Here is a 57,671-nt window from a genome sequence, read left to right on the forward strand (position 1 = left end):
GTCCGCAACATTCGGGCGTACCGCGAACGCGGACTGCTCGATGCGCCGCGTCGAGAGGGAAGGTCGGCCGTCTACGGCGACCGCCACCTGTCGCAGCTCCGCACGATCAGCGAGTTGTTGCGGAGGGGCTTCACCACCGCGCACATCGCCGAGTTCTTCGCCGCCGCGCGCCAAGGACACGACCTCGCGGACATCCTCGGACTGCAGCAGGCGATCTTCGGCCGCCGAGAGCCCGCCGAACCGGTCGCCCTCGACGTCGAGCAGGACTGCGACGAGGCCCGCCGACTCATCGCTGACGGACTGGCCGAGGTCGTCGACGGCAGGCTGTGGCTCATCGACCCCCGGATAGCGCAACTCGTCGGCCAGGCCGCCGATCAGACGGCGTACGTCCGCATGATCCTTGGCATCGCCGACGGTACCGCCGAGGCGCTTGACGCGGTTGCGACCGCCGTCGTCGACGTGTGGGAGCGCAGCGTGGTCGAACGATTCGGTCCGAACTACGTACCTCGTCCGGAGGACATTGCCGAGCTTCAGCGCATGGTCGCCGACTGCCGCGTGCTGGCAAGTCGCGTGGTCGCAGACAAGCTCGCCGACGGGCTTGCGCGGCGGCTGGCGACGGCGGTGGCCGACTACACCCGCTAGATGCGGGTGGTCGCGGGGTCGCCGCCGAAGCGCTGGGCCAGCCACACCGGAATGATCGCCACGACGGTGAGCGCAGCCGCCACGACGTTGATCACCGGAGCCTGGTTGGGGCGGAACAGGTTTCCGAAGATCCAGATCGGCAGCGTCTGCACGGCGGGACCGGCGGTGAAGGTGGTGACCACGATCTCGTCGAAGCTCAACGCGAACGCCAGGATCGCCCCAGCCACCAACGCGCCCCGCATCATCGGGAAGGTCACGTACCGGAAGGTCTGCCACGACGTTGCACCGAGGTCGGCGGAGGCGTCCTCGAGGTTGGTGCCCAGCCGGCGCAACCGGGCCTGGGTGTTGTTGAACACGATCACGACGCAGAACGTGGCGTGGCCGACGATGACGGTGGCCAGCCCGAGGGTGATCCCGAGCGCCGACGTGAACGTGGCGTTGAGCGCGATGCCGGTGACGATGCCAGGCAGCGTGATCGGCAGCACGACGAGGAAGCTCACGGTGTTGCGCCCGAAGAACTCGTAGCGCTGCACCGCAAATGCCGCCATGGTGCCGAGTACGAGCGCGAGCGCGGTAGCGCCGAGTCCCACCACCACCGAGTTGCCCAGCGACGTCCACATGCCGGTGCTGTTCCAGGCGTCGGACCACCAGTGCAGCGTGAAGCCGCTCGGTGGAAAGGCGAACGTCCGCGAGGTGTTGAAGGCGTTGATCACGACGAGAAGTAGTGGCGCATAGAGGAACACCAGCACCATCACGGTCCACGCCTTGAACGTGCGACGCGCGCCAGCGGACAGCATCAGACGTTCTCCAACGCGCCGGTGCGGCGCATGGCGAGCAGGTACAGGACTATCGCGGTGAGCGGGATCAGCGACAGCGCGGCGGCCAGCGGCTGGTTGTTGGCGGTGACGAGCTGGCCGTAGATGACGTTGCCAAGCAGCTGCGTGGTGCCGCCGACGATCTGTACGGCGATGTAGTCGCCGAGCGACAGCGAGAACGTGAAGATCGACCCCGCCACGATGCCGGGAAACACCAACGGCGCCATGACCATCCGCAACGTCGATGCGTCGGACGCCCCGAGGTCGGAGCTGGCGTCGATGAGTGAGTCGGGGACGCGTTCGAACGCCGCGAACACCGGGATGATCATGTAGGGCAGCCACAGGTAGGTCAGGGTGATCACCGTCGCCGTAAGGCCGTAACCCGGCGTGTACCCGGTGCCCCAGGCCAGCGGCCCCTCAGGGGACAGCAGCATCCGCCACGCGTACGCCTTGACCAGATAGCTCGCCCACAACGGCGTCGTCACCGCCACCACCAGCACCAGGCGCATCCGCGGTGACGCGACCTTGGCCATGTAGAGCCCCAAGGGAACGGCGAGCACTATGCAGCACACCGTGACCAACAGCGCGACGCCCACGGTGCGCAGGGTGACCGCCCGGAACACCTCGTCGGTGAGCACGCGGACGATGTTGTCGCCGGTGAACGTCCGCACGACGGCCCCGGTGAACGCATTCCTGGTCCAGAACGCCGAAACCAGCAGTACGGCAAGCGAACCCAGGTAGGCTACCGCTAGCCAGGCCATGGGCGGCACCAGCAGGAATGCCAGCGCCGCCCTGCGCCTGACCGTCAGTGAGGTCGACGCGGCCAGCGTCAACCCTTGATCTGCTGCCATTTGTCGACCCACTCGTCGTAGGCCGTGCAGTTGTCCCCGCTACCGTCGACACACTGCTTCTGCGGCGTGGTCCAGTAGTGGATCTGCGCGGCGAACTTCTCGTCGGTCGCGTGGTAGATCTCGCAGAAGTCCTTCTCCGTCGTGTGGTCACACGCCTTGCTCTGCGCCGGTGCCTCGCCGAAGTATTCGGCGACTTGGGCGTTGACCTCCGGTGAGGTGATCCAGTCCATCCACTTGTACATGCAGTTGGGGTGGGCGGCCTTCGACGAGACCATCCACGTGTCCGACCAACCCGTTGCGCCCTCCTTCGGGAGCACGGTGTTGACCTGAACCTTGTTGTCGGTGCCGATGAGATTGGCTATCACCTGCCACGTCGTGCCGATCACCGAGGTGCCCGACTCGAAGGCCTGAACGGCCTTGGTGTAGTCCGACCAGTACTCGCCGACGTTCTCCTTCTGCGCCTTGAGCAGTTCGACTGCGGCGTCGAGTTGTTCCGACGTCAGCGAGTACGGATCCTTGATGCCCAACTCCGGCTTCGTCTTCGAGAGGTACAGGGCCGCGTCGGCGATGTAGATCGGGGAGTCGTAGGCCGTCACCTTGCCCTTGTACTTGCCCGCGTCGGTGAACACCGCACTCCATGAGTCGGGAGCGTCGGTGACGTCGGCGATGTTGTACATCAACAGGTTTGCGCCCCACCCGTGCGGGATGCCGTACATCTGGCCGTCGACGGAGTTCCACGGCCGGTCCTTGAGGAAGGGCGTGATGGTCGAATAGTTGGGTACCAGAGAGGTGTTCACCGGGGCCACGTCGCCCGCGTAGATCAGTCGCAACGACGCATCGCCAGACGCCGACACTCCGTCGTACTGGCCCGTCCGCATGAGCTGAACCATTTCGTCGGACGTGTTTCCGACCTTCACGTTGACCTTGCAGCCGGACTCCTTCTCGAACGGCGTGACCCAGTCGACCGCCGGATCGTTGGAGCCGTTCTCGGCGTAGCCCGCCCACGCGATGAGGTTGAGCTCGCCCTCGCCGTTGCCGAGCGCGCCGAGCGGCTCCAGCTTCGGCGGCGCCTCGCCGCCCCCGCCGTTCTGTGAACTCGAACAGGCGACGACGAGTGCCGCACAGGCGGCCAGGGTGAATCCCAGCCGCAGCACAGTTGACTTCATGGGGTGCTCCAATCTCGTGAGGGGCGAAGGGTTTTCAGTTCGAGAGGTCGTGCACGGCGGTATCCGGCCAGGCCAGGGTGACCGGGCTGCCGTGGCCCAGGTCGGCGGGTAGGGCGGCACTGGAGTTCAGCACCGTGGCGATGAGCGTGACGCCTGGCGCGGCGACGGCGGCGACGCGCGTGGTGGGGCCCCCGTAGATCACCTCGCTCACCGTCGCCTCCACGGAGTGCGTGCCCGCGTCGACCGACCCGCCCGGCGCGAGCACCGCGATCCGTTCCGGCCGCACGGCCAGCGGGCCCGGTCGTCCGACGAGTGTCGTGGCGGCGTCACCGTCGAGCACGTTGGACGTGCCGACGAAGTCGGCGACGAAGCGGTTGACTGGGTGCTCGTAGACGTCGCGGGCACAGCCGATCTGCTCGATGCGGCCCGCGTTGAACACCGCGAGTCGGTCGCACAATGTCAGCGCCTCGTCCTGGTCGTGGGTGACGATGACGAACGTGATGCCGACTTCGCGTTGAATCTCCTTGAGCTCCAACTGCATCTGTTCGCGCAGCTTGAGGTCGAGGGCGCCGAGCGGCTCGTCGAGCAGCAGCACGCGCGGCCGGCCGACGAGTGCGCGGGCCAGCGCGACGCGCTGGCGCTGGCCGCCCGACAGCTGCGCGGGCCGGCGCGCCGCCTGGTCCGCGAGCCGCACCATGTCGAGCGCGTCGGACGTGCGGCGGCGCCGTTCGGCCTTTGCGACGCCGCGCACCCGCATGCCGTACTCGACGTTCTGCGCGACGGTCATGTGGGGGAAGAGCGCGTACTCCTGGAACACGGTGTTGACGTCGCGCAGGCGCGCGGGCAAGCCGGTGACGTCCGCGCCGCCGAGGCGGATGGTGCCGGCGGTGGGCTGCTCGAACCCGGCGATCATGCGCAGCACCGTGGTCTTGCCGGAGCCCGATGGCCCAAGGATGGCGAAGAGTTCGCCGTCGCGGACGGTCAGGTCGGCGCCGACGACTGCGACGACGTCGCCGCCCCGCTCAGTGAAGACCTTCCGCAGCCCAACGAGTTCAATTTGCGGGACGGCGGCCGGGTCGACCGCTTCCCGCATGCTCGACGGGCTGCTCGTTCCGAAGGGCATGGCTGATCCTATGAATTCCTCGGTGGTGTCGCAGCTTCATCGCGGATTCCGTGAGTCGATCGGGTCCAAGCCGACGGGATTCGCAGCCCGCCCCCCTCGCGCCGAACGACGATTACCGCCACGGTTTTTTGCGAAAAGCGTGACGGTAATCGTCGTTCGGCGAGGAACGCCTGAGAATCTTGATGCAGATGTGACCAGTGGCGTTGATGAGAATATTGAGTCAGTTGTCATACTCTGTGGTTCATGGCGGTTTCTCGGCGCGACGTGCTGAAGTACGCCGCTGCGGCGCCCGCCGTCGTCGGCCTCGGCGGACTGGTCTCGACGGCGCTGAACCCCGCGACGGCATCGGCCGCGCCACTGGGCGTGCTGCTCGACTACGCCGCGGGCGTCATCCGGGCCGCAGACATCCGCGCCGCGGGCGCCGCGGGCGCCATCAGGTACGTCTCCGACCGTCGCCCGGGCGGGGCGTGGATGCTCGGCAAGCCGATCCAGCTGCCCGAGGCGCGTGACCTCTATCAGAACGGGCTGAAGATCGTCTCCTGCTACCAGTTCGGCAAGCAGGACAGCGCGGACTGGCTGGGCGGCCAGGCCGCCGGCGTCCAACATGCCAAGCGCGGGTGGGCGCTGCACGTCGCCGCGGGTGGTTCCTACGGGGCCCCGATCTACACCTCGATCGACGACGATCCAACCCCTGAGCAATACAAACAGCAGGTGGCGCCGTATCTGCGGGCCTGGGAGGCCGTGCTGGGACACCAGCGCGTCGGCGTTTACGCCAACTCCAAGACCATCGATTGGGCACTTCAGGACGGGCTCGGGTCGTACTTCTGGCAACACAACTGGGGATCGCCAAAGGGGTACACCCACCCGGCCGCGAATCTGCACCAAGTGGAGATCGACAAGCGCAGCGTTGGTGGTGTGGGTGTCGACATCAACTATGTCCTGAAGCCACGCTTTGGCCAGTGGGACTAAACCTTACCGATCAGTAATAACGGCCAGCAAACAATTTGTCGCTGGGCGCCCGGAACGGTAGACAACGGAGTATGGGTTGTCGCTTTTTCCGATGGCGCGAGAGGTCGCCGTCAGAGCCTGAAAATTAACATCACGATTTGGTAACAATACTGCCTTGAACTGGGCGGTTGTGGCTACTCAAGCGTAACCACCCGCACGCAGGACGTTTGTCCCGCAAGACAACGGGGCCTGCCCGAGCCGCCGTTATCAGCGGTGTGGTTACCCGAGCGTAGAACTCGCCAGTAACCATTCGGGGTCGGAAAATGGGGTTGGTTCTTATGACACCCTTATGGCGGCTGGCCTGTCCGCCGGACTCCCGACGAGGGAGTACGGCCACGTCCCGAGTCATGGGAGACGCCTGAAGTATTCCGGAGTGACGGGAGCCAGTCGGGATTCGACGTCGAATCGCACGACCCCGCCGGGGGAGCCGGGGCCGACCGTAAGGACGACTGCCCGAGTACGAGCGACATGCGCCTAGCGCGCGACGAGGAGATGGCAAGACGTGACGATCAACGAACACGACAGGGTGTCCACCGGCAAGCACAGGAAGTCCGGCGACAACCCCGCCTCGCTGACCAGCGCACACGCCCTAGTCGACCTGCTCAATGCGGGCGAGCCCTACGCGGTGGCCTTCGGTGGGCAGGGTGGCAACTGGCTGGAGAACCTCGAGGAGCTCATCAGCTCGGCAGGCATCGAATCCGAGCTCAGCGAGATCGTCGGTGAGGCCGAGCTCCTGCTCGAGCCGGTGGCACGTGAACTGGTCGTGGTGCGTCCGATCGGTTTCGAGCCGATGCAGTGGGTGCGCGCGCTGGCCGCCGACGAACCGCTGCCGACCTCCAAGCAGTTGATCACCGCCGCGATCTCGGGTCCCGGCATCCTGCTGACCCAGATGGCCGCCGTTCGCGCCGTGAAGCGCCAGGGGCTCGACCTGGCGGGCACCCCGCCGGTCGCCATGGCAGGCCACTCGCAGGGCATCATCGCCGTCGAGGCGCTGAAGGCCAATGGCGCACGCGACGCCGAGCTCCTCGCGATGTCGCAGCTCATCGGCGCCGCCGGCTCGCTGATCTCGCGCAGGCGCGGCATGGTCGGGCGCGGCGACAAGTCGCCGATGGTCTCGGTGACCAACGCCGACCCCGATCGCATCGCCGAGCTGCTGGCCGACTTCTCGCAGGACGTGCGCACGGTGCTGCCGCCCATCCTGTCGATCCGCAACGGCAGGCGCTCGGTGGTCATCACCGGAACGCCCGAGCAGCTGGCCCGGTTCGAGCTGTACTGCAGCAAGATCACCGAGAAGGAAGAGGCCGAGCGCAAGAACAAGTCGCGCGGCGGCGCCGTCTTCAGCCCCGTGTTCCACGGCGTTCAGGTCGAGGTCGGCTTCCACACCCCGCGGCTTGCCGACGGCGTTGCCGTCGTCGACGGATGGGGCAGCAAGCTCGGCGTCGACCGCGAACTGCTGCACTGGTTCACCGAATCGATCTACACGCAGCCGATCGACTGGGTCGGCGAGGTCGAGCGGCTGCACGAGTCCGGCGCCCGCTGGATCATCGACCTCGGGCCGAGTGACACGATCACCCGCGTCACCGCGCCCGTCATCCGCGGCCTCGGCGTTGGCATCGTGGCCGCCGCCACCCGCGCCGGGCAGCGCAACCTCTTCACGGTCGGCGCCGCGCCCGAGGTGCAACCGCCGTGGACCAGCTACGCACCGTCGGCGGTCACGTTGCCCGACGGTTCGGTGAAGCTGTCGACGAAGTTCACCCGCCTGACCGGACGCTCGCCGATCCTGTTGGCGGGCATGACGCCCACCACCGTCGACGCCAAGATCGTCGCGGCGGCGGCCAACGCCGGGCACTGGGCCGAGCTCGCGGGCGGCGGTCAGGTGACCGAGCCCATCTTCGAAACGCGCATCGAAGAACTGAGCCGACTGCTCGAGCCGGGTCGCGCCGTGCAGTTCAACACGCTGTTCCTCGACCCCTACCTGTGGAAGCTGCAGGTCGGTGGAAAGCGCTTGGTGCAGAAGGCCCGTCAGTCGGGCGCGCCGATCGACGGCGTCGTGGTCAGTGCAGGCATCCCCGAGCTCGAAGAGGCCGTCGACCTGATCGAGGAGCTCAACGGCATCGGCATCACCCACGTGGTGTTCAAGCCGGGCACCGTCGAGCAGATCAAGTCGGTCATCAAGATCGCCGCCGAGGTGCCCGACCGCGACGTCATCGTCCACATCGAGGGCGGCCGCGCCGGCGGCCACCACTCGTGGGAGGACCTCGACGACCTGCTCGTGTCGACGTACGGCGAGCTGCGCAAGTGCACGAACATCACCGTCTGCGTGGGCGGCGGCATCGGCACGCCGGAGCAGGCCGCCGAGTACTTGTCCGGCCGGTGGGCACGGAAGTACGGATTCCCGGACATGCCGGTCGACGGCATCCTCGTCGGCTCCGCCGCCATGGCGACCCTCGAGTCGACCACCTCGCCCGCGGTCAAGCAGTTGCTCGTCGAGACCAGCGGCACGGACTACTGGGTCGGCGCCGGAAAGGCGCAGGGCGGCATGGCCTCCGGGCGCAGCCAGCTCGGCGCCGACATCCACGAGATCGACAATGCGGCGTCACGTTGCGGCCGACTGCTCGACGACGTGGCCGGTGACGCCGAGGCCGTCGCCGATCGTCGCGACGAGATCATCGCCGCGATGGCCGACACCGCCAAGCCGTACTTCGGCGACGTCGCCGACATGACCTACCTCCAGTGGCTGCAGCGCTACGTCGAGTTGGCCATCGGTGACGGCAGCAGCACGGCCGACACCGCAGCGCCGGGCAGCCCGTGGCTGGCCGACACATGGCGCGACCGGTTCGAGGAGATGTTGAAGCGCGCCGAGGCCCGGCTGCATCCGCAGGACTCCGGTCAGATCCAGACGATCTTCGCGCTCGACGCCGAAGGTGAAGCGCTGCTTGAGGATCCGGATCGCGCGATCGCGGCGCTGTTGGCGCGATACCCCGACGCGGGGGATATCAAGCTGCACCCGGCCGACGTCCCGTTCTTCGTCACGCTGTGCAAGACGCTGGGCAAGCCGGTGAACTTCGTTCCGGTCATCGACAAGGACGTGCGGCGCTGGTGGCGCAGCGACTCGCTGTGGCAGGCGCACGACGCGCGCTACACCGCCGACCAGGTGTGCATCATCCCCGGCACGGCCGCCGTCGCGGGTATCACCCGCGTCGACGAGCCCGTTGGTGAGCTGCTCGACCGGTTCGAGCAGGCCTCGATCGACGAGCTCGTCGCACGTGGCGTCGAACCCGTCGCCGTGGTGTCGCGCAGGCAGGCCCGCGCCGACGTGACCGGTCCGCTGGCCGTCGTGCTCGATTCGCCCGACGTGCTGTGGGCGGGTCGCACGGCCATCAACCCCGTGCACCGCATCGGTGAGCCCACCGAGTGGCAGGTCAACGAGAATCGTTCTGCGACACATCCGTCGACGGGGGCCCGGCTGGAGCTCACCGGTGACGTCGTGACGCTCAACGTGCCGCTGTCCGATATCTGGATCGCCATCAGGTTCACGCTGCCCGACTGCACCGTCGACGGCGGCATGCCCGTCGTCACCACCGAGGACGCATCGGCCGCCATGCGCGCCGTGTTGGCCATTGCTGCGAACGTCGATGGGCCCGAAGCACTTCCGAAGGTCGTCGACGACAGCACGACCGTCACGGTTGAGTGGGATCCCGAGGAGGTCGCCGACCACACCGGCGTCACCGCCACCTTTGGCGGCTCGCTGGCGCCCGGGCTCACCCTGGTGCCCGACGCGCTCGTCGGGCGCTGCTGGCCCGCGGTGTTCTCCGTCATCGGCTCGGCGGTCACCGAGGCCGGTTTCCCGGTGGTCGAAGGTCTGCTGAGCCTGGTCCACCTCGACCACGCGGCGCACCTGCTGGCGCCGATGCCCAAGACGAAGGCCGAATTGGCGGTCACCGCAACGGCTTCGGCGGCCGTCGACACCGAGGTCGGCCGCGTCATCCCCGTCGACGTCACCATCGCCGACGCCGACGGAACCGTGCTCGTCAAGCTGGAGGAGCGGTTCGCGATCCGCGGCCGCACCGGCGCGATCGAGCTCTCCGACCCGCCGCGTGCCGGCGGCGCCATCACTGACAACGCCACCGACACGCCGCGCCGCCGTCGTCGCGACGTCACCGTCACCGCGCCCACCGACATGAGCGCGTTCGCAGTGGTGTCCGGTGACCACAACCCGATCCACACCGATCGAGCCGCCGCGCTGCTCGCCGGCCTGAAATCGCCCATCGTGCACGGCATGTGGCTGTCGGCCGCGGCGCAGCACGTCGTCACGGCGACCGACGGCCAGGCCACCCCGCCGGCGACGCTGGTCGGCTGGACCTCCCGCTTCCTCGGCATGGTGCTGCCCGGTGACGACATCGAGTTCCGCGTCGACCGGGTCGGCATCGACCGGGGCGCGGAGATCATCGAGGTCACCGCGAAGGTCGACAACGAGTTGGTCATGGCGGCGACCGCGCAGCTTGCGGCACCGAAGACGGTGTACGCGTTCCCGGGCCAGGGCATTCAGTCCAAGGGCATGGGCATGGACGTCCGCGCCCGCTCCAAGGCCGCCCGCAAGGTCTGGGACACCGCCGACAAGTTCACCCGCGAGACGCTGGGCTTCTCGGTGCTGCACGTGGTCAGGGACAACCCGACCAGCCTGATCGCCAGCGGCGTGCACTACCAGCACCCCGAGGGCGTGCTGTACCTGACGCAGTTCACTCAGGTCGCGATGGCCACCGTGGCCGCCGCCCAGGTCGCCGAGATGCGCGAGCAGGGCGCGTTCGTCGAGGACGCGATCGCCTGTGGTCACTCCGTTGGCGAATACACCGCGCTCGCGTGCGTGTCCGGCGTGTACGAGCTCGAGGCGCTGCTCGAGGTGGTGTTCCACCGCGGCAGCAAGATGCACGACATCGTGCCGCGCGACGAGCACGGCCGGTCCAACTACCGGCTGGCCGCGATCCGGCCCTCGCAGATCGACCTCGACGACGCCGACGTCCCGACGTTCGTCGCCGAGATCTCCGAGCGCACTGGCGAGTACCTACAGATCGTCAACTTCAACCTGCGCGGCTCGCAGTACGCGATCGCAGGCACGGTCCGCGGACTCGAGGTGCTCGAGGAAGAGGTCGAGAAGCTGCGTGAGCTCTCGGGTGGCAAGCGCTCGTTCATTCTGGTGCCCGGCATCGACGTGCCCTTCCACAGCTCGGTGCTTCGCGTCGGCGTGGCCGACTTCCGCCGGTCGCTGGAGCGCGTCATGCCACGCGACGCCGATCCCAACCTGCTGATCGGTCGCTACATCCCCAACCTGGTGCCGAAGCCGTTCACTCTGGACCGCGAATTCATCCAGGAGATCCGGGATCTGGTGCCCGCCGAGCCGCTCGACGAGATCCTCGCCGACTACGACACGTGGCGGAACGAGAAGCCGCGCGAGCTGTGCCGCAAGATCGTCATCGAGTTGTTGGCCTGGCAGTTCGCCAGCCCGGTGCGCTGGATCGAGACGCAGGACCTGCTCTTCATCGAGGAGGCCGCGGGCGGGCTCGGCATCGAGCGCTTCGTCGAGATCGGCGTGAAGTCGGCGCCGACGGTCGCGGGGCTGGCCACCAACACGCTGAAGTTGCCGGAGTACTCGCACAACACCACGGAGGTGCTCAACACCGAGCGCGACGCCGCGGTGCTGTTCGCCACCGACACGGATCCAGAGCCCGACCTCGAGGAAGACTCGGCCGAGCCCGCGCCTACGCCGGCCGCCTCGGCACCCGCCGAGTCCGCGCCCGCCGCCCCGGCGGCTCCCGCGGCGCCGTCGGGCGGTCCCCGTCCCGACGACATCGGGTTCGACGCCGCTGACGCCACCCTGGCGCTCATCGCGCTGTCGGCGAAGATGCGCATCGACCAGGTCGAGTCGCTTGACTCCATCGAATCGATCACCGACGGTGCGTCCTCGCGACGCAACCAGCTGCTGGTCGACCTCGGTTCGGAGCTGAATCTCGGGGCCATCGACGGGGCGGCCGAGGCCGACCTCGCCGGGCTCAAGGCGCAGGTGACCAAGCTGGCTCGCACGTACAAGCCTTACGGCCCAGTGCTTTCCGATGCCGTCAACGATCAGCTGCGCACGGTGCTCGGCCCGTCGGGCAAGCGGCCCGCCGCCATCGCGGAGCGGGTCAAGAAGACGTGGGAGCTCGGCGAGGGCTGGGTCAAGCACGTGACCATCGACGTCGTGCTGGGTACGCGCGAAGGCAGCAGCGTGCGCGGTGGTGCGCTCGGTGGGTTGCACGACGGCGCGCTGCCGGACGCTGCCACTGTCGACAAGGTCGTCGATGCGGCCGTCTTGGCCGTCGCCGCCCGCCGGGGCGTTTCGGTGTCGCTGCCGTCCGCAGCCGGTGCGTCGGGCGGTGTGGTGGACTCCGCCGCGCTCACCGAGTTCGCCGAGCAGGTCACGGGCCGCGACGGCGTGCTCGCCAACGCCGCGCGACTGATCCTCGGTCAGCTCGGCGTCGACAAGCCGGTCAACGTCGAGGAGACCGTCAGCGACGCCGACCTCATCGATCTGGTCACCAACGAATTGGGTTCGGATTGGCCGCGTTTGGTGGCTCCGACGTTCGACGGCCGCAAGGCGGTGCTGTTCGACGACCGCTGGGCGAGTGCTCGCGAGGACCTCGCGCGGCTGTGGCTGTTGGACGACGGTGACATCGACACCGACTGGGCCCGGCTCTCGGAGCGCTTCGAAGGCGCCGGGCACGTCGTAGCCGCCCAGGCCAGCTGGTGGCAGGGCAAGGCGCTGTCGACGGGACGCCACATCCACGCCACGCTGTACGGGCGCGCCGCCGCAGGTGCGGAGAACCCCGAGAAGGGCGGATACGCAAACGAAGTCGCGGTGGTCACCGGTGCTTCGAAGGGTTCGATCGCGGCGTCGGTCACAGCGCAGCTGCTCGCCGGTGGCGCCACCGTCATCGCGACCACGTCCAAGCTGGACGACGATCGGTTGGCGTTCTACCGCACGCTCTACCGCGACAACGCCCGCTACGGCGGCCAGCTGTGGGTGGTGCCCGCCAACATGGCGTCCTACACCGACATCGATGCACTGGTCTCGTGGGTGGGCAACGAGCAGTCCGAAAGCCTTGGACCGCAGTCGATTCACCTCAAGGACGCGCTGACCCCGACGCTGCTGTTCCCGTTCGCGGCGCCGCGCGTCGCGGGTGACCTATCCGAGGCGGGCGCGCGCTCCGAGATGGAGATGAAGGTGCTGCTGTGGGCCGTGCAACGGCTCATCGGCGGGCTGTCCCATCTGGGTTCGGAGCGCGACATCGCGTCGCGTCTGCACGTCGTGCTGCCCGGCTCGCCGAACCGCGGCATGTTCGGTGGCGACGGCGCGTACGGCGAGTCGAAGTCCGCGCTCGACGCCGTCGTCGCCCGCTGGAAGGCCGAGTCGTCGTGGGCGCAACGGGTTTCGTTGGCGCACGCCCTGATCGGCTGGACCAAGGGCACCGGTCTCATGGGTCACAACGACGCCATCGTCGGCGCGGTCGAAGAGGCCGGCGTGACCACCTACTCGACCGAAGAGATGGCCTCGATGCTGCTCGCGTTGTGCGACGTCGAGTCCAAGGTCGCCGCGGCGCGCGAGCCGCTCGAAGCCGACCTCACCGGCGGGTTGGGTGAGATCGACCTCGACATGTCCGAGCTGGCCGCCAAGGCCCGCGAGGAGATGACGACCGAGGCGAGCCCCGATGATGAACCCGACGAGCTCGGCACCGTCGCCGCGCTGCCGTCCCCGCCCCGCGGCTACGCCTCGGCGCCGCCGCCGGAGTGGGCCGACCTCGACGTAGATCCGGCTGACCTGGTCGTGATCGTCGGCGGGGCCGAGCTCGGTCCGTACGGCTCGTCACGCACCCGCTTCGAGATGGAGGTCGCCGGCGAGTTGTCCGCGGCAGGCGTGCTCGAACTGGCCTGGACCACCGGGCTGGTGAAGTGGGAGGACGATCCCAAGCCGGGCTGGTACGACACGCAGTCCGGTGACCTGATCGACGAGGGCGAACTCGTCGAGCGGTATCACGACGCCGTCGTTGAGCGGGTCGGCATCCGCGAGTTCGTCGGCGATGGGGCAATCGACCCGGATCACGCGTCACCGCTGCTGGTTTCGGTGTTCCTGGAAAAGGACTTCACCTTCGTCGTTTCGTCGGAGGCCGACGCCCGCGGGTTCGCGCAATTCGACCAGGAGCACACCATCATCTCGCCGGTGCCCGACAGTGGCGACTGGAAGGTCACCCGCCTGGCGGGTACCGAGATCCGGGTGCCGCGCAAGGTCAAGCTGTCGCGGACCGTCGGCGCGCAGATCCCCACCGGGTTCGATCCGACCGTGTACGGCGTCAGCCAGGACATGGCGAGCACCATCGACCGGGTCGCGCTGTGGAACCTCGTCACGACCGTCGACGCATTCCTGTCGTCCGGGTTCACCCCGACGGAGCTGATGCGCTGGGTGCATCCGAGCCTGGTGGCCAGCACGCAGGGCACCGGCATGGGTGGGCTCACGTCGATGCAGACGATGTACCACGGCAACCTGCTCGGCCAGAACAAGCCGAACGACATCCTGCAGGAGGTGCTGCCCAACGTCTTCGCGGGCCACGTCGTGCAGAGCTACGTCGGAAGCTACGGCGCGATGATCCACCCCGTCGGCGCGTGCGCCACGGCGGCGGTCTCCGTCGAGGAGGGCGTCGACAAGATCCGGCTCGGCAAGGCCGAGTTCGTGGTCGCCGGCGGCTACGACGACCTGACGCTGGAGGCCGTCATCGGCTTCGGTGACATGTCGGCGACGGCGGACACCGAGATGATGCGTGCCAAGGGCATCAGCGACTCGAAGTTCTCCCGCGCCAACGACCGGCGCAGGCTGGGCTTCGTCGAGGGCCAGGGCGGTGGCACCGTGCTGCTGGCTCGCGGCGATCTGGCGCTCGAGATGGGGCTGCCGGTGCTGTCGGTCATCGGCTACGTGTCCTCGTTCGGTGACGGCGTGCACACGTCGATCCCCGCGCCGGGGCTCGGTGCGCTCGGTGCGGGCCGCGGTGGCAAGCAGTCGCAGCTGGCCAAGTCGCTGGCCAAGCTCGGCGTCGGAGCCGACGACATCGCCGTGATCTCCAAGCACGACACGTCGACGCTGGCCAACGATCCCAACGAGACCGAGCTGCACGAGCGGCTCGCGGCGGCACTGGGTCGGTCAAAGGGCAACCCGCTGTTCATCGTCAGCCAGAAGAGCCTGACGGGCCACAGCAAGGGTGGCGCGGCGGCGTTCCAGATGATGGGCATGTGCCAGATGCTCCGCGACGGGGTCATCCCGCCGAACCGCAGCCTGGACTGCGTCGACGACGAACTGGCGCACGCGTCGCACTTCGTGTGGGTGCGCGAGACGCTGCGCTTGGGCGAGAAGTTCCCGATGAAGGCCGGTCTGGTGACGAGCCTGGGCTTCGGCCACGTGTCGGGTCTGGTCGCGCTGGTGCACCCGCAGGCGTTCCTGGCGGCGCTGGATCCCCAGCAGCGCGAGGACTACCGGCGCCGGGCCAACGCCCGCGTGCTGGAGGGTCAGCGCAGGCTGGCGTCGGCCATCGCGGGCGGTCCGTCGCTCTACGAGAAGCCGGCGGACCGGCGCTTCGGCCACGATGCCCCGGAGAAGCGGCAGGAGGCGGCGATGCTGCTCGATGCGGACGCGCGGCTGGGCGAGGACGGTTGGTACTCCAGGTGAGTGCCTGCACGGCTCAAGATCGGGATGAGCTAGCTTTCCTTCCATGGGCATAGTCGGCGTAGGCATCGACCTGGTTTCCATTCCGGACTTCGCGGAGCAGGTCGACCAGCCAGGCACCGTGTTCTCCGAGACGTTCACGCCGGGGGAGCGCCGCGACGCCGCCGACAAGAGTTCGTCGGCGGCGCGGCACCTCGCGGCGCGGTGGGCGGCCAAGGAGGCCGTCATCAAGGCGTGGTCGGGGTCGCGGTTCAGCAAGCGGCCGATGCTGCCCGAGGGCATTCACCGCGACATCGAGATCGTGACCGACATGTGGGGGCGGCCGCGGGTCCGGCTCACGGGCGACATCGGCGAGCACTTGAAGGACGTCATCATTCACCTTTCGTTGACGCACGAAGGCGACACCGCCGCCGCGGTGGCGGTGCTGGAGTCCGGCAGCTAGCCCCGTTTCCCGGCGAGCGCGCGTGTCTGAGGGCGACACGCCGCAGGAATCCGGCAGTTTGCGCGCGCTCGCGCACCTCGGAAAGCGACTAACCTCGTTCGGGTGAGTGAGCTCGTCGCCCGTGTCCAAGCGGTGCTGCCGTCGGTACGCGCCGACTTGGAGGACCTGGTCCGCATCGAGTCGGTGTGGGCCGATCCCGCCCGCCGTGACGAGGTACACCGCAGTGCCGAAGCCGTGTCGAAGCTGTTGGCGGAGGCGGGCTTCGGCGACATCCGCACCGTGAGCGCGGGCGGTGCGCCCGCGGTCATCGCACGACATCCCGCTCCGCCCGGCGCCCCCACGGTGCTGTTGTACGCCCACCACGACGTGCAACCCGAAGGCGACGCCGGGCAGTGGGCGACGCCACCCTTCGAACCCACCGAGCGCGACGGACGACTCTACGGTCGGGGCACCGCCGACGACAAGGCCGGCATCGCAACGCATTTAGCGGCGTTTCGCGCGCATGACGGTGCGCCGCCGGTCGGGGTGACGGTCTTCGTCGAGGGTGAGGAGGAGTCCGGGTCGCCGTCGCTTGGTGCGCTACTCGCCGAGCACCGCGACCTGCTCGCCGCCGACGTCATCGTGATCGCGGACTCCGACAACTGGAGCACCGAGATTCCGTCGCTGACGGTTTCGTTGCGCGGGCTGGCCGACTGCGTCGTCGAGGTGGCCACCCTCGATCACGGGCTGCACTCGGGGATGTGGGGCGGTGTGGTCCCAGATGCACTGAGCGCGTTGGTGCGACTGCTCGCCAGCCTGCACGACGACGAAGGCAACGTGGCGGTCGCCGGACTGCGCGAGTCGACGGCCGCCGACGTCGACATCTCCCCGGAGCGCGTCCGCAGCGATACCGGCCTGCTCGACGGGGTATCGGAGATCGGCTCCGGCGCAGTGGCGCAACGCCTTTGGGCCAAGCCATCCATCACCGTCATCGGCATCGACACCACACCCATTGCGTCGGCGTCCAACACGCTGATCCCTCGGGCGCGGGCCAAGGTCAGCATGCGCGTCGCGCCGGGCGGCGACGCAGGCGAGCACCTGGCGGCACTGACCCGTCACCTCGAGCAGCACTCGCCGTGGGGCGCACGGGTGACCGTGACGCCGGGCGACTTGGGGGAGCCCTACGCGATCGACGCGAGCGGCCCGGTGTACGACGCGGCGCGGGCAGTATTCCGGCAGGCCTGGGGCGCCGAGCCGGTCGAGATGGGCGTGGGTGGCTCGATCCCGTTCATCGCGGAGTTCGCGGCGGCGTTTCCCGACGCCAAGATCCTGGTGACCGGAGTGGAAGACCCGAATACCCAGGCGCACAGCATCAACGAGAGCCTGCACCTCGGCGTGCTCGAGCGGGCGGCGACGGCCGAGGCGTTGCTGCTGGAGGCGCTGGGCCGCCCCTAGACCGAGATGTCGCGCCTGAGCTTGGCGACGTGGCCGGTGGCCTTGACGTTGTACTGGGCGACCTCGATCTTGCCCTTCTCGTCGACGACGAACGTCGAACGGATGACGCCCTGAACGGTCTTGCCGTACATGGTCTTCTCGCCGAACGCGCCCCATGCGGTCAACACCTCGCGGTCGGGATCCGACAGCAGCGGGAAGGTCAGCCCCTCGTTGTCGCGGAACTTGGCGAGCTTCTCGGGCTTGTCGGGGGAGATGCCGACGACGTCGAGCCCGGCCTCGTTGAGTTGGGCGAGGCTGTCGCGGAAGTCACACGCCTGCTTGGTGCAGCCGGGCGTCGATGCGGCGGGATAGAAGTACACGATGACCTTGCGTCCCTTGAAGTCGGACAGCTTGACCGTCTTGCCGTCGGCGTCGGACAGGCCGAACGTGGGCGCTTTGTCGCCCACTTCGAGGCGCGGGGTCGGAGGCATGCGGGAGTCCCTTCTGTCGGCCAGTGCAGTCGGCTGCTCTAGGGTAGGCGGCAAGACGGCGATGCGAGTTGGAGGGGCTGACGTGGCGGACAGAGATCCCGACACCATCAAGCAGGAGATCGACGCGGTGCGTGATCAGCTGGCCGCGACGGTCGACACCTTGGCCGAGCGAGCAAATCCGAGCAGGATCGCCGACGACGTGAAGGCGGGCCTGGTGCGGTTCGTCAAGAAGCCTCCCGTGGCCATCACGCTCGCGGGGCTGGGCACGGTGGTGCTCGTGGTGGTGTTCCGGAGGATCAGGAACCGTTGAGCGGCGCGTTCGTCAGCGCCTGCGGCCGAATCGGAACCAGTCGCTGAGGGAGAAGCTCGGGGGGTTCGCGGTGCGGCCGAGGCGGGTGCAGTTGTAGACGACCACAACGCGTTGCGTGGTGGTCTCGTCGTCAGCGTGAATGCTGGACGTGACTGCGGTGCGCGGTGCGCTTACCGTCGCCATCAGCTAAGACCTCGATTCCCTTCTGTTCATGCGTCCGGGTTGTCCGTTCAGTGCCCCGTAGCTAACAAGATCATACTCATACTACCCGCCTTTGCGCTGCTTGAAACGCATTCGTTCGCTACGTCACAGGTGTTCGCAACCGCTTTGTCCGTTCCACGTCAGCGTCCGGATACTGACACTCGAGGTGATTCGAGCACATCGTCGGCAAAGTTGTCACAGTTTTTGCCAAATATTGACATGAACGTCAGTCGGAAACGTTCGCACGATTGGCCAGAATGCCGTCGTTCTGGGCGCATCCGTTGGGTGGAGACGACCAGAGGGTGTTAGCGGCGACCCCGTCGAGCGCCGTCCGGCCGCGTACGAACGACCAGGCCAGGCCGCAATTTGGCGATCGTGATTTCGCTGATTGGGTGACGGGCGCGAATGTCGGGTCGTAGCGTTGTTCGCGGGGGTGCGCCATGGAGCAACGCCGGGGCATACGAGTGCGGCGACTTGCCATTCGAATGGGCGTGGCCCTCGTGGCGATCGCGTTGGTTTGCGCGGGCACCACGCAACTCGTGACCGCGGCACCAAGATCCACCGCCATCGGAGTGCAACCCGCTGCCGCGATCAGCCAGACGCCGACCACTATCGGCGTTGCCGACTCGGCGATGTACTTCTACTCACAAGCCCAGATCGAGCAGACGCTGGACGCCCTGCAGTCACTGGGCGTACAAAACGTACGGATCCAGATCCCCTGGGCGGGGGTGCAACTGTGGGGCCCCAACGCGTACGACTGGACGACGGTGGATTGGGCGGTCGAGGCCGCGCAGGCCCGCAACATGGGCGTGCTCGCCGTGCTCAGTGCGACCCCGTGGTGGGCTGGCAGGCCCTACCTCAGTGGACAGCCCGACTCGCCGGAGGCCTATGCGAAGTTCGCGGGTGCGGTGGCCGACCGCTACGAGGGCAGGATCGCGGCCTACGAGATCTGGAATGAGCCCAACGCCAGAATCTTCCTCGACCCCGTCGATCCCGCCGGATACACCGATCTGCTGACGGCGGCCTATCCCGCGATCAAGGCCGCCGACCCGTCGGCGATCGTCGTCGCCGGAGTCGTCGGGTCCGTCATCACTGCGGGCAACGTCACCATGAATCCCGTCGACTTCGTTGCGGGAATGTACGCCGCGGGCGCACATGGATTCTTCGACGCGCTGTCGTTTCACCCGTACCAGTACACGTTGAAGTTCTCCGATGGGCAGTCCGTGCTGGAGTCCCCGCTACGACAGCTCAATCAGATCAGGCAGTTGATGGTCCTCAACGGGGACGGCGAACTCAAGGTCTGGGCCAGTGAGTACGGGCTGCCCACGTCCGCGGTCTCCGAGCAGGACCAGGCCGACTTCATCGAGGATTTCCTGAACTCCTGGCAGACGGTGGATGGCACGGGCCCGATCTTCATCTACACGACACGCGACATCGATTCGTCCAGCACGGCCGACGGGGACACCTTCGGCATCTTCTTCGACGACGGCCAACTGAAGGAGGCGGCCAGGGTCATCGCCCGATTCCTTGGCGTAGAGCCCCCCAACCCCGACCCCGATCCGGATCGTCCCGTCCTCGCGGCCATCGCGGCGCTGGCACGTGAATTGGCCCGCATCACAGGGGAAGTCATTCAGTTCGGCGTCGATGTGGGCAAGGCCATCGTGAAGGCCGTCGTGGAGACGGTGGAATTCCTCGTCAAGGCGACGGCGGCGGTGATCAGGGGAGTGGTCGACCTCACCGTCGACCTCGTCACGGCCGGGGCAGACCTCGTTCGCGACGTCGTGGACCGATTCATCACGGCGATCACCGATCCTGGGTCGCCACCCGGCATGGCCGTCGCCAGCTTGTCGGTGGACTCGGCACCGGTCGCACGCCGCGCAGCGCAGCCGTCGGACGACTCGATCGCACCTGCCGCCCAACGAGTCTCAGCCGCGGCGGAGCCCGTCGCAGGTGACGATGCGGTCGCAGCCGAAATGACGGGTGACGCGTCGTCGATCGGCAAGGCTGGACACCAGGAGCAACCGGCCGAACCGTTGACGGTCGGCGATGAGGCGCAGACCCCCAAGGAGGCTGCAGAGCCCGCGACGACCACCGAGCCCAGTTCGAAGGCCGAGCCAACGGCCCCATCGAAGCCAGCCGACGAAGCGACCCCTGCGACGCCGAACGCCACAGTCGGCGAGCCGGCAAAGACGGCCACCAAGCCGCGGCAGGCCACAGACCAGGACGAGTCCGGATCCGCGCCACAAGGCAAGCCCGCAGCCACTGGCGGGGAGGGTTCGGCGACGGATGCGCGAAACGAATGAATGACAAGGTTCTTGGCTCAGCTGGGCACCTGTAAGGCCAGTTGACTCGTCCTCGCACTCGCGTTAGGCATGCACACGTGCATGGCGTGACCGTTGGCATCGACCTCTCGAAGTTCGCTGGGTTGACGCTCGAACGCGTCTCGATCGGCCTGCACCAGATCGCCTTCGACTTCGACCCTGGTTGCTCCATCGCCTCCGAGAGCGGGTATGTGCTCCGCTTCGTCGACGATTCGGAGCAGTACGAGTCGTTTCACGTCCAACCAGAGGACGTACACGTCTGAACTGCCCGGATTCCTGGGCACCATCTCGACGCGAGGGACTTCGGTCGGGAGATGAGCAGCGCAACGCAACGGGTGGCGAACTCAGGCAACCCATTTGATGCGACCTTGATATGACGTAACCGTTGAAATGTAAAGTAGCTATAGCCACAATCGTCAATTAGCTATGCACGATATGACGACGAGTTGACGCGAGGCGGCGCGGATACCGTTCACAGGCGTCGAGAAGGCCGTGTCGTAGCCCGTAGCTCGGCCTGACGTATGGTAAACGGCAGTTGAACAGGTGAGAACGTGATGGTCGAGTCAGTGCGCCGATTCCATGCTTGTGCCTTCGCAAATACTGACAGTGTGCGGAACGGACGCGAATCCGTAAAAAAGTATGTTTGCCATCTTGATTTAAACCCATGTGGAAACAGTTGCTGTTTGCCTATCATCGGTTCCGTTGTCTCGGCGTGAGGCGGCGATACCCGCAATGAGAGGAATCAATGGCGATGGCATCTGGACGGCACGTGAAGCAGAAGCAGAAGAAGATTGCGACGACCAAGTTCGTCACTGCCGCGCTCAGCGCCGGCGTACTGGCGACGGGTGGCGCCGCTGGGATCACCGCAGCGCTGACGGCGGTACCGACCACCGAGTCCGCGAACGAGGACGTCCAGCTGACCGGCCTTTTCGACTTCCTTGGCTCGGTTGTCGGCTCCGTCGTCAAGATTGTCGTGAGCGATGGCGCCTCGTCCACCACCGGCAACGGCGGTAGCGCGGGCCTGCTCGTCGGAAACGGTGGATCCACCACCGCCAACGGTGCGTCTGGCGGCCAGGGTGGTCTGTTGCTGGGCAGCGGCGGCAACGGTGGCGGTGGCGGTGCCGGCGGGACCGGCGGCCTCGTGCTGGGCAACGGCGGCGCCGGTGGCGCAGGCAATGCGCCTGGGGTGGCCGGTGGTACCGGTGGCAGCGGTGCCCTGCTGATTGGCAACGGCGGCGCTGGCGGCGCCGGTAATGCGGCGCACGGCGGTGACGGCGGACAGGCCGGGATCCTCGGCATCGGCACCACGGGCGGCGCTGGCGGTGCCGGCGGCACCGGAGCGCACGGCGGTGACGGCGGCAACGCGGGCCTCGTGCTGAGCAATGGCGGTGCCGGTGGCAACGGCGGTGCCGGTGCGACGGGCGCGACCGGGACGAACGGCGCGGCTGGCGCTGCTGGCAACACCGGCGGCACCGGCGCGAACGGCGGCACCGGCGCCACCGGAACCACTGGCAACCCCGGCGCGAACGGAGCGAACGGCACGAATGGCGCCAACGGAGCCAACGGCGCGAACGGCGTCAACTCGGGCACACCGGGAGCCAATGGGGCACCCGGCACCGACGAGTCCGTGTTGATCGGTACGGCCCAAGGCGGTCCAGGCGGTAGCGGTTCGCCAGGCAGCGGAACCGGCGCGAACGGCGGCAATGGTGGCCCCGGCGGCAACGCCAGCACAGCGAACGACGCGAACGGAACCGCACCCGCGATCGGCGGTAACGGCGGAGCGGGCGGTGCGGGTTCACAGGGCGCCTCCGGGCAGAACGGCGGCACCGGCCAAGCGGGAACGGCCGGTGGCGACGGCGGCACGGGCGGCACGGGCGGCACCGGGGCCACCGGCGGTAATGGCGTCGCGGGTCAGCAGGGCCAACAGGGCCAGGCCGGCCAGGCCGGCTCGGCCGGCGGTCCTGCCGGACCTGGCGGCGTAGGCGGTAACGGTGGCGGCGGCGGCTTGCTGCTCGGCACCGGTGGTGCTGCAGGCAGCGGTGGCGACGGCGGCACGGGTGGCGCTGGTGGCGCTGGTGGCGCTGGCGGAACCGGCGGAACCGGTGGCACGGGCGGTAATTCCGGTGACGGTGGCACCGGCGGAACCGGTGGCACGGGCGGAACCGGCGGCAACGGCGGCAACGGCGGCAACGGCGGTAATGGTGGCAACGGTGCCACCGGCGGCAACGGTGGTGATGGCGGCAACGGTGGCAACGCCCATGCCGACACCAACAACGAGACGCCGGGCCAAGGTGGTCCCGGCGGAGCAGCTGGGGCGGGCGGCGCCGGTGGCGCTGGCGGTGCCCAAGGCGCCGCCGGAGCAGCTGGTGGTGCCGGTGCGGGTGGACAAGGTGGCACGGGTGGCAATCCGGGCCAGGCCGGAGCCGGTGGTGCAGCCGGCGACGGCGGTGCGGGCGGTGCCGGCGGTGCGGGTGGCTCCGGTGCAGCCGGTGGCAACGCCGGCTCGGCCGGCTCGGGTGGCCTGCTGGGCGGCAATGGCGCCAGCGGCACGCACGGGTCCACCGGTGCGACCGGCGCGACCGGCGCCACCGGTTCGACCGGTGCGACCGGCAGCGCTGGCGCGAGCGGCAACACCGGCTCGCAGGGTGCAACCGGCTCAAGCGGAACCGGCGGCACCGGCGGAACCGGCGGTAGTGGTGGCAGCAACGGTAGCTCCGGCAGCCAAGGGGCTTCCGGCAACGCTGGCAACAACGGCTCTGACGGCGCGCACAACTAGCCGACAGCCAACAAGGGCCAGTGCTGGCCCGAGCATCGGCCCCCCTTCAGTCGAAGGGGGGCCGATTGCTCATGTCGATGAGTCATCGCCCTGGAAATGCAAAAACCCTGCCTGAGCAGGGTTTTCGATGAGTGCGCCGTCAGGGTTTCGAACCCCGGACCCGCTGATTAAGAGTCAGCTGCTCTACCAACTGAGCTAACGGCGCGCGTGAGAGACGATAACAGCACTCGGGCGCGGGGTGAAATTCATTCCTCGCGGCGACCGCGGTCACGATAACGGTTCTGCTGTACTCCCAGGTTGCCCTTAGACTTACCGGCAAGTACCCCAAAGTCTCGGTGAGCTCTCTTTGAGAGGTGGAACAACCATGTGGCAGGTCCAGCCGGTGGCCCGTCCGCGTCGGAAGCGAACCTGGCTGACGGCCGTCGTCGTGTTGCCGGCCATCGTGTTCGGGCTCAGCGCGTGCAACAGCACGCCGGCCCCGCCGCCGCAGCCGCAGACCATCACCGACAAGGGCACCCCGTTCGGTGACCTGCTCGTCCCGAAGCTGACGGCCTCGGTCACCGATGGCGCCGTCGGCGTGACGGTCGACGCACCCGTCACCGTCACCGCCGAGGACGGCGTGCTCGGCGCGGTCACCATGACCAACGAAGAGGGCTCGACGATCGCGGGGCAGCTCAGCAAGGACGGGCTGCGCTGGGCCACCACCGAGCCACTCGGCTACAACGAGAAGTACACGCTGAATGCGCAGTCGCTCGGCCTCGCCGGGGTGACCAGCCGCTCGATGACGTTCGAGACTCATTCGCCCGAGAACCTGACGATGCCCTACCTGCTGCCGGGCGACGGAGAGGTCGTCGGTGTCGGCCAACCGGTCGCGGTCCGGTTCGACGAGGACATCTCGAACCGCTTGGCCGCCGAGAAGGCCATCACCGTCACCACCAACCCGCCGGTCGAGGGCGCGTTCTATTGGCTCAACAACCGCGAAGTGCGTTGGCGCCCACAGGCTTACTGGAAGCCAGGCACCAACGTCGACGTGGCGGTGAACACCTACGGCGTCGACCTCGGCGACGGGCTGTTCGGCCAGGAGAACGTCACCACGCACTTCACCATCGGTGATGAGATCATCGCGATCGCCGACGACAACACCAAGATCCTGACCATCCGGCGCAACGGCGAGGTCGTCAAGACCATGCCGATCTCGATGGGCAAGAGCAGCACGCCCACAAACAACGGCGCGTACATCGTCGGCGACCGCTTCAGCCATCTGGTGATGGACTCGTCGACGTACGGCGTGCCGTCGAACTCGCCGAACGGTTACCGCACCGAGGTGGACTGGGCGACGCAGATGTCCTACAGCGGCATCTACGTCCACGGTGCGCCGTGGTCGGTGGGCAGCCAGGGCTACAGCAACGTCAGTCACGGATGCCTCAACGTCAGCACCAGCAATGCGCAGTGGTTCTACGAGAACACCAAGCGCGGCGACATCGTCGAGGTGGTCAACACGGTCGGGTCGGTCCTGCCGGGCACCGACGGGCTCGGCGACTGGAACGTCCCGTGGGATCAGTGGAAGGTCGGCAACGCCAACGTCTGAGCGCCGGCCCTACGTCTGAAAATCAGTAACGCCCCACCTGCAAACTGCAGGCGGGGCGTTACTTTCAGTTGGGGTGGCTGACGGGACTCGAACCCGCGACAGCCAGGATCACAACCTGGTGCTCTACCAACTGAACTACAGCCACCATTGCTGCCCAACGGCTCGGCAGCGTTGTAGATACTAGCCGCTCGAGCGCTCGGCGGCCGAATCCTTTACCTCATGGTCGTCGCCCGGCGGGCCGAGTTCGGCGGCCACGGCCGCGATGTCGCTGGTCGCGGGACCTGGCGGCGCCACGAATGCCGTGCGCCGGTAGTACATCAGCTCCCGGATCGACTCGTGGATGTCCGCCAGCGCCCGGTGGGCGAGCCCCTTGTCCGGCTGCCCGAAGTAGATGCGGGGGTACCACCGTCTGCACAGTTCCTTGATCGAGCTCACGTCGATCATGCGGTAGTGCAGATAGCTGTCGAGCGTCGGCATGTCTCGCGCGATGAACCCGCGGTCGGTCGCGATCGAGTTGCCGCACAGCGGCGCGGTGTTGGCCACCTTGACGTGGCTGCGGATGTAGTCGAGGACGAGCGCCTCGGCCGCCGCCAGGTCGATGCTCGACGCCCGGACCTCCTCGGTGAGGCCGGACCTGCTGTGCATCTTCGCGACCACGTCGACCATCCCGTCGAGCGCGGCGTCGTCGGCGTGGATGACCACGTCCATCCCGTCGCCGAGGACGTTCAAATCGGCATCGGTGACCAGCGCCGCGATCTCGATCAGCCGGTCGGACTGCAGGTTGAGTCCGGTCATCTCGCAGTCGATCCATACAAGTTCGTCACGCACAGCGCTCAACAGTATTCCCAGGGCCGGACAACCGACCGCCCACTCCCACCGGGAGCGTGAAACGCCCAGTAATGTCTGGCTCATGACCGCAGAACCGACAGCCACCCCCGCGCAACAGATCGCCGCTGGTTATGCCGTCGAAGGCCAGGCATTGGAGCTCGGAACCGTCGTCGTCGACGGCGTCGTCGACCCGACCGCACAGGTTCGCATCCCCTTGGCCACCGTGAACCGGCATGGACTCGTCGCGGGCGCCACCGGCACGGGCAAGACGAAGTCGCTGCAGGTGATTGCCGAGCAGCTGTCCGCGGCCGGGGTGCCCGTGCTGATGGCCGACGTCAAGGGCGACCTGTCTGGGCTCTCTCGCCCGGGCGTCCCCAATGACAAGACCACGCAGCGGGCCGCCGACACCGGCGATCAGTGGACACCGACGGCGTTCCCCGTCGAGTTCCTCTCGCTCGGAACCGAAGGCATCGGCGTGCCGGTGCGTGCGACCATCACCAGCTTCGGGCCCATCCTGCTGTCGAAGGTGTTGGGGCTCAACGCAACTCAAGAGTCGACGCTGGGTCTGATCTTCCACTGGGCCGACCAGAAAGGCCTGTTGCTGCTCGACCTCAAGGACCTGCGTGCCGTCATTCAGTACCTGACCAGTGACGAGGGCAAGCCGGAACTGAAGAATCTGGGCGCGGTGTCGCCGACGACGGCAGGCGTGATTCTGCGCGCATTGGTCAACCTCGAGGCCGAGGGCGCCGACACGTTCTTCGGCGAACCCGAACTCGAACCGAAGGACCTGATGCGCCTCGACGCCCAGGGCCGCGGCGTCATCACCCTGCTGGAACTCGGGGCGCAGGCTGCCCGGCCGGTGATGTTCTCGACGTTCCTGATGTGGGTGCTGGCCGATCTGTTCACGACGCTGCCCGAGGTCGGCGACGTCGACAAGCCCAAGCTGGTCTTCTTCTTCGACGAGGCCCACCTGCTGTTCACCGACGCGTCGAAGGCGTTCCTCGAGCAGGTCGAGCAGACCGTCAAGCTGATCCGCTCCAAGGGCGTCGGCGTGTTCTTCTGCACGCAGCTGCCCACCGACGTGCCCAACAACGTGCTGTCGCAACTGGGTGCGCGCATCCAGCATGCGTTGCGCGCGTTCACGCCCGACGATCAGAAGGCGCTGAACAAGACGGTGCGCACGTACCCGAACACCGACGTCTACGACCTCGAGAAGGCCCTGACGTCGTTGGGCATCGGCGAGGCCATCGTGACGGTGCTCTCGGAGAAGGGCGCGCCGACGCCGGTGGCGTGGACCCGGATGCGGGCTCCCCGTTCGTTGATGGACACCATTGGGCCAGAAGCGATCTCGGCCGCCGCCAAGGCGAGCCCATTGCAGGCCGAGTACGGCCAAACCATCGACCGCGACTCGGCCTACGAGCGGCTCAACGCGAAGGTCGCCGCGCCCGACCCGACCGCCACGCTGCCCCCGCCGGTCGCGCAGCAGGGCGCGGCCACCACGGCTGGCACGGGAAAGAGCAAGGGTGCGGTCGACGAAGGCATCGTGTCCGAGGCGTTGAAGAGTTCGGCGTTCAAGAGCTTCCTGCGTTCGGCGGCCACCGTCGCAGGGCGTGAGATCACCCGCAGCATCTTCGGAACCGCTCGCCGCCGCTGACGTTTCACCACGCGCCGAAACTGCGGCCAGATCGCTATTTCGGCGGTTTCAGTGATTTCTGAGCAGTCTCGGCGCAAGAGCGAGCGGGCGCTAGTCGCCGCCGAGCTTCTTGTAGACGGCGCCGACGATCGGCGTGACGATCGACCGCGGCGCGTAGCCACTGGCCACCGACATCGCCTTGGACGTCACGCCGGGCACGACGCGCATCTTGTTGCGCTCCAAGCCATCCAGCGAAACCTTCGCGGTGTGCTCGGTGGAGATCCACAGGAAGTCGGGGATCAGCCTCTCGACGAGCGACTGCTCGTCGGGGTTCGGCAGTTCAGTGCGCACCGGCCCGGGCGCCAGCACGGTCACGTGAATGCCGAGGCTCTTCACCTCGCCGCGCAGCGACTCGCTGAACGTGTTGGCGAACGCCTTGCTCGCCGCGTAGGTGGCGTTGTTGGGGATCGGCGAGTTGCCGGCCGCGGAGCCGGAGATCAGGATGCCGCCGGCCCGGCGCTGCACCATTCCCGGAAGCACGGCCAACACGAGGTCGTGCACGCCAAGCACGTTCAGCTGAACCTGGTCCTTCTCGCCCTGTGCGTCGAGGCTGGCCACCGCTCCGAACGTCGCGGTGCCTGCGTTGGCGCAGAGAATCGACACGTTGCGGGAGGCGAGCTCCTCGCACAGCTTTCCGCGCGACTCGGGGTCGGCCAGATCGGCCGCGCGGACCTCGACGGTTACGCCGAAGCGGTCCGTCAGCCTCGCGGCGAGCTCGGTGAGCACCTCCTCGCGGCGGGCCGTGACGATCAGATGGTGTCCGCGCGCGGCCAGTTCGGTGGCCAACGCCTCGCCGATGTTCTGCGAGGCGCCGGTGACGACGGCGCGCGCGTCGGGGCTGGGAGCGGGTACGGGCATGGCGCCAATCGTAAGGACAATAGAGTGCGTTCATGACCAGCCCCGGGCCATCGCGGGTCGTCGACGCGCGGGCCCGGCGATCGCGGGTCGTCGCCTGGGCGCTGTGGGACTGCGGCGCGACGGGCGTGAACGCCATCGTCGTCACCTTCGTCTTCTCGGTGTACCTCACCGGACAGGTCGGTGCCGGATTGCCGGGCCCGACGACGCCCGCTGCCGCGCTGGGTCGCGCGCTGACGGTGGCGGGCCTGGTGGTCGCCGTGCTCGCCCCCGCGACGGGGATCTGGGTCGACGCCGCCCACCGAAGACGCCCGGTGCTGGCCGCGTTGACCGGGGTGGTGGTCGTGCTCACCGCGTCGATGAGCCTCATCCGCGACGAGCCCGGGTACCTCTGGCCCGGTTTGGTGCTGCTCGCCTGCACCGCTGCCTGTAGCGACCTCGCGACGGTGCCGTACAACGCCATGCTCCGGGACCTGTCGACGCCGGAGACGTCGGGTCGGATCTCGGGATTCGGCTCCGCGGCAGGCTATTTCGGCAGCGTGCTGCTCCTGCTGATGGTCTACCTCGGCTTGAGCACCGGCACCGGCGACACCCGCGGACTGCTCGGAATCAGTGCCGCCGACGGGTGGAACGTGCGTGCGGCGATGCTGGTCACCGCCGCCTGGTTCATCCTCTTCGCGCTGCCGCTGCTGCTCACCCGTGGCACGGAGTCGCCGGTGGACGTCGGACCTCGGGTCGGCTTCCTCGGCGCCTACCGCAAGCTGTGGGCGGAGCTCTCGGACCAGTGGCGCCGAGACCACAACATCGTCTACTACCTGGTCGCGAGTGCGATCTTCCGTGACGGGCTGACGGGTGTCTTCACGTTCGGGGCCGTGCTCGGCGTCACCGTGTACGGAGTGTCGCAAGCCGACGTGCTGCTGTTCGGCGTGTGCGCCTGCGTGGTGGCCGCGGCCGGGGCGGTGCTCGGCGGCCTCGTCGACGACCGCGTCGGCTCCAAACCCGTCATCGTCGGCTCGTTGATCGCGATGATCACCGTGGCCCTCGTCCTCGTCGCGCTCGACGGGACCACCGCGTTCTGGATCTGCGGGCTGCTGCTCTGTCTGTTCGTCGGGCCCACCCAGTCATCGGCGCGCACGCAGATGCTGCGCATGGCCACCGACGGGAAGGAGGGCGTGACGTTCGGGCTGTACACGACGACCGGCCGGGCGGCGTCGTTCCTGGCACCGTGGCTGTTCGCGACGTTCATCGCGGTGTTCGGGGCCGACCGAGCCGGGATGGGCGGCATCGTTGCGGTACTGGTGCTCGGCCTGATCGCCATGCTCGCGGTGCGGACGCCGCGTCGACAGCCGGTCTAACCCGGGGCCCCGCAGATCGTCAGCCCGGATCCCGTGCGGTGTTCCACGACGGCGCCCGCGACGGTGATCGAGCACGTGAGTTCGCGGCCGAAGTTGATCACGTTGACGCTCGCCGAAGTGTCTGCGGGCTTGGCCAACTCGACTTCCTTGTGCCACGGCAGCATGACGTTGAACTCCATCTGCAGCACGCCGCCCGTGTCGACGTAGGTGATGCTGATCGCCCGGCCGGTTCCTTCGACGTCGTAGGACACGGTCTCGGTCTGCCCGGGCACGGTCGGCCGGTCGGGCACGCCTGGTGTCGTGGTCTGGCCGGGGATCGGGAAGGGCAGCGGCGGAAGCGTCGGCGTCGGTGTCGGCCGCCGCGTGGTGGTCGGCGGGTTGGCCGGGGTGGTGAACGTGGGCTCCAGCGACGGCGGCGGTGCGACGACCGTCTGCTGGTCGCTGCTGTTGATGATCACCAACGCGATGACCAGACCCAGCACGACGAGCACCGAGACCGCCGCCAGCACCCACAGCCACAGTCGCGACGGGCCGCCGTTGGGTGGCTGCGGAGGTGCGCCGCCTGGCGGGTACGGCGGGCCGTACGTGCCGGTGGCGTAGGGGTCGTAGGCGGAGTCGTACGCCGGGAACTGCCGCGTCGGGGCGGGCGCACCCGGCGGTTGGTACGAGGTTCCGTAGGGCGCCTGATTCGCATACGCGGGGTCGGTGTAGCCGGGGTAGCTGGATGGATCAGGCTCACCCCACCCGGACCCCGGGCGGTGTGGTGAATCGGTCATCTCCACCTCATGGTTGCAGGGTACCTGCGCGTCGGGCCGGGGCTTTCGATCAAGATCGCGGCGCCGACGCGATTCGCTCCTCCACGTTTACCGGAATTACCCGCTGGGTAAATACCCCCACGTCTTCCTGACGAAAAAACAAGGAGCATTGATCATGCGAGGTGGCGGAATCATCGGGGTCATCGTGCTCGTCTGGCTAGTGATAGGTGTGGTGGCCGCATACCAGCGCGACTACTTCAATACGGCGGTGAACAGCTGCGGCACCGCGGCGACGATCGCGCTAACGGTCATTGCGGGTCCGTTGAACTACACCAGCGTGAATCCAAAGGTGGCGGACTGCTCGCCTGCCGACCTGCCACAACCCGTTCAGTAGTACGGGCGTCAACGAGAGAAGGTTGCCATGATTGTCATCGGAGTGATTCTGGTCATTCTGGGCCTGGTCTTCGGGGTTCCGATCCTGACCTACGTCGGCGTTGTCGCGCTGGTCGTCGGGGCGGTGTTCTGGCTGCTCGGTAGGGCCGGACATGCGGTTGGCGGCAGGAAGGCCTGGTACTAACCTCGACGCGCGGAGTTCAACGCCGCGAGCGTCATCGCCCGTAGCACCGCGCGGGACGAGTCCGAGACGATGCCCGGCTTGATGCTGTGAGGCGTGGAGTTGAGTAGTCCGAACACCGCGTGAGCCATCAGTCGGGCGTCGGCCTCGTCGAGTGCGCCGTCGAGCTGGCGCTGCACCTCGACCCAGATCTCCACGTACTGCCGTTGCGCCTTGCGCACTTGTCGTTTCGCCGCGGCCGGCAGATGGCCGAGGTCGCGGTCCTGGATGCGAATCAGGTCGGACTCGCCGAACGCGAAGTCGAGGTGGAAGTCGATGAGCCCGTCGAGCGCCGCGGTGGGGGACGACGTCCGTGCGACGACGTCGGTGGCTCCGGCGAGCAGCCTGGTGCTGATCCCGACCAGGAGCTCGACGAGCAGTGCCTCCTTGTTGGGGAAGTGGCGGTAGATCGCTGGTCCGCTGACGCCCGCCGCGGCACCGATGTCCTCGAGGCGCACGGCGAGGAAGCCCCGCTCGGCCACCAGCCGTTCGGCTGCGGCGATGAGTTGGGAGCGACGGTCGGACTTGGCCTTGCTTCGGCGCGTCTCGGAGGGCTGCGACATGGGCATTGGCTCGCCTCCGATCGGGTGTGGACAGTTCGGTTAATCGTGACTAACATACCATCAGTTAGTCATCATTAACTCAACTGAACGGGTTCAGCGCTTGACTACGCGGGTATCGCATCGCGAACAACACTTGGAGCTGGTGACGCAGCTGCGCGCCAAGCTTTCGGCCGCCGCACTGGGTGGACCGGAGCGGGCCAGGGAACGTCACGTCAGCCGCGGCAAGCTGCTGCCCCGGGACCGGGTCGACGGCCTGCTCGATCCGGGCAGCCCCTTGCTGGAACTGGCGCCGCTGGCCGCCGACGGCATGTACGACGACGAATGCCCCGGCGCGGGCATGATCGCAGGCATCGGGCGGGTGTCGGGTCGCGAGTGCATGATCGTGGCCAACGACGCGACGGTCAAGGGCGGCACGTACTACCCGATCACGGTGAAGAAACACCTTCGCGCACAAGAGATTGCGGGCCAGAACCGGCTGCCGTGCGTCTACCTCGTCGACTCCGGCGGCGCGTTCCTGCCGCGCCAGGACGAGGTGTTCCCCGACCGCGAGCACTTCGGCCGGATCTTCTTCAACCAGGCCAACCTCAGCGCGCAAGGCATCCCGCAGATCGCGGCAGTGCTCGGCTCCTGCACCGCGGGTGGCGCCTACGTGCCCGCGATGAGCGACGAGGCCGTCATCGTGCGCAACCAGGGCACCATCTTCCTCGGCGGTCCGCCGCTGGTGAAGGCCGCGACGGGCGAGGTAGTCAGTGCCGAGGACCTCGGCGGTGGCGACCTGCACTCCAAGGTCTCCGGGGTGACCGACCACCTCGCGCACGACGATCGCGACGCGCTGCGCATCGTGCGTCGCATCGTCGCGACCCTCGGGCCGCGCACCCCCACCCCATGGGACGTGGCGCCGACCGTCGAGCCGATCGCCGACCAGACCGAGCTATACGACGTCGTCCCGACCGATCCGCGGGTGCCCTACGACGTCCACGAAGTCATCACCCGCATCGTCGACGGCGGTGACTTCGCCGAGTTCAAGGCCGAATACGGGTCGACGTTGGTCACCGGCTTCGCGCGCATCCACGGCCACCCAGTCGGCATCGTCGCCAACAACGGCGTGCTGTTCGGCGAATCCGCCCTCAAGGGTGCGCATTTCATCGAATTGTGCGACAAGCGATCCACGCCGCTGCTGTTCCTGCAGAACATCGCCGGGTTCATGGTCGGCCGCGACTACGAGGCGGGTGGCATCGCCAAACACGGCGCGAAGATGGTGACCGCCGTCGCCTGTGCGCGCGTGCCCAAGCTGACCGTCGTCATCGGCGGCTCGTACGGCGCGGGCAACTACTCCATGTGCGGACGCGCCTATTCGCCGCGCTTCCTGTGGATGTGGCCCAACGCGCGCATCTCGGTGATGGGCGGCGAGCAGGCCGCGTCGGTGCTCGCCACCGTCCGCGGCGACATGACGGCCGAGGAAGAAGAGGCGTTCAAGGCCCCGATCCGCGACCAGTACGAGCATCAGGGCAATCCGTACTACTCCACGGCGCGGCTGTGGGATGACGGAGTCATTGATCCAGCCGACACCAGAACCATTGTGGGTCTTGCGCTTTCCGTCGTCGCGCAGGCTCCGCTGGAGCCGGTGTCCTACGGCGTTTTCAGGATGTGATGATGAACCTCGACACCGTTCTGGTCGCAAACCGTGGGGAGATCGCGGTTCGGGTCATCCGCACGTTGCGGGCCATGGGAATTCGCTCCGTCGCGGTGTTCAGCGACGCCGATGCGGGCGCGCGACACGTCGCCGAGGCCGACGTCGCGGTGCGCATCGGTCCGGCACCGGCGCGCCAGAGTTACCTCTCGATAGACGCGATCCTCGAGGCCGTCCGCCGTACGGGCGCGCAGGCCGTTCATCCCGGATACGGATTCCTCTCGGAGAACTCCGAATTCGCCGACGCGCTGGACAAGGCGGGCGTCGTGTTCATCGGCCCGCCGGTCAAGGCGATCCAAACGATGGGCGACAAGATCGCCGCCAAGGCGGCGGTGTCGGCGTTCGGGGTGCCCGTCGTGCCAGGCATCTCGCGACCCGGGTTGACAGACGCGGACCTCATCGGCGGCGCAGGCGACATAGGATTTCCGGTCCTGGTGAAGCCGTCGGCTGGTGGTGGCGGCAAGGGCATGCGGGTGGTGCACGACGCCTCGGAGCTCCCCGCCGCACTCGTGTCCGCCCGCCGGGAGGCCGCCGCCGCGTTCGGCGACGACACGCTGTTCCTAGAGCGGTTCGTGCTGAACCCCAGGCACATCGAGGTCCAGGTCGTCGCCGACGCTCACGGCAACGTCATCCACTTCGGCGAGCGCGAGTGCAGTCTGCAACGCCGCCACCAGAAGGTCATCGAGGAAGCGCCGTCGCCGCTGCTGGACGCGCCGACCAGGGCCCGCATCGGCGCCGCGGCCTGCGACACGGCGCGCAGCGTCGACTACACCGGCGCGGGAACGGTCGAGTTCATCGTGTCCGCCGACCGGCCCGACGAGTTCTTCTTCATGGAGATGAACACGCGGCTACAGGTCGAGCACCCCGTCACCGAACTCGTCACCGGCGTCGATCTCGTCGAACTGCAGGTGCGGATCGCGTCGGGGGAGAAGCTCGCAATCTCGCAGGACGACGTCGCGATGACGGGGCACGCCATCGAGGCCCGCGTCTACGCCGAGGACCCAGCGCGTGACTTCCTTCCGACGGGCGGGACCGTGCTCGCCGTCGTGGAATCGCCCAGTGCGCGAAACGATTCGGGCATCTACGCCGGCAGCGTCATAGGCAGCGACTACGACCCGATGCTCGCCAAGGTCATCACCCACGCCGCCGACCGGCCCGCCGCGCTGGCGGCCCTCGACCGCGCGCTCGCCGAGACCGCGGTGCTTGGCGTCACCACCAACGTCGACTTCCTGCGCTTCCTACTCGCCGATCCCGACGTGGTGGCCGGTCGGCTCGACACCGGCCTGCTGGACAGGCGCACCCCCGACTACTCCGGTGGCGACGCGGGTGACGACGAGTTCATCGCGGCCGCCGCCTACCGCTGGCTGTCGCGCTGGCCCGCCGTTCCCGGCGACTCGTGGGACGTGCCGTCGGGTTGGCGGATGGGGCCGCACGCGTCGAACGCGATCCGGCTGCACGCCGGAGAGCGCACCGACCACGTCCACCTCGCGGGTATCCCCGGTGCGGCCACGGCAAGGATCGAAGACGGCGAAACCCGTCCGCTGTCAGCCAGTCTCGTCGGGAACCAGCTCGTCGTCACGCTCGACGGCCTTCGCACCGAATACGTCGTCGCGGCCGCCGACGGACGAGTCTGGCTGGCCGGAAACGGGCGTACGACGGTGGTCGAAGAGGTTCGCGAGGCACCGGTCCGGCCCGACGACGAACACAGTGGCGACGCGGAACTGCTGAGCCCCATGCCCGGATCGGTGGTCGCCATCGGCGTCGAGCACGGTGCCGAGATCGACGCAGGCACGGTCGTCGTCACCGTCGAGGCCATGAAGATGGAACACGCACTGACCGCGCCGGTCGACGGCGTTGTCGAACTACTCGTCGCCGTCGGCGACCAAGTCAAGGTGGGCCAGCCGCTGGCCCGGATCACCGTTTCAACCGAGGAGTCCCCGTCATGAGTGACTTTCTGTCCACCGGCACCCTGCCGGACCACTACGAGCAGCTGGCGAAGACGGTCCGCGACTTCGCCCGCACCGTCGTCGCCCCGGTGGCCGCCAAGCACGACGCCGAGCACTCGTTCCCGTACGAGGTCGTCGCGGGCATGGCCGACATGGGGTTGTTCGGGCTGCCATTCCCCGAGGAGTACGGCGGCATGGGCGGCGACTACTTCGCGCTGTGTCTGGCGCTTGAGGAGCTCGGCAAGGTCGATCAGAGCGTCGCGATCACCCTGGAAGCCGGGGTGTCGCTGGGCGCAATGCCGGTGTACCGCTTCGGAAACGACGAGCAGAAGCAGGAGTGGCTGCCCCTGCTCGCCAGCGGCAAGGCGCTCGGCGCGTTCGGGCTCACCGAGGCGGGCGGCGGAACCGACGCCGGCGCCACCAAGACCACCGCCAAGCTCGACGACGGCCATTGGATCATCAACGGCTCCAAACAGTTCATCACCAACTCCGGAACCGACATCACCAAGCTGGTGACCGTGACCGCGGTGACCGGCGAGGCCGGCGGCAAGAAGGAGATCTCGTCGATCCTGGTTCCGGTTCCCACGGAGGGCTTCACCGCCGAACCGGCGTACAACAAGGTCGGCTGGAACGCATCCGACACTCATCCGCTGAGCTTCGACGATGTGCGAGTGCCGCAGGAGAACTTGCTCGGTGAGCGCGGCCGCGGCTACGCGAACTTCCTGCGCATCCTCGACGAGGGCCGCATCGCGATCGCGGCGCTGTCGGTCGGTGCGGCGCAGGGGTGCGTCGACGAATGCGTGAAGTACGCCAAGGAGCGCGAGGCGTTCGGCGCGGCGATCGGCACGTACCAGGCCATCGCGTTCAAGATTGCCCGCATGGAGGCCCGCGCGTACACGGCCCGCACCGCCTACTACGACGCCGCCGCGCTGATGCTGGCGGGCAAGCCCTTCAAGAAGGCCGCGGCGATCGCCAAGTTGGTGGCGAGCGAGGCGGCCATGGACAACGCCCGAGACGCCACGCAGGTGTTCGGCGGCTACGGTTTCATGAACGAGTATCCCGTGGCGCGGCACTACCGGGACAGCAAGATCCTCGAGATCGGTGAAGGGACAACGGAAGTGCAGCTGATGCTCATCGCCCGGGAGGCCGGGTTGTGACCGACGAACGCAAAGTCGTCACCCAGCGCGGGCTGTGGTTCGAGGAGTTCGAGCCAGGCGTGCTCTACCAGCACCGGCCCGGCCGCACCATCACCGAGGCCGACAACGTGCTGTTCACCACGCTCACGATGAACACCCAGGCGCTGCACCTGGATGCGGCGTTCGCCGAGACGCAAGAGCCGTTCCGCCAGCGGCTGGTGAACTCGATGTTCACGTTGTCGACGCTCGTCGGCCTCTCGGTAGCGCAGTTGACCCAGGGCACCATCCTCGGCAACCTCGGCTTCGGCGACGTCGCGTTCCCCAAGCCGTTGTTCCACGGCGACACGCTGTACGCCGAGACCGAGGTCACCGACAAGCGCGAGTCGAAGAGCCGCCCGGGCGAGGGCATCGTCACGTTCGCTCACGTCGGCCGCAACCAGCACGGTGACGTCGTCGCGACCGCGTCGCGAAAGACCATGGTGCGCAAGCGACCTGCCGAGGAGGTCTCCTGATGGCATTGGGCAACAACGGGCCAGGGTGGTTGTTCTGCCCGGCTGATCGTCCCGAACGGTTCGAGAAGGCCGCCGCGGCAGCCGACGTCGTGATCCTCGACCTCGAGGATGGCGTGGCCGCCAAGGACCGCGACGCCGCCCGAAAGGCCCTGATCGACACCCCGCTCGATCCCAGCAAGACCGTCGTGCGAATCAACCCGGTCACCACGCCGGACCACCTGCCGGACCTCGAGGCCCTCAAGTCCACCGACTACACCACCGTGATGCTGGCGAAGACCGAAACCCCAGAGCAGATCGCGTCGCTGGCCCCGCTGGACGTGGTGGTGTTGATCGAGACGCCGTTGGCGGCGCTGGTGGTCGCCGAACTGGCGCGGGTCGACAACGCCTTCGCCGTGATGTGGGGTGCCGAGGACTTGTTCGCGGTACTCGGCGGCACGGCGAACCGCAACGCCGACGGCAGCTACCGCGACGTCGCGAGGCACGTGCGGTCGCAGAGCCTGCTGGCCGCCAAGGCGTACGGGCGGATGGCGCTCGATTCGGTGTACCTCGACATCAAGGACCTCGACGGGCTGGCGGCCGAGACCGACGACGCCGTCGCGGTCGGGTTTGACGCCAAGGTCGCCATCCATCCGACGCAGGTCGCCGTCATCCGGTCCGGCTATGCGCCGTCCGAGAAGCAGGTCGACTGGGCCCGGCGCGTGCTCGACACGGCACGCGATCAACGCGGCGTCTTCCAATTCGAAGGCATAATGGTGGATGCCCCAGTGCTGCGGCGAGCAGAGCGCATCGTCGCGTTGGCGCCACACCCCGGCAGCTGACGGACGGACCCCCCACCAGGGGTTTTGCTCTGACCGCCTCCGTACTGAGCACCTCAGTCGCCTGACGGCGCGACCCGCCGCCAGTGACCCTAGGAGGCGGTATGGCCGGGTTCGTGGCATCTCCGACGCACTTCGACGTCGACGTTGAGCCGATTCAACTGGTGGCGCCCGACGGGGCCGCGACCGCCGAAACCCGATACCGAAGAGACCTCCCACCCGAGACGCTGGTCTGGCTCTACGAGTCGATGGTCGTTACGCGGGAACTCGACACCGAGTTCATCAACCTGCAACGCCAAGGCGAGCTCGCCCTGTTCGCGTCGTGCCGCGGCCAGGAGGCCGCTCAGGTCGGTGCGACGGCGTGCCTGCGCAAGACCGACTGGCTGTTCCCGCAGTACCGCGAACTCGGCGCGCTCCTGGTGCGCGGCATCGCGCCCGCCCAGATGGCTGCGGTGTGGCGCGGCCGTTGGCACGGCGGGCTGGAGTTCACCAAGAAGTGTTGCGCGCCCTTGGCGATTCCGATCGGCACCCACGGATTGCACGCCGTCGGCGCGGCGATGGCTGCCCAGCGTCTTGAGGAGCACTCCGTCACCGTCGCCTTCCTTGGTGACGGCGCAACGTCGGAGGGTGACGCCCACGAGGCGCTGAACCTGGCCGCCGTGTTCGGGGCGCCGTGCGTGTTCTTCGTACAGAACAATCAGTGGGCCATCTCGGTGCCGGTCGAACGACAGCAGGCCGGCCCGACGCTGGCGCACCGGGCCATCGGCTACGGCATGCCGGGCATCCGGGTGGACGGCAACGACGTGCTCGCGTGCTACGCGGTGATGGAGCAGGCCGCCGCAAGGGCCAGAGCAGGGGGCGGGCCGACGTTCATCGAGGCGGTGACCTATCGGATGGGTCCACACACCACGTCCGACGACCCGACCAGATACCGGGCCGACGACGAGGTCGAACGTTGGCGCGCAAGGGATCCCATCGCGCGCTACCGCACGTATCTGGAGTCGGTGAGCGTGTGGACGGCGCGCATCGAGGAACGGGTGGCGGGACGCGCGGCGCGGTTGCGCTCCGAGCTGCGCGACGCCGTCATCAACACGCCCGACGTGGACGTGGCCGAGGTCTTCGACACCGTCTATCACGACATCACCCCCGAGCTCGCGCGCCAACGCGACCAGCTGGCAGCCGAATTGGCGAAGGAGGCATCATCATGACGCAGATCATCGAACGGCCCTTCGGGCTCGGGGACGACGCGCACGAACCGTTCCTGACGCCGGTGCCGGCCACCTCGACGTCCACCATGGCCCAAGCGATCAACGGCGCATTGCACGACGCGATGGCCGCCGACGAGCGAGTGCTCGTCTTCGGTGAGGACGTCGCCCGGTTGGGTGGCGTGTTCCGGGTAACCGAAGGGCTGGCCGAAACGTTCGGTGAGCAACGCTGTTTCGACACGCCGCTGGCGGAGTCCGCGATCATCGGCATCGCGATCGGGATGGCGATCCGTGGCTTCGTGCCGGTGCCGGAGCTTCAGTTCGACGGGTTCGCCGCACCGGCGTTCGACCAGTTGGTCAGCCATCTGGCCAAGTACCGGATGCGCACCCACGGGGACGTCGACATGCCGGTCACCGTGCGCATCCCGTCCTTCGGTGGAATCGGTGCGGTGGAACACCATTCGGAGTCGACTGAGTCGTATTGGTTGCACACGGCGGGGTTGAAGGTGGTCGTGCCGTCGACTCCGACCGACGCGTATTGGCTGCTGCGGTATGCGATCGCCGACCGCGACCCGGTGATCTTCCTCGAGCCCAAGCGCCGCTACTGGACGAAGGAGTTCGTCGACACCACCAACCCGGCAGACCCGATCGGGCGTGCGGCGCTCCGCAGACCCGGCGACGACGTCACGGTGATCACCTATGGCTCCTTGGTGGCCACGGCGCTGAACGCCGCCGAGTTGGTCGCCGATGACTACGGACTCGAAGTCATCGATCTGCGCTCGCTCAACCCGCTGGACTTCGAGACGATCGCAACGTCGGTGCGCAAGACCGGGCGTGCGGTGGTGATGCACGAGGGGCCGCGAACCCTCGGCTTCGGCGCCGAACTCGCCGCCCGCATCCAGGAAGAGTTGTTCTACGACCTCGAAGCTCCGGTGTTGCGCGCCACCGGATTCGATACGCCCTACCCGCCGGCCCGGCTGGAGAAGATCTGGTTGCCCGGGGTTGACCGACTACTCGACTGCGTCGAGAAGGCGATGAGCCAGCCATGACCGACACAACCGTGCTGGACTTCCTGGTACCCGACCTCGGTGAGGGGCTGGAGGACGCGACGATCACCGAGTGGAACGTCGCGGTCGGCGACGAGGTCACGCTCAACCAGACGTTGTGCACGGTCGAGACCAACAAGGCGCAGGTCGAGTTGCCCAGCCCGTACGCGGGCCGCATCACCGAACTCGGCGGCGTCGAGGGCGAAACCCTGCGCGTCGGAACGGTGCTGGTGCGCATCGCGACGTCGGCGGATGCACCTGCGCGCAAGCCCGTTCTCGTCGGCTACGGCACCGACGATGCGATGGACGGAACCAGGCGCCGGCCCCGGGCCAAGCCGGCGGTGCGCAAACTGGCCAACGACCTCGACGTCGACATGTACACCGTCGCACCGGGCTCGGGTCCCGGCGGCATCGTCACACGCGACGACGTGCTCGCCGCGGCCCGCCCGGCCGCCGTGCCCGCCCAGGAGGACGTTCGCGTCGGGGGCGTCCGGCTGGAGATGGCTCGTCGAATGGCGTTGTCCCGGCACGAGATTCCCGATGCGCACGCCTCGGTGACGGTCGACTGCACGCGCCTGCTCGCGCTGCGGGACCGGTTGCGTGACGCCGGCGCCGATTCGATCACGCCATTCGCGCTGACGCTGCGACTGCTCGTGCTCGTGTTGCGTCACCATCCGATGCTCAACGCGACCTGGGTGGACACCGTCGACGGACCCCGCATCCACGTCCATCCGGCGATCCACCTCGGCGTCGGGGTGGCGGCCCCCCGCGGGCTGCTGGTGCCCGTCGTCATGGATGCGCAGCACAAGACCACCCGAGAACTCGCGGCCGTCGTCGCCCGACTGATCGCCGACGCGCGGGCGGGCACACTCAAACCCGTTGAACTGCAAGGCTCCACGTTCACGGTGTCCAACTTCGGTGCCCTTGGCCTCGACGAGGGCGTGCCCGTCATCAACCACCCCGAGGCGGCGATCCTCGGCGTGGGGTCGCTCAAGCCACGGGCCGTGGTCGTCGACGACGCCGTCGTCGCACGTCCGACGATGACCCTCACGTGCGCCTTCGATCACCGCGTCGCCGATGGCGCGCAGGTGGCCGCATTCCTGTGCGAGCTCCGCGACCTCGTCGAATCGCCCGACCTGGCCCTGCTCGACCTCTGACCTACTTGCGCTGGGCGGCGGCCAATCGCGCGGCGAACTCGGGTGATTCGATGGACCGGGCTTGCGGCCCGAGCTCGACGTCCACCGCGATGCGGTGCTGGTCCAGGTCGACGGTGCCTGGGTTGGCCGTCGCCCGCATCGACGCCTTGGTGGCGATGACGACGTCGCGCGGCGCCGAGGCAGGTCCGGCGGCCAGGGCGCGGGAAGCCGCGACTGGATCGTCGGCGACCTCCAGGGCGAGCCCGTATCGCACGGCGGCCTCGGCGTCGAAGCGCATGCCGAACAAGAGTGCGGCCCGCGCCACCTGCGGGCCGACTGCGCGCTGGAGCATCCACGTCGCGCCGCCACCGGGGTGGATGCCGAGCTTCTGAAACCGTGGATCGAACAATGCCCCGGGGCCCGCGATGCGCACGTCGGCGGCGAGTGCGAGGTTCAGGCCGGCGCCAACGGCAGGCCCGTTGACGGCGGCGATGGTCGGCAGAGTGCATTGCGCGACGGCGAGGAATCCGTCGTAGATGACGCGAAGTCCGTCCTCGGTCGCGGCGCCAAGGGCGGTGAGGTTGGCGCCCGCGCAGAACGCCTTGCCCGCGCCGGTCAGGATCACCGCGTGCACGTCGGGATTGGCCTCGGCCGCCTCGACGGCAGCCCTCAGTGCAGCGGAGCTCTCCGCGGTAACGGCATTGCGGCGATCGGGATCGTTGACGGTGATGAGGGCGACGTGATCATCGACGCTCGTGAGAACCAGGTCAGACACCCACTCAGCGTAGTGATGGGTGTCGATGCGCCGGGTTCAGCCCGCCGCGTTGGGGCGAAGGGGCGGGCATCGACCGTCCTGGTCGACGGCGAGTTCGAAGTGCCAGTTCTCGTTGGCGTAGATCTGGCATAGCCCGAACTGTGCGCCGTTGCGGATGAGCCACTCGGACGCGCCTGTGCCCGTGATGTCCACCGCTTCGCCGGTCACGTGTTTCGAGGCCTCAGGTGATGCGACGAACTGCTGCGCGACGGCCACGCTGCCGTACTGGCGGACGGCGTCGTCGAACAGTCGTTGCTGAAAGCCCTTGGAGCGCCAGCCCGACGTGAGCGTCATGTCGACGCCCTGGGCGTGGGCGGCGTCGGTGGCATCCTGAATCGCCTTGAGCAGCAACGGATCAAGGCGTGCCACGGGTGCAATGGTGATGTCGAATGGGCTGAACGTCCGACCGTCGGGGAGCCACCCGTTCCACGTGTCGATGGCGCCGCCGCCGATTGTCAGCGGGGTCGCGCCGTCGGACGACACGACGGGTACCGCGTTGAATGCCGGAGTGGTGGACGTGGTCGACCGGACTGGCGCCGGCGCGCACCCGGCAAGTGCCGCGACGAGCACCGCGACGAGCGCAGCACCGACCCGCCACCACCGTCTCACGTCGTCGCCCCCAAGATCCGCTGTCGGCGCCGTTCGCCGGCTACGTCCCAACCTGTCGAGCCTAGGTGGCCGCCGTGTTCGCAGCAGAGCAGGATGGTCGGGTGGACATCTCTTCGAGCACAGCACTGGTCACTGGCGCCAACCGAGGGCTTGGCAAACAATTCGTGTCTGAACTGCTGCGACGGGGCGCACGCGTCTATGCCGGTGCCCGCGATCCGGGTTCGATCGACGTCGACGGTGCGATCCCGATCGCGGTGGACATCACAGATCCGGAGTCGGTGGCGGCGGCCGCCGCGACAGCGGGCGACGTGACGCTGCTGATCAACAACGCGGGCATCGGCATCGGCGTCAACCTGCTCACGGGCGACCTCGACGGCGCCCGAAGCGAGCTGGACACCAACTACTTCGGCACACTGTCGGCGATCCGGGCGTTCGCTCCGGTCATCGAGCACAACGGAGGTGGCGCGATCCTCAACGTGTTGTCGGTGTTGTCCTGGTTCAGCATCCCGGACTCCGGTGGGTACTGCGCCTCGAAGTCGGCAGCCTGGTCGATGACCAACGCGGTGCGCGCCGGACTGGCCGACAAGGGAATTCGGGTGACCGCGTTGCACGTCGGACTCATGGACACCGACATGGGGGCTGGGATCGACGCCCCCAAGGCCGATCCGGCCGACGTGGCCGCGCAGGCGCTCGACGGTATCGCCGCGGGGGCCTACGAGGTGCTGGCCGACGACGTCAGCCGCGGTGTCCAGGCCGGCCTGTCGAAGGGCGTCGCCGGGATCTACCCGCAGTTCGCGAACTGACGGACGCTGCCCGGAAAACGACTTTGGAGAAATGTGAGGGAATCGGCGCCACTGGCCGCTCCTAGCAGGTGAACGCAGCCCGACCGGGCCGCGACGACCTGAAGGAGAACACTATGAGCACCACTTCGAGCACCTCCACCCGCCGTCGGATCACCGCCGCCACCTTGCTGATCGCCGCAGGTGCCGTCGTTGCCGGAGGGCTTGGCGCTGCGACCGCCAACGCGCGCCCCATCGGTCCCACCGTCCCGGGGAAGCCCGGAGCGCCGGTTCAGGTGGGCCCGGCCAGCCCCACGCAGTACTCGGCGATCGCCCTGTCGTCGGAGACCGGAGTCTGGGCCACCTGGGTGAATGCGGGTTCGAGGAACGACGCCTACGTCAACGCGCTCAGCGCCTGCCAGAACGCAGGCGGGAGCCAATGCGTCGTGACCGACATTGCCGAGAGCAAGTGCACCGCGCTCGCCGTCAACCCCCTCGCCTGGGAGCTGTGGCATGCCGGCCAGGGGCCGACCGTGATCAGCTCGCAGACCGCGGCCCTTCAGTCGACCGGTGGCTACCGCATCGCCACGGTGGCGTGTTCGAACGGCGGAGCGACCATGTCGTTCACCGGGCACGTGGGTCAGCTTGCGGGGTCTTGAGTCTCGCGTCGCCGAACTCGTTGCGGGACGCTACAGCTGGGCCCAGACCGACTTCGTCTTCAGGTAGGCCTCGATGCCCTCCTGGCCGAACTCATGGCCCCAGCCGGATTGTTTGTACCCTCCGAAGGGCACCGCGTGGTCGAAGACCAACTGGCAGTTGATCGTTACGGTTCCGGCCTGCAGCCGCTTGCCGAGCCGATGCGCGCGGCTGAGGTTGTTGGTCCACGCGGTGGCGGCCAGTCCGTAGGTGGTGTCGTTGGCCATCGCGACGGCCTCGTCTTCGTCGTCGAACGGCAGGATCGTGACCACGGGCCCGAAGATCTCCTGCTGGTAGAGCCTGCTCGTAGCGGGGTCGACGTTGGTGAGCACGGTTGGGTGTACGAAGTAGCCCTTGCGATCCAGTCGGTACCCGCCTGCGACGACCTCGACGCCGTCTGCGCGGCCCTCGTCGATGAAGCCCATGACCCGGGTGAGCTGCTTGGCACTGATCAGCGGGCCGCTCATGGTGCCCTCTTCCTCGGGGCCACCGAGCTTCATGAAGTTCGCCACGCCCGCGATGCCTTCGACGACCTGGTCGTAGACGCCGCGCTGGACGAAGATCCGTGAGCCGCACACACATCCCTGTCCGGAGTGCACGAAGATGCCCATCGCGGCCATGAAGATCGCCTTGTCCAGGTCGGCGTCGTCGTAGATCAGCACCGGCGACTTGCCGCCGAGCTCCAGCATCACCTTCTTCAGGTTGCCCGCTGAGGCCCGCACGATCTCCTTGCCGATCTCGGTCGATCCGGTGAACGCGACCTTCTCGACGTCGGGATGGGCGGTGATCGCCGCGCCTGCAGTGTGGCCGTATCCGGTCAGCAGGTTCACCACACCGTCGGGCACGCCGGCCTCGGCGATGAGCCGGATCAGAAGCAGCGCCGAGAGCGGCGTCTCCTCGGCGGGTTTGACGACCATGCTGCAGCCCGCCGCAAGTGCTGGCGCGAGCTTGGCGCAGGCGTTGAAGATCGGGCCGTTCCACGGGAAGATCAGCCCGACAACGCTGTAGGGCTCCTTGCGCGTGTAGGTGTGCATGTCGACCCAGTTGTCCGACGCGATGCCCGCGGTCTTCACGTCGTAGGCGTTGCCGCTGATCTTGGAACACCACCCCGCGTAGTAACGGAAGAACTCGGCACAGTTCGGCAGGCCCAACTGCGCATGCATCAGTGGCATGCCGGTGTTCAGCGAGTCGAGTTGTGCGAGTTCCTCGGCGTGCTCGTCGATGAGGTCGGCAATGCGCCACATGATCTTGGCGCGTGCGCGCCCGGGGAGTTCGGACCACACCCCGGCTTCGAAGGCCGCCTTCGCGCGGGCGACGGCCTCGTTGACCGCCTCCGCGCCGCAGTCGGTGAACTCGGCGATCTGCTCTTCGGTCGCGGGATTGATGATCGCAATCACCTCACCCGTGCCTGGGCGTTCGCGGATCTCGTCCAACACCGCCTGCAGCGTCATCTTCGATGCCTTCCCTCGTCGCCGTGGCGCTCGATGCGCCCCGATGCTGAGCACCTGCTTAGCATCGATGGCACACCGCGGTCAACATCTGCATGCGCACGAAGTGCGAAGGGGGCTATGCGCTAGGGCGGGGCAATAGCCCCCTTCGCTCGCCAGACCGTCAGCCCTGCGCGGAAACCCTCCATCGGGTAGGCGGTTCCGGCTGCGGGTTGAAGCCGACGGTCGCGGACTTGTCGAGAATCGGGGGGTTGACGGCGACGGCGACCGGCTTGCCCGGAGGGTCCGGCTGCGGGTCGAAGGCCTGGGCGGTGCCCGAGGCCAGTCCCAGTCCGACCAGCGCGACGCCGCCGGACAGGAGGGCCTTGCCGACGAACTTCTTCGTGGTGCTCTTCATGGTGCTCCTTCCGTTGCTGTCGGCCGTGGGGGCCGCTACGGAAAGGGTGCGCCGGACGTCTTGGCGGATTCTTGGCGAGTCGTCGCGGGCTAATCGCCAGTACGCGTGAATGTTTCGTCGAAGTCCGTGGAGACGTTGCACGTCGACTTGGTCTGTTCGACGTGACCGTGCCCGGTGAGCTGCCTGATCGGATCTGTCGGCGGGTCGGGCAGCGGATACTTCCCGGTGTTCGTCATGTCAAAGGGCTTGCCGTCGTTGCAGAGTCCGTCCGACTTGGCGTCCAAGGTCCAAGTCCCACCGTCGAAGACCAGAGGCCGAAAGTCCGCCGCCGAGTGGAAGTAGCTCATGCACCGGTCGCCGGTGCGCACACAGTAGGTAGTGACCTCGTAGTCGCCCTGCAACTGTGGAAGCCCGTTCGCGAAGGTGCGCGTGCTGCGGTAGCGGCCGTACAACGCTTCGGCCGCCGACACCACCCGTGGCGACAACGTCGCCGGGTCGACGAGGTTCTCGACGTCGACGTCACCCGTGCGGGTGAACGTCATGCGCTGCGTGCCCGAGCAGGCATTGGCACTGGTTCCGGTGACGTCGCCGGTGAGCGTGCCATCGGGATTCGGCGCCAAGGTGAACACGTCCCACAGTTCGTCGGGAGCGTTTCGGCACTCGTCCGACGCCAGTGCTACGGCCACCCAGCGCCCGTCGATCTCGTCGAACTCCAGATTCGACACCGGTGGGCCGTCGCCGCCGAGGCGAAATGCCGTGGCCACGCACCCGTCAGCGCGGCACGTCGACCGCAAACCCCATGTCGCCGTCTGCGGCACGGCACCTTCGAGCGGTCCGCCATCGATCCGTTTGGCTGCGGTGTAGTCGACCCGGTAGGTACCGGTGAAGTGCGGCATGGTCGGCGCGGGAGTGGTGGAACTGGACGGCGCGGCCGTCGTCGAATCCCGGTGCTGTGTGAAGGTCACGATCGCGAAGATTCCCGCCGCGACCAGCAGCACGACACCCAACACTGCGCCGATCAGGATGGCCAAGGTCCGCCCCGACGTCCCTGCGGGTGCCGGTGGCATCGGCGGAGTCGGAGGCACGAAAGGCGGTGGTGCCGCGCCGATTGGATGTCGTCGACCCATCGGTTCGGTGAGTGCTTGTCGCGCTGCGGCGGCCATCTCGACGGTGCTTTGGTAGCGGTCGGCGGGCTTCTTGGCCAACCCGGTGGCGATCACCTCGTCCAACTCCGTTGGGACGGTGTCGCGTTCGGCGGAGGGCCTTGGCGGCGGCATCATCATGTGGGAGACCGCGACCTGCTCGAGCGTGGTGCCCGGGAAGGGCAGTTCGCCGGTGAGACATTGGTAGAGCACGCAGGCCAGCGCGTAGACGTCCGAGCCGGGCCCGACCTCACCGGTGTTGAACCGTTCGGGGGCCATGTAGGACCAGGTGCCGATGGTGGTGTTGGCGGACGTCAAGGCGGTGTCGCCAGTGCCGCGGGCGATGCCGAAGTCGATGAGGTAGGCGAAGTCGTCGCGCGACACCAGAATGTTGGACGGTTTGACGTCGCGGTGCACCAACCCGACCTGATGGGCGTCATTCAACGCCGACGCGATCTGCTCGACGATGTGCACCGCGCGCTCGGCAGGCAACGGCCCGGTGTTCAACAGGGTTTGCAGGTCGGTGCCGTTGATCAGCCGCATGGTCACGTAGAGCCGGCCGTCGATCTCGCCGACGTCGTGGATGGGAACGACGTGGGGATCGTCGAGGCGGGCCGCGGCGCGAGCCTCGCGGCGAAATCGCTTGTCGAACTCGGGATCCTGCGCGTAGTGGGGCAGCAGCATCTTCAGCGCGACGACCCGGTCGATGGAGGTGTCGTAGGCGCGCCAGACCTCGCCCATGCCTCCGCGGCCCAGCAACTCGAGCAGCTGGTAACGGCCGAACGGCGTCCCCTCCACGGCCTCACGATAACGATCAATCGCCGCACTCGTGGACACGAAGGCTAATCGCCGGTGCGCGTGAACGTTTCGTCGAAGTCGGTGATGATTGGGCAGGACCCAGTCTGTTCCTGATGGCCACGTCCGGAGAGCAGGGTGATCGGATCCTGCGGGGGCTGTGGCAGCGGAAATTGCGCGAAGACCTTTGCCTGAAGCGTGCCACCCTTGGGACACTCGTTCTCGAACTTTTGGTCGTCGGTCCAGTTCCCGTTGCTGAAGACCATCCCGAGGAGGAGGTCGGGTGAGGTGAAGAAGCTCATACAGCGATCGCCGGTGCGCAGGCAGTCCGTCCTGGCGGCGACGTCGGCCCCTTCCGAGCTCCCGTCGGCGTAGGTTCGCTGCAAGCGATAGCGACCATGAAGCGCTTGCGCCGGGGACGCCACGCGCGGCGGCAGGGCGGCCGGGTCGGGCACCGCGGCGGCGTCGACGTCGCCGGTGCGGGTGAACGTGACGGTTCGATCCTTGGTGCAGGAGTTGCTCGTTCGTCCTCGGAGATCACCGGTGAAGGTCCCGTCGGGCTGCTTTTTCAGCGTGATCGCCACCCAGAATTCGGCGGGAGCGTTGTCGCATTGATCCGAACCGAGCGCCACGGCCACCCAGCTTCCGTCGACCTCGTCGAAGACCAGGCTGGACACCACCGGGTTTTCACCGCTCAGGCGTGACGCCGTCGCCACGCACCCGTCGGGGCGACACACCGAGCGCACCCCCCACGTGGCCGTCTGCGGCGTGCCCGCCACCGGTCCACCAGCCGGCGGGATCGACGGGGTGAAGTCGGCCCGGTAGGTGCCGGTGAAGGGGCCTGGCGCGGCCGGGGCACTGGCTGCCGAGGTGGAGCCATGGAGCGTCCCCGGAGAGGCAACGGAAGGTGTGGTCGCGGTCGGTTCGTCGCGCTGTGAGAGCGTCACCGCCCCAAAGACGCCGCCGGCGACGATCAGCAACCCGACGGCCGCCAGAGCACCGATCAGACCACGCGGGCGCCGCCGTCCTGGCTGACCGGCGGTGGATGGGGTTACCAACGGCGGTACAGCCGGAGCTGCGATGAAGCGGGCGGGCTCGGTCGCCGGCGCCGTGCTCACGGGAATGGCGGGTTGTGTCTGCGCGGGGTCGGGATGCAACGGTCGGGCTACGCGCCGGCCCATTGGCTCCGTGATCGCTTGTCGCGCTGCGGCGGCCATCTCGACGGTGCTCTGGTAGCGATCGGTGGGCTTCTTGGCCAGCCCGGTGGCGATCACCTCGTCCAACGCCATCGGCACGGTGTCGCGTTCGGTCGACGGTCGCGGAGGTGGCATCACCATGTGGGAGACGGCGACCTGCTCGAGCGTGGTGCCCGGGAAGGGCAGTTCGCCTGTGAGGCATTGGTAGAGCACGCAGGCCAGCGCGTACACGTCGGAGCTCGGCTCGACGTCGCCGGTGCTGAACCGTTCAGGCGCCATGTAGGACCAGGTGCCGATGGTGGTGTTGGCGGACGTCAGGGTGGTGTCGCCGGTGCCGCGGGCGATGCCGAAGTCGATGAGGTAGGCAAAGTCGTTGCGGGACACCAGAATGTTGGACGGTTTGACGTCGCGGTGCACCAGGCCGACTTGATGGGCGTCGTTGAGTGCCGAGGCGATCTGCTCGACGATGTGCACCGCGCGCTCGTTGTCGAGTGGGCCGGCGTTCAACAGGGTTTGTAGGTCGGTGCCGTTGATCAGCCGCATGGTCACGTAGAGCCGGCCGTCGATCTCGCCGACGTCGTGGATGGGTACGACGTGGGGGTCGTCGAGCCGGGCCGCGGCGCGGGCCTCGCGGCGAAATCGCTTGTCGAACTCGGGATCCTGGGCGTAGTGCGGCAGCAGCATCTTCAGCGCGACCACTCGGTCGATGGAGGTGTCGTAGGCGCGCCAGACTTCGCCCATGCCTCCGCGGCCCAGCAGCTCGAGCAGCTGGTAGCGACCGAACGGCGTCCCCTCCACCGGCTTACGATAAACCGGCGAGCCCCCATGTCTGCGAGCGAACTGGGCAATCGTTGCGTTGGATGTACCAGCGGCGACACGCGCAACTAAATAACTTTCTCACTGTTGCCTAACGTCTGCCTCACCTCCATAATCAGCCCGTGTCCCAGTTGCTGAGCCGTATTCGTGGTCTTGCTGTTGCGCTTACGACAGTGTTTTCGATGCTGTCAATCCCGGTTGCCCTCGCGGAACCTCCGCAGGGCGGCGCCCAAATCACGGGCATCGAGCACGTCACTGACCGCTGGGACAAGGTCTCGGTCTACTCGCCGTCGATGAACAAGGTCGTCGTCAACGACGTCTTCAAGTCCCCAAGGTCGGGGTCGCCCACCTTCTACCTGCTGCCCGGCATCGACGGCGGTGACAACCTCGACCCAGGCGGCAACTTCGCCCCGGGCACCAAGAGCTGGTTCGGGTTCACCGATCTGCAGGGCTTCTTCGGCAACAAGAACGTCAACGTCGTCTCCCCGCTCGGCGGCCAGTTCAGCTGGTTCACAAACTGGGTCAACGACGGCAGCAAGCAGTACCAGACCTACATGACGCAGGAACTGCCGCCGCTGATCAACAAGGAGTACAAGACCAACGGCAGGAACGCGGTCGCCGGGTTGTCCAGCACGGGTGGCACCGCGGTCGACTACGCCATTCAGGTACCGGGGCTCTATCGGGCCGTCGGCTCCTACAGCGGTTTCCTGACCCCGAACTCGGGTGCCCAGAACGTTTCACTGACGCTTATGGGTGGCGGCGCGAGCGCCGACGCCATGTGGGGCCCCGCTGGCGGCCCGTTGTGGGTAGCGCACGACCCGTCGTTGAACGTCGCGAAGCTGAAGGGTGTCGCCGTCTGGGTCGGTGCCTCCGGCGGCGGGCAGGGCGACGTCGACAAGCTGCCCGCCGGCTCCAACAACTTCACCGGCGGGATGATCGAGGGCATCGTCGCGGACAGCACGAGGCAGTTCGCCGACGCCGCGGCGGCGGCCGGGGTACCGGTCACCTACGTGGTGCGGCCCGAGGGCTCCCACTCGTGGGGCCTGTTCGAGTCGGAGATGCAGGAGTCCTGGAACACCACCATCGGGCCGGCGCTCGGGGTCTAGTCGCTCTGGGCGAGATCGACGTCATGGTCGCGGTTTTCGGGCCCGACGTGCCAAGGCACAGCCCTGACGTGCACTTCGGCCTTGGCATCTGAGTCGTTGGTCGGCTGACGGCCCGCGCGGCGCCAAGAGCGCCAAGAAAGCGACAAGGATCCGCCAAGTGCCGATTGGGAGTCTCAACAGGACAACAACGTCCTGAAGGGAACTCCAATGTTCGGCTCGACCATCGTCCGCGACACTCGCGACTTGCTCCGCAGCAGTGGCGAGCTGAAGCGCGGCAGCGGAGTCATCACCAGCGCCACCGCGTTGGCGCTTGGCGCACTGTCGATGCTGGCCGTCCTGACCCTGCACTTCCCGCAGTTTCTGACCGCGCCCGAAACGCGGGCGGTGAACTCGCTCGGCGCCGTGCGGTACCTGCTGCTGGCCGCGCTGATCGGCGCCGGCATCCTCTCCATCGTCAACCTCGTTCGTGGGAAGCGGCGCAGCGTCAACGCACTCGCCCTCGGCCTGGTGGGCGTTGCCCTCCTGAGCGGCGGACCCTTCGTGACCGTCGGGAACGTCCCCCAGCACGTGCCGTACCTCGGCGTGGACTGGTTCCTCGTCGACCTGGTGCTGACCGGTGTGCTGCTCGCCCTGATCGAGAAGGCGATCCCAATGCGCAAGGCGCAGGCCCTCTTCCGTCGCGCGTGGCAGAACGACTTGGTGAACTTCGCCGCGAACCACTTCCTCCTTGGCGTGAGCGTGCTGACGGTGAACTTCTTGCTCTTCAACGTGTTTGGCTCGCTGATGCAGGGCGGCCTGCACGCCGTCGTCGGCGGCATTCCGTTCGTGCCCCAGGTGCTGCTGTGCATCTTCCTGGCCGACCTGGTGGACTACTGGACGCACCGCGCGTTCCACGAGGTGCCGTTCCTGTGGCGCTTCCACGCCATCCACCACAGTGCCAAGACCATGGACTGGTTAGCCGGCTCGCGCCTGCACCTGCTCGAACTGGTGACGACGCGCACGCTGGTGATGGTGCCCCTCTACGTGCTCGGCTTCGACAAGGCGGTGCTGGACACCCACGTCGTGCTCATCGCCATCCAGGGCACGCTGATCCACGCCAACGTTCGAATCCCCTACGGCCCGCTGCGCTACCTGCTGGTGACGCCGGAATCGCATCACTGGCACCATGCTTCGGACGAAGAGGCGATCGACAAGAACTACGCCGGACAGTTCGCCATCCTCGATCGCATCTTCGGCACCATGGTGAAGTCGGAGAAGCGGCTACCGGACAACTACGGCGTGGTGGGCGACTACGTGCCAGACGGCTTCGTCCGTCAGCAGCTGTTCCCGTTCTTCCCGTCGCGGCTCAAGAAGGTTGCGCCGCAGGCGAGCCCCGCTGTCGTGGCCGACGTCGACATCCCGCTTCGCACCGACCGCATCCGCCACGTCGGCAGCATCAACCTGCGTCCGCACGAGCACCTCTACCAAACCGGCGCCTGGAGGGCCTACACGGGACCGTGCGTGCTGGCCGGTGCCGAGCGAGCGGGATCGCTGCGACGACGCACGCCCGCCTACGCCTAGCTCTTCGCCGTCAGCGCTTACGGCGGTCGAACGCACGCGCCATCAGATGCCAGTACACGAGCGTCAGCGCCATCTGGACGCCGGTCGCAATGGCGGCGGTGCGCAGGTGACGACGCCGGGCGGCGATGAGCGCGACCATCGCGATCGCGCTGGTCGCCGCGCTGAGCACCATCGATGCGTCGCGCGGGCGGTCGAGGATCCACTGCTCCTCGCCGAGCATCGCGCGCGTCGCCCACGCCCGTTCATGGGACGGCTTTGGGAACAGCACGGGGTTGACCGCCAGCCAGCCTGCGACCAGCGCGGCATCGCGCCGGCGCCGCGTCCAGACCGGGACCAGCACCAACGGCGTACTCGCCCAACGAGTCCAGGCGCTCCACGGATTCGAGTGCCGGGCGAACATCGCACGCCGAAGACGTGCCACCGTGCTCGTTGAAGTGTCGGTCACCTGAGTGCACCTCTCAGTCGATGTGGATGACGTACGTGCCGTCCTTGTCGCGAGAAATCTCGTGCTCGTCGGTGTTGACCCAAACGTGCGGGGCATCCTGCTCGCCTAGGTACGCGTTCTGCACGCCGCCTCCCGGCTGCATGTACACCGCCCACTGTTGCCCCGACCCCAGCGTCGACACCGTGAGCACCTCGGTGCCGTCTGAGCGACGAATGGACAGCGTGTGGCCGCGCTGGTCCTCCTCGGACAGCTCCGCTTCGTCGTCTTCAAGCTCTGTCTCGCCGATCAACTCGGCGAGCTCGTCATCCGGGCTCAGCTCGTCGTCCTGCATGCGTCGCAGGGTACCGGGCCAGCTCGGTGCCACTGACCACGCTCAACGCCCTCATTCAGGGAGTGTCAAGGATCAGCCGAAGTAGATGTAAAGCATCAACCGACGTCAGACAACGCGGTAAGCGCCCCCGGCAGGAATCGAACCTGCGACCAACCGCTTAGAAGGCGGCTGCTCTATCCGCTGAGCTACGGGGGCAGCGCGTGCAGAGTGTATCGTCCGGCCCCTCCGGGACCCACCGCATAACCCCGGTATTGCCACCCGCGGCAACGGGCCGCGGACTAGCGTGGAGGCGAGCAAGTGGCGGCCACGGGAGGAGGAGCGCAAGCATGAACGACGTCCCCGAAGTGGACGCGGCCGGACTTCCCGAAGAACTCAGCGCCGTCGACCAGCTGTTGCATCGCGGCGAGGCCAACCCCCGCACCCGCTCGGGGATCATGGGCGTGGAACTGCTCGACACCACCCCGGATTGGGAGCGCTTCCGCGCCCGCTTCGAGCACGCCTCGCGCAAGGTGCTCAGGCTGCGTCAGAAGGTGGTCATGCCGACGCTGCCGACGGCCGCGCCGCGCTGGGTCGTCGACCCCGATTTCAACCTCGACTTCCACGTCCGCCGCATCCGCGTACCCGAGCCAGGCACGCTGCGGGAGGTCATCGACCTCGCCGAGTTGTCGGTGCAGTCGCCGATGGACATCTCCAGGCCGCTGTGGACGGCGACGCTCGTCGAAGGGCTTGCCGGTGGGCGCGCCGCGACCATCCTGCATCTGAGCCACGCGGTGACCGACGGTGTCGGTGGCGTGGAGATGTTCGCCAGCATCTACGACCTGGAGCGGGACCCGCCGCGGCCACGTGACGCGCCGCTGCCCATTCCGCAGGACCTGTCGCCCAATGATCTGATGCGCGAAGGGATTAGCAAACTCCCGGGCTCCATCGCAGGCGGTCTGCTCGGCGCGCTCGGGGGAGCGGCGCACGTGCTCGGCCGTGTCGTCCGCGATCCGGTCTCGGCGGTCGGCGGAGTCGTCGACTACGCCCGATCCGGGGCCCGGGTCATGGGTCCGGTATCCGAGCCGTCCCCGCTGCTGCGGCGACGCAGCCTGTCGTCGCGCAGCGAGGCCATCGACATCAAGCTCAGCGACCTGCACAAGGCGGCCAAGGCCGCTGGCGGCTCCATCAATGACGCCTACCTGGCTGGGCTGTGCGGCGCGCTGCGGCTGTACCACGAAGCGAAGGGCATGCCCGTCGAGACCGTGCCCATGGCGGTCCCGGTCAATCTGCGTTCCAGTGACGATCCGTCCGGCGGCAATCGCTTCGCGGGCGTCAACCTGGCTGCGCCGGTGGGCGTCGTCGATCCGGCCACGCGAATCCTCAAGGTGCGCAAGCAGATGATGCAGAAACGCGAGGAACGCGCCATCGACATGGTCGGCGCCGTCGCGCCCGTGCTGAGCCTGCTTCCCGACAGCTTCCTCGAATCGGTGGCTGGGTCGATCGTCGCCTCCGACGTGCAAGCCAGCAACGTTCCGATGTACCAGGGAGACACGTTCATCGCGGGCGCGAAGATACTGCGGCACTACGGAATTGGCCCGCTGCCAGGCGTGGCGATGATGGCGGTCCTGATGTCCCGCGCCGGTTACTGCACCATCACCACCCGTTACGACCGGGCGTCGGTCACCGACTCCGCTCTGTTCGCGCGGTGCCTGCTGTCCGGTTTCGATGAGGTGCTTGCCCTCGGCGGCGACGGGCGCGCCGCCCCGGCATCCTTCACGGTGGACGCCGTCGAAACCATCACCTCGTCGAATGGGAGTGCGCCGCAATGAGTTCGCAGAATGGGCAGCCCAAGGGCACCCTTCGCCTCCCGGGCTCGGTGGCCGAGATCAAGGCCAGCCCGGAAGGCCCGGAGATCGGCGCCTTCTTCGACCTCGACGGAACCTTGGTGGCTGGGTTCACCGGCGTGCTCATGACGCAGGACCGGCTGCGCCGCGGCCAGATGAGCGTCGGCGAGTTCATCGGCATGGTCCAGGCCGGCCTCAACCACCAGCTCGGCCGCTCGGAATTCGAGGACCTCATCGGCAAGGGTGCCCGCATGCTGCACGGCAACTCGCTGAGCGATCTCGACGAGCTCGGCGAGCGGCTGTTCGTCCAACACGTGCAGAAACGCATCTACCCCGAGATGCGCGACATGGTTCGTGCGCACATGGCCCGGGGGCACACCGTCGTACTGAGCTCGTCTGCGCTGACCGTGCAAGTGGACCCGGTCGCAAAGTTCTTGGGCATCGCCAACGTGCTCAGCAACAAGTTCGAGAGCGACGACGACGGGCTCATCACCGGCGAGGTGCAGCGGCCGGTCATCTGGGGGCCGGGCAAGGCGCGCGCGGTCCAGGCCTTCGCCGCCAAGAACGGCGTCGACCTCGCGAAGAGTTACTTCTACGCCGACGGCGACGAGGACGTCGCGCTGATGTACCTGGTCGGCAATCCCCGGCCGACCAACCCCGCCGGCAAGATGGAAGCCGTTGCCATCAAACGGGGTTGGCCCGTGCTGCGGTTCTCCAGCCGCAGCGGCAACAGTCCGGTGGCGCAGATACGCACCGCCGCGGGCATCGCCTCCATGGTGCCCGCCGCGGCGGGAGCAATCGGCCTCGGCCTGCTGACGCGCAACCGCAGGGTCGGCGTCAACTTCTTCACGTCGACGTGGAGTCGGCTGCTGATGGCGTCGATCGGCATCGACCTCAACGTGCTCGGCAAGGAGAACCTCACTGCGCAGCGGCCCGCAGTGTTCATCTTCAACCACCGCAACCAGGCCGACCCTATGATCGCGGGCCGGCTCGTCAGCGACAACTTCACCTCCGTCGGCAAGAAGGAGTTGGAGAAGGATCCGCTGATGGGCACCATCGGCAAGATGATGGATGCAGCGTTCATCGACCGCGACGATCCCAAGGCGGCGGTCGAGAGTCTGCACAAGATGGAAGAGCTTGCCCGCAAGGGTTTGTCGATCCTCATCGCCCCCGAAGGCACCCGACTGGACACCACCGAGGTCGGAGAGTTCAAGAAGGGGCCGTTCCGCATCGCGATGGCGACCGGCATTCCGATCGTGCCGATCGTCATCCGCAACGCCGAGGTGATCGCGGAGCGGAACTCCAGCACGTTCAGCGCAGGAACGGTCGACGTCGCCGTGTTCCCGCCAATTCCGGTGGACGACTGGACCACCGAGAACCTGTCCGACCGCATCGCGGAGGTCCGCCAGCTGTACCTCGACACGCTGAGGGACTGGCCGCACGACGTCCTGCCCGACGCCCCGCCGTACGCGCGTGTGAAGAAGGCGCGCAAACCCGTCATCAAGACGACGCCGGCCAAGAAGGCTCCGGTCAAGAAAGCAGCCACCAAGACCACGAGCAAGGCCGCGGCCAAGACACCGGCGAAGAAGACTGCCGCCAAGGCGAACCCGGCCAAGGCGACGCGCACCACGAAGGGGCGTCCGTGAAGGCAAGAGCCGACGAATTCGCCAGCTTCGCGCCGACCGGCGACGCCCTGGTGCTGGCCTCGGTCGGATCCCCCGCCGAGCAGGAACTGCTCAACGACTGGCTGCAGCAGCAACGCGGCAAACATCCCGAGTCCCGCATCGAGGTCCTAGAGCTCCCCAGCGACGACGACCCGTCGCCCGCGACGCTGGCCCGCCTGGTCGGGCTGCTCGAAGCCGACGAGGACCGGTCCGTCGTCCCGGTCCGGGTGTTCTGGGTGCCCGGCGGGCTGCCGACGCGCTTCAAGGTGGTCGCGCTGCTCTCGGGCCGCGACACCTACTGCCCCCCGCAGCTCCTGCAGCACCGCATCCTCAAGAAGGATCCGTCACGCGCCAGGGTGGTGGCCGGTGAGCCTGCCAAGATCTCGGAGTTGCGGCAGAACTGGAGCGACACCACCGTCGCCGAGAACCCCAGGGAATTCGCGCGTTTCGTGATGAGACGGGCCGCGCTGGCGATCGAGCGCGTCGAGCTGAGGTTGCTCGGCCCCGAGTACAAGTCACCCCGGTTGGTGAAGCCCGAGATGTTGGCATCCGCGCGGTTTCGGGAGGGCCTCGAGCAGATCCCCGGCGCCACCGTCGACATGGCCGGCGCCATGCTCGATGAGCTCTCGACGGGCTGGAGCCGGTTCTCCGTCGATCTGATCCCGTCGCTGGGCCGGGCGATCTTCAGCCGCGGCTTCGACCCCAACGTCGACTACGACCGCGACGAGGTCGAGGCGATGCGGCGCTCGCTGGAGCACCACCCCGCCGTGCTGCTGTTCTCCCACCGCTCTTACCTCGACGGCGTGATCGTGCCCGTTGCGATGCAGGAGAATCGGCTGCCGCCGGTCCACACGTTCGCGGGCATCAACCTGTCCTTCGGCTTCATGGGCCCGCTGATGCGCCACTCGGGCGTCATCTTCCTGCGCCGCAAGCTCGACGATCCGCTGTACAAATACGTGCTGCGGCAGTTCGTCGGGTACATCGTCGAGAAGCGATTCAACCTCAGCTGGTCC

Annotated in this window: 47 protein-coding genes and 3 tRNA genes (2 of these 50 only partly in view); 29 read left to right on the forward strand and 21 right to left on the reverse strand. The window is 67.7% G+C overall.

Annotated elements, in window-relative coordinates:
- Positions 1 to 642: the 3' portion of a MerR family transcriptional regulator gene (locus SLQ33_RS22715; protein ID WP_319456129.1), read on the forward strand. It extends 48 nt beyond the left edge of the window; 642 of the gene's 690 nt are visible here — the last part of the coding sequence; its start codon lies beyond the left edge, outside the window; it ends in the stop codon at positions 640 to 642.
- On the opposite strand, the gene SLQ33_RS22720 is transcribed toward SLQ33_RS22715, so the two are convergent.
- The 4 genes from SLQ33_RS22720 to SLQ33_RS22735 are packed head-to-tail and all read right to left on the reverse strand — an operon-like array spanning position 639 to position 4,597.
- On the reverse strand, positions 639 to 1,439 hold the full coding sequence (locus SLQ33_RS22720; RefSeq protein ID WP_319456130.1) for an ABC transporter permease: 801 nt from the start codon (positions 1,437 to 1,439) through the stop codon (positions 639 to 641). The genes SLQ33_RS22715 and SLQ33_RS22720 overlap by 4 nt on opposite strands.
- A complete protein-coding gene (locus SLQ33_RS22725; protein WP_319456131.1) occupies positions 1,439 to 2,308 on the reverse strand; it encodes an ABC transporter permease in 870 nt (289 codons plus the stop codon). Before SLQ33_RS22725 ends, SLQ33_RS22720 begins: the two co-directional genes overlap by 1 nt.
- A complete protein-coding gene (locus SLQ33_RS22730) occupies positions 2,287 to 3,474 on the reverse strand; it encodes an ABC transporter substrate-binding protein (RefSeq protein WP_319456132.1) in 1,188 nt (395 codons plus the stop codon). The genes SLQ33_RS22725 and SLQ33_RS22730 overlap by 22 nt, the downstream gene beginning before the upstream one ends.
- Before the next feature lie 34 nt (positions 3,475 to 3,508).
- Positions 3,509 to 4,597, reverse strand: a complete 1,089-nt coding sequence (locus tag SLQ33_RS22735) for an ABC transporter ATP-binding protein (protein WP_319456133.1) — start codon at positions 4,595 to 4,597, stop codon at positions 3,509 to 3,511.
- A 243-nt stretch (positions 4,598 to 4,840) separates the two neighbouring features.
- Between SLQ33_RS22735 and SLQ33_RS22740 the strand changes: the two genes are divergently transcribed.
- From SLQ33_RS22740 to SLQ33_RS22755, 4 genes are all read left to right on the forward strand, one after another.
- Positions 4,841 to 5,566: a glycoside hydrolase domain-containing protein gene (locus tag SLQ33_RS22740; RefSeq protein ID WP_319456134.1), complete on the forward strand. Its 726-nt coding sequence runs from the start codon at positions 4,841 to 4,843 to the stop codon at positions 5,564 to 5,566.
- A gap of 541 nt (positions 5,567 to 6,107) precedes the next feature.
- Complete coding sequence (locus tag SLQ33_RS22745; RefSeq protein ID WP_319456135.1) at positions 6,108 to 15,350, forward strand: polyketide synthase; 9,243 nt, start codon at positions 6,108 to 6,110, stop codon at positions 15,348 to 15,350.
- 43 nt (positions 15,351 to 15,393) lie between these two features.
- A complete protein-coding gene (locus SLQ33_RS22750) occupies positions 15,394 to 15,789 on the forward strand; it encodes a holo-ACP synthase (RefSeq protein WP_319456136.1) in 396 nt (131 codons plus the stop codon).
- A gap of 102 nt (positions 15,790 to 15,891) precedes the next feature.
- Positions 15,892 to 17,223 carry a dipeptidase gene (locus SLQ33_RS22755; RefSeq protein ID WP_319456137.1) on the forward strand — a complete coding sequence of 444 codons (1,332 nt, stop codon included), beginning with the start codon at positions 15,892 to 15,894 and terminating at the stop codon, positions 17,221 to 17,223.
- Here the strand turns inward: SLQ33_RS22755 and bcp are convergent.
- Complete coding sequence (gene bcp, locus SLQ33_RS22760; protein WP_319456138.1) at positions 17,220 to 17,693, reverse strand: thioredoxin-dependent thiol peroxidase; 474 nt, start codon at positions 17,691 to 17,693, stop codon at positions 17,220 to 17,222. The genes SLQ33_RS22755 and bcp overlap by 4 nt on opposite strands.
- Positions 17,694 to 17,775: 82 nt before the next feature.
- Between bcp and SLQ33_RS22765 the strand changes: the two genes are divergently transcribed.
- Positions 17,776 to 18,003, forward strand: a complete 228-nt coding sequence (locus SLQ33_RS22765) for a DUF3618 domain-containing protein (RefSeq protein WP_319456139.1) — start codon at positions 17,776 to 17,778, stop codon at positions 18,001 to 18,003.
- 12 nt (positions 18,004 to 18,015) lie between these two features.
- On the opposite strand, the gene SLQ33_RS22770 is transcribed toward SLQ33_RS22765, so the two are convergent.
- Positions 18,016 to 18,186, reverse strand: coding sequence for a hypothetical protein (locus tag SLQ33_RS22770; RefSeq protein WP_319456140.1), 171 nt, complete (start codon positions 18,184 to 18,186; stop codon positions 18,016 to 18,018).
- A gap of 509 nt (positions 18,187 to 18,695) precedes the next feature.
- On the opposite strand from SLQ33_RS22770, the gene SLQ33_RS22775 reads away from it, so the two are divergent.
- The 3 genes from SLQ33_RS22775 to SLQ33_RS22785 all read left to right on the forward strand — a co-directional run bounded on the left by SLQ33_RS22775 (position 18,696) and on the right by SLQ33_RS22785 (position 23,301).
- Positions 18,696 to 20,507, forward strand: coding sequence for a cellulase family glycosylhydrolase (locus SLQ33_RS22775; protein ID WP_319456141.1), 1,812 nt, complete (start codon positions 18,696 to 18,698; stop codon positions 20,505 to 20,507).
- Between the two features lie 86 nt (positions 20,508 to 20,593).
- Entirely contained in the window at positions 20,594 to 20,788 is a 195-nt protein-coding gene (locus tag SLQ33_RS22780) for a hypothetical protein (RefSeq protein WP_319456142.1), read from the forward strand.
- Between the two features lie 488 nt (positions 20,789 to 21,276).
- On the forward strand, positions 21,277 to 23,301 hold the full coding sequence (locus SLQ33_RS22785) for a hypothetical protein (RefSeq protein WP_319456143.1): 2,025 nt from the start codon (positions 21,277 to 21,279) through the stop codon (positions 23,299 to 23,301).
- Positions 23,302 to 23,433: 132 nt separating this feature from the next.
- On the opposite strand, the gene SLQ33_RS22790 is transcribed toward SLQ33_RS22785, so the two are convergent.
- Positions 23,434 to 23,506 (reverse strand) — tRNA-Lys (locus tag SLQ33_RS22790).
- 159 nt (positions 23,507 to 23,665) lie between these two features.
- Between SLQ33_RS22790 and SLQ33_RS22795 the strand changes: the two genes are divergently transcribed.
- Positions 23,666 to 24,889, forward strand: a complete 1,224-nt coding sequence (locus tag SLQ33_RS22795) for a L,D-transpeptidase (RefSeq protein WP_319456144.1) — start codon at positions 23,666 to 23,668, stop codon at positions 24,887 to 24,889.
- Positions 24,890 to 24,958: 69 nt separating this feature from the next.
- Here the strand turns inward: SLQ33_RS22795 and SLQ33_RS22800 are convergent.
- Positions 24,959 to 25,034: transfer RNA gene (locus SLQ33_RS22800), tRNA-His, on the reverse strand.
- A 35-nt stretch (positions 25,035 to 25,069) separates the two neighbouring features.
- Positions 25,070 to 25,717: an oligoribonuclease gene (orn, locus tag SLQ33_RS22805; protein ID WP_319456145.1), complete on the reverse strand. Its 648-nt coding sequence runs from the start codon at positions 25,715 to 25,717 to the stop codon at positions 25,070 to 25,072.
- An 82-nt stretch (positions 25,718 to 25,799) separates the two neighbouring features.
- Here orn and SLQ33_RS22810 point away from each other — a divergent pair, with 82 nt between their 5' ends.
- Entirely contained in the window at positions 25,800 to 27,371 is a 1,572-nt protein-coding gene (locus SLQ33_RS22810) for a helicase HerA-like domain-containing protein (protein WP_319456146.1), read from the forward strand.
- A gap of 90 nt (positions 27,372 to 27,461) precedes the next feature.
- On the opposite strand, the gene cmrA is transcribed toward SLQ33_RS22810, so the two are convergent.
- Positions 27,462 to 28,268: a mycolate reductase gene (gene cmrA / locus SLQ33_RS22815; RefSeq protein WP_319456147.1), complete on the reverse strand. Its 807-nt coding sequence runs from the start codon at positions 28,266 to 28,268 to the stop codon at positions 27,462 to 27,464.
- A 32-nt stretch (positions 28,269 to 28,300) separates the two neighbouring features.
- On the opposite strand from cmrA, the gene SLQ33_RS22820 reads away from it, so the two are divergent.
- Positions 28,301 to 29,620, forward strand: a complete 1,320-nt coding sequence (locus SLQ33_RS22820; protein ID WP_319456148.1) for an MFS transporter — start codon at positions 28,301 to 28,303, stop codon at positions 29,618 to 29,620.
- Here SLQ33_RS22820 and SLQ33_RS22825 read toward each other — a convergent pair.
- Positions 29,617 to 30,396 (reverse strand): MmpS family transport accessory protein, encoded by a 780-nt coding sequence (locus tag SLQ33_RS22825; RefSeq protein ID WP_319456149.1) that lies wholly within the window; start codon positions 30,394 to 30,396, stop codon positions 29,617 to 29,619. The genes SLQ33_RS22820 and SLQ33_RS22825 overlap by 4 nt on opposite strands.
- A 154-nt stretch (positions 30,397 to 30,550) precedes the next feature.
- On the opposite strand from SLQ33_RS22825, the gene SLQ33_RS22830 reads away from it, so the two are divergent.
- Complete coding sequence (locus tag SLQ33_RS22830; RefSeq protein WP_319456150.1) at positions 30,551 to 30,769, forward strand: hypothetical protein; 219 nt, start codon at positions 30,551 to 30,553, stop codon at positions 30,767 to 30,769.
- A 27-nt stretch (positions 30,770 to 30,796) separates the two neighbouring features.
- A complete protein-coding gene (locus SLQ33_RS22835) occupies positions 30,797 to 30,952 on the forward strand; it encodes a DUF6131 family protein (RefSeq protein ID WP_319456151.1) in 156 nt (51 codons plus the stop codon).
- Here the strand turns inward: SLQ33_RS22835 and SLQ33_RS22840 are convergent.
- The gene (locus tag SLQ33_RS22840; protein ID WP_319456152.1) at positions 30,949 to 31,551 is read right to left on the reverse strand and encodes a TetR/AcrR family transcriptional regulator; all 603 of its coding nucleotides are present in this window, start codon (positions 31,549 to 31,551) and stop codon (positions 30,949 to 30,951) included. The two genes, SLQ33_RS22835 and SLQ33_RS22840, sit on opposite strands and share 4 nt — an antisense overlap.
- Before the next feature lie 100 nt (positions 31,552 to 31,651).
- Here SLQ33_RS22840 and SLQ33_RS22845 point away from each other — a divergent pair, with 100 nt between their 5' ends.
- From SLQ33_RS22845 to SLQ33_RS22880, 8 genes are all read left to right on the forward strand, one after another.
- Positions 31,652 to 33,202, forward strand: coding sequence for a carboxyl transferase domain-containing protein (locus tag SLQ33_RS22845; protein WP_319456153.1), 1,551 nt, complete (start codon positions 31,652 to 31,654; stop codon positions 33,200 to 33,202).
- A 2-nt stretch (positions 33,203 to 33,204) separates the two neighbouring features.
- Positions 33,205 to 35,187 carry a biotin carboxylase N-terminal domain-containing protein gene (locus SLQ33_RS22850; RefSeq protein WP_319456154.1) on the forward strand — a complete coding sequence of 661 codons (1,983 nt, stop codon included), beginning with the start codon at positions 33,205 to 33,207 and terminating at the stop codon, positions 35,185 to 35,187.
- A complete protein-coding gene (locus SLQ33_RS22855; protein WP_319456155.1) occupies positions 35,184 to 36,344 on the forward strand; it encodes an acyl-CoA dehydrogenase family protein in 1,161 nt (386 codons plus the stop codon). Before SLQ33_RS22850 ends, SLQ33_RS22855 begins: the two co-directional genes overlap by 4 nt.
- Positions 36,341 to 36,835 (forward strand): MaoC family dehydratase, encoded by a 495-nt coding sequence (locus tag SLQ33_RS22860; RefSeq protein ID WP_319456156.1) that lies wholly within the window; start codon positions 36,341 to 36,343, stop codon positions 36,833 to 36,835. The genes SLQ33_RS22855 and SLQ33_RS22860 overlap by 4 nt, the downstream gene beginning before the upstream one ends.
- A complete protein-coding gene (locus tag SLQ33_RS22865; protein WP_319456157.1) occupies positions 36,835 to 37,653 on the forward strand; it encodes a CoA ester lyase in 819 nt (272 codons plus the stop codon). Before SLQ33_RS22860 ends, SLQ33_RS22865 begins: the two co-directional genes overlap by 1 nt.
- A 101-nt stretch (positions 37,654 to 37,754) precedes the next feature.
- A complete protein-coding gene (gene pdhA / locus SLQ33_RS22870; RefSeq protein ID WP_319456158.1) occupies positions 37,755 to 38,858 on the forward strand; it encodes a pyruvate dehydrogenase (acetyl-transferring) E1 component subunit alpha in 1,104 nt (367 codons plus the stop codon).
- Positions 38,855 to 39,904, forward strand: a complete 1,050-nt coding sequence (locus tag SLQ33_RS22875; RefSeq protein WP_319456159.1) for an alpha-ketoacid dehydrogenase subunit beta — start codon at positions 38,855 to 38,857, stop codon at positions 39,902 to 39,904. The genes pdhA and SLQ33_RS22875 overlap by 4 nt, the downstream gene beginning before the upstream one ends.
- Complete coding sequence (locus tag SLQ33_RS22880; RefSeq protein WP_319456160.1) at positions 39,901 to 41,058, forward strand: dihydrolipoamide acetyltransferase family protein; 1,158 nt, start codon at positions 39,901 to 39,903, stop codon at positions 41,056 to 41,058. Before SLQ33_RS22875 ends, SLQ33_RS22880 begins: the two co-directional genes overlap by 4 nt.
- 1 nt (position 41,059) lies before the next feature.
- Here SLQ33_RS22880 and SLQ33_RS22885 read toward each other — a convergent pair whose 3' ends face one another.
- Entirely contained in the window at positions 41,060 to 41,812 is a 753-nt protein-coding gene (locus SLQ33_RS22885; protein WP_413467700.1) for an enoyl-CoA hydratase, read from the reverse strand.
- A gap of 36 nt (positions 41,813 to 41,848) precedes the next feature.
- On the reverse strand, positions 41,849 to 42,460 hold the full coding sequence (locus SLQ33_RS22890) for a M15 family metallopeptidase (protein ID WP_319456161.1): 612 nt from the start codon (positions 42,458 to 42,460) through the stop codon (positions 41,849 to 41,851).
- A 101-nt stretch (positions 42,461 to 42,561) separates the two neighbouring features.
- Between SLQ33_RS22890 and SLQ33_RS22895 the strand changes: the two genes are divergently transcribed.
- Together SLQ33_RS22895 and SLQ33_RS22900 are read left to right on the forward strand one after the other, a co-directional pair.
- The gene (locus tag SLQ33_RS22895) at positions 42,562 to 43,263 is read left to right on the forward strand and encodes an SDR family oxidoreductase (RefSeq protein ID WP_319456162.1); all 702 of its coding nucleotides are present in this window, start codon (positions 42,562 to 42,564) and stop codon (positions 43,261 to 43,263) included.
- A 113-nt stretch (positions 43,264 to 43,376) separates the two neighbouring features.
- Positions 43,377 to 43,898, forward strand: coding sequence for a DUF4189 domain-containing protein (locus SLQ33_RS22900; protein WP_319456163.1), 522 nt, complete (start codon positions 43,377 to 43,379; stop codon positions 43,896 to 43,898).
- Between the two features lie 30 nt (positions 43,899 to 43,928).
- Here SLQ33_RS22900 and SLQ33_RS22905 read toward each other — a convergent pair whose 3' ends face one another.
- The 4 genes from SLQ33_RS22905 to SLQ33_RS22920 all read right to left on the reverse strand — a co-directional run bounded on the left by SLQ33_RS22905 (position 43,929) and on the right by SLQ33_RS22920 (position 49,711).
- A complete protein-coding gene (locus tag SLQ33_RS22905) occupies positions 43,929 to 45,386 on the reverse strand; it encodes an aldehyde dehydrogenase family protein (protein WP_319456164.1) in 1,458 nt (485 codons plus the stop codon).
- 160 nt (positions 45,387 to 45,546) lie between these two features.
- A complete protein-coding gene (locus tag SLQ33_RS22910; RefSeq protein ID WP_319456165.1) occupies positions 45,547 to 45,780 on the reverse strand; it encodes a hypothetical protein in 234 nt (77 codons plus the stop codon).
- A gap of 89 nt (positions 45,781 to 45,869) precedes the next feature.
- A complete protein-coding gene (locus tag SLQ33_RS22915; protein ID WP_319456166.1) occupies positions 45,870 to 47,720 on the reverse strand; it encodes a serine/threonine-protein kinase in 1,851 nt (616 codons plus the stop codon).
- 44 nt (positions 47,721 to 47,764) lie between these two features.
- Entirely contained in the window at positions 47,765 to 49,711 is a 1,947-nt protein-coding gene (locus SLQ33_RS22920) for a serine/threonine-protein kinase (RefSeq protein ID WP_319456167.1), read from the reverse strand.
- A gap of 200 nt (positions 49,712 to 49,911) precedes the next feature.
- On the opposite strand from SLQ33_RS22920, the gene SLQ33_RS22925 reads away from it, so the two are divergent.
- Both SLQ33_RS22925 and SLQ33_RS22930 read left to right on the forward strand, forming a co-directional pair.
- Positions 49,912 to 50,835, forward strand: a complete 924-nt coding sequence (locus SLQ33_RS22925) for an alpha/beta hydrolase family protein (protein ID WP_319456168.1) — start codon at positions 49,912 to 49,914, stop codon at positions 50,833 to 50,835.
- A 207-nt stretch (positions 50,836 to 51,042) separates the two neighbouring features.
- Positions 51,043 to 52,395, forward strand: coding sequence for a sterol desaturase family protein (locus SLQ33_RS22930; protein WP_319456169.1), 1,353 nt, complete (start codon positions 51,043 to 51,045; stop codon positions 52,393 to 52,395).
- Between the two features lie 10 nt (positions 52,396 to 52,405).
- Here SLQ33_RS22930 and SLQ33_RS22935 read toward each other — a convergent pair whose 3' ends face one another.
- The 3 genes from SLQ33_RS22935 to SLQ33_RS22945 form a co-directional block, all read right to left on the reverse strand.
- Positions 52,406 to 52,840 (reverse strand): DUF6653 family protein, encoded by a 435-nt coding sequence (locus tag SLQ33_RS22935; RefSeq protein WP_319456170.1) that lies wholly within the window; start codon positions 52,838 to 52,840, stop codon positions 52,406 to 52,408.
- Positions 52,841 to 52,853: 13 nt separating this feature from the next.
- A complete protein-coding gene (locus SLQ33_RS22940; RefSeq protein WP_319456171.1) occupies positions 52,854 to 53,171 on the reverse strand; it encodes a hypothetical protein in 318 nt (105 codons plus the stop codon).
- A 122-nt stretch (positions 53,172 to 53,293) separates the two neighbouring features.
- Positions 53,294 to 53,366 (reverse strand) — tRNA-Arg (locus SLQ33_RS22945).
- Positions 53,367 to 53,497: 131 nt separating this feature from the next.
- Between SLQ33_RS22945 and SLQ33_RS22950 the strand changes: the two genes are divergently transcribed.
- The 3 genes in view from SLQ33_RS22950 to SLQ33_RS22960 are tightly spaced (each overlapping or abutting the next) and all read left to right on the forward strand, a layout consistent with a single transcriptional unit that may run on beyond the window.
- Positions 53,498 to 54,979, forward strand: a complete 1,482-nt coding sequence (locus tag SLQ33_RS22950; RefSeq protein ID WP_319456172.1) for a wax ester/triacylglycerol synthase family O-acyltransferase — start codon at positions 53,498 to 53,500, stop codon at positions 54,977 to 54,979.
- Positions 54,976 to 56,640 (forward strand): HAD-IB family hydrolase, encoded by a 1,665-nt coding sequence (locus SLQ33_RS22955; protein ID WP_319456173.1) that lies wholly within the window; start codon positions 54,976 to 54,978, stop codon positions 56,638 to 56,640. The genes SLQ33_RS22950 and SLQ33_RS22955 overlap by 4 nt, the downstream gene beginning before the upstream one ends.
- A protein-coding gene (locus tag SLQ33_RS22960; protein WP_319456174.1) for a glycerol-3-phosphate 1-O-acyltransferase crosses the window boundary here: on the forward strand, positions 56,637 to 57,671 show its 5' end (the start). 1,308 nt of this gene lie beyond the right edge of the window; 1,035 of the gene's 2,343 nt are visible here — the first part of the coding sequence; it begins with the start codon at positions 56,637 to 56,639; the stop codon falls past the right edge of the window. The genes SLQ33_RS22955 and SLQ33_RS22960 overlap by 4 nt, the downstream gene beginning before the upstream one ends.

Origin of the sequence: Mycobacterium sp. RTGN6 (assembly GCF_033804605.1) — a bacterium.
In the GTDB taxonomy this organism is placed as follows: domain Bacteria; phylum Actinomycetota; class Actinomycetes; order Mycobacteriales; family Mycobacteriaceae; genus Mycobacterium.

Bases quoted from the DNA above. Each gene is read 5' to 3' on its own strand.
- SLQ33_RS22735 (WP_319456133.1), bottom strand. From the start codon at position 4,597: ATGCCCTTCGGAACGAGCAGCCCGTCGAGCATGCGGGAAGCGGTCGAC.
- SLQ33_RS22750 (WP_319456136.1), top strand. From the start codon at position 15,394: ATGGGCATAGTCGGCGTAGGCATCGACCTGGTTTCCATTCCGGACTTC.
- SLQ33_RS22905 (WP_319456164.1), bottom strand. From the start codon at position 45,386: ATGACGCTGCAGGCGGTGTTGGACGAGATCCGCGAACGCCCAGGCACG.
- SLQ33_RS22725 (WP_319456131.1), bottom strand. From the start codon at position 2,308: ATGGCAGCAGATCAAGGGTTGACGCTGGCCGCGTCGACCTCACTGACG.
- cmrA (WP_319456147.1), bottom strand. From the start codon at position 28,268: ATGCCCGTACCCGCTCCCAGCCCCGACGCGCGCGCCGTCGTCACCGGC.
- SLQ33_RS22865 (WP_319456157.1), top strand. From the start codon at position 36,835: ATGGCATTGGGCAACAACGGGCCAGGGTGGTTGTTCTGCCCGGCTGAT.
- pdhA (WP_319456158.1), top strand. From the start codon at position 37,755: ATGGCCGGGTTCGTGGCATCTCCGACGCACTTCGACGTCGACGTTGAG.
- SLQ33_RS22900 (WP_319456163.1), top strand. From the start codon at position 43,377: ATGAGCACCACTTCGAGCACCTCCACCCGCCGTCGGATCACCGCCGCC.
- SLQ33_RS22825 (WP_319456149.1), bottom strand. From the start codon at position 30,396: ATGACCGATTCACCACACCGCCCGGGGTCCGGGTGGGGTGAGCCTGAT.
- SLQ33_RS22740 (WP_319456134.1), top strand. From the start codon at position 4,841: ATGGCGGTTTCTCGGCGCGACGTGCTGAAGTACGCCGCTGCGGCGCCC.
- SLQ33_RS22940 (WP_319456171.1), bottom strand. From the start codon at position 53,171: ATGCAGGACGACGAGCTGAGCCCGGATGACGAGCTCGCCGAGTTGATC.
- SLQ33_RS22955 (WP_319456173.1), top strand. From the start codon at position 54,976: ATGAGTTCGCAGAATGGGCAGCCCAAGGGCACCCTTCGCCTCCCGGGC.
- SLQ33_RS22950 (WP_319456172.1), top strand. From the start codon at position 53,498: ATGAACGACGTCCCCGAAGTGGACGCGGCCGGACTTCCCGAAGAACTC.
- SLQ33_RS22720 (WP_319456130.1), bottom strand. From the start codon at position 1,439: ATGCTGTCCGCTGGCGCGCGTCGCACGTTCAAGGCGTGGACCGTGATG.
- SLQ33_RS22855 (WP_319456155.1), top strand. From the start codon at position 35,184: ATGAGTGACTTTCTGTCCACCGGCACCCTGCCGGACCACTACGAGCAG.
- SLQ33_RS22910 (WP_319456165.1), bottom strand. From the start codon at position 45,780: ATGAAGAGCACCACGAAGAAGTTCGTCGGCAAGGCCCTCCTGTCCGGC.
- SLQ33_RS22835 (WP_319456151.1), top strand. From the start codon at position 30,797: ATGATTGTCATCGGAGTGATTCTGGTCATTCTGGGCCTGGTCTTCGGG.
- SLQ33_RS22830 (WP_319456150.1), top strand. From the start codon at position 30,551: ATGCGAGGTGGCGGAATCATCGGGGTCATCGTGCTCGTCTGGCTAGTG.
- SLQ33_RS22785 (WP_319456143.1), top strand. From the start codon at position 21,277: ATGGCATCTGGACGGCACGTGAAGCAGAAGCAGAAGAAGATTGCGACG.
- SLQ33_RS22730 (WP_319456132.1), bottom strand. From the start codon at position 3,474: ATGAAGTCAACTGTGCTGCGGCTGGGATTCACCCTGGCCGCCTGTGCG.
- SLQ33_RS22770 (WP_319456140.1), bottom strand. From the start codon at position 18,186: ATGGCGACGGTAAGCGCACCGCGCACCGCAGTCACGTCCAGCATTCAC.
- SLQ33_RS22820 (WP_319456148.1), top strand. From the start codon at position 28,301: ATGACCAGCCCCGGGCCATCGCGGGTCGTCGACGCGCGGGCCCGGCGA.
- SLQ33_RS22880 (WP_319456160.1), top strand. From the start codon at position 39,901: ATGACCGACACAACCGTGCTGGACTTCCTGGTACCCGACCTCGGTGAG.
- SLQ33_RS22840 (WP_319456152.1), bottom strand. From the start codon at position 31,551: ATGTCGCAGCCCTCCGAGACGCGCCGAAGCAAGGCCAAGTCCGACCGT.
- SLQ33_RS22930 (WP_319456169.1), top strand. From the start codon at position 51,043: ATGTTCGGCTCGACCATCGTCCGCGACACTCGCGACTTGCTCCGCAGC.
- SLQ33_RS22795 (WP_319456144.1), top strand. From the start codon at position 23,666: ATGTGGCAGGTCCAGCCGGTGGCCCGTCCGCGTCGGAAGCGAACCTGG.
- bcp (WP_319456138.1), bottom strand. From the start codon at position 17,693: ATGCCTCCGACCCCGCGCCTCGAAGTGGGCGACAAAGCGCCCACGTTC.
- SLQ33_RS22810 (WP_319456146.1), top strand. From the start codon at position 25,800: ATGACCGCAGAACCGACAGCCACCCCCGCGCAACAGATCGCCGCTGGT.
- SLQ33_RS22925 (WP_319456168.1), top strand. From the start codon at position 49,912: ATGCTGTCAATCCCGGTTGCCCTCGCGGAACCTCCGCAGGGCGGCGCC.
- SLQ33_RS22875 (WP_319456159.1), top strand. From the start codon at position 38,855: ATGACGCAGATCATCGAACGGCCCTTCGGGCTCGGGGACGACGCGCAC.
- SLQ33_RS22850 (WP_319456154.1), top strand. From the start codon at position 33,205: ATGAACCTCGACACCGTTCTGGTCGCAAACCGTGGGGAGATCGCGGTT.